This is a genomic window from uncultured Halomonas sp., from assembly GCF_947501415.1.
Taxonomy (GTDB): domain Bacteria; phylum Pseudomonadota; class Gammaproteobacteria; order Pseudomonadales; family Halomonadaceae; genus Halomonas.
Genome location: NZ_CANMVL010000031.1, coordinates 1 through 55,200, shown reverse-complemented (window position 1 = coordinate 55,200; position 55,200 = coordinate 1). Strand labels below are relative to the sequence as shown.

The window sequence follows — 55,200 nt, the reverse complement described above, 5'->3', positions numbered from 1 at the left end:
TTCTTGCTCATGATCAGGGTCTCCTGGTCGGTCTGATCAGAGCTTAGCGCCTGGTCCGAATTTCGGGGGCCACTTCACTCAGCGTCGTGCAGTACTCGCGATTATGCCGCCGCGGCGGTCGATGGTATCGTCTGCGCACCTCTCCAAACAGGACACCATCGATGTCACAGAAGATCTACTGCATCGCCAGCTTCAAGCCCAAGCCCGGGCGGGAAGACGCTGTGTTTCGCGCCCTCCAGGCGCTGGAGCCCAACGCCCACCGCGAAGATGCCTGCCTGCATTACACCGTGACCCGCCAGATCGACAACCCCTTCGCCCAGGGCACGAGCTATCCCATCGTCTTCCACGAGGTATGGGCCAACCGGGCGGCCTTCGAGGCTCACTGCCAGCGCCGCGAGATCCGCGAGTTCTTCGCCACCCACCTGGAGGCTGAGGACGGCGATATCGAAGACGCCAACGTCTGCGTCTATACGGATGAGCCGGCCGACTTCGATGCGCCGAACCTCGGCACAGCCGGGCCCAAGGAGGCGTGACATGGGCAGGCTTCTCGGACTGATCGCGATTGCCGGTCTCGCCTATGGCGGACTCTACTTCTACTACGAGCTGAGCGTCAGCGAGGCGATCGAACAGCAGCTCGATGCACGCGGTTTCTCCAGCATCGAGGTGGCAAGCCTCGACTTCGCCGCCATGGCACCGCTAAGTCAGGACTCTAGCGTGGCCGCTACCCTCAACTATCGCGGCGCGGAGGCCACGCTCGACATGCGAGTGATCGGTCATCCACTGTTCTCCGACCAGCTCCGTCTCGAGCTCGACGGTCTTCAGACCCTGCGGCTGACTCTCGGTACCGGCGACTGACGCGCTCGGCGTCATCCCCCTTCTTCAAGCCTCGTGATGGCCGCCCCCAACGGGGCTTTCGTGAAAAAAGGAGAGCCGCATGTCCCCTACCCAGGAAGCTCCGGCACGCAGCATCCTGATTACTGGCTGCTCGAGCGGTATCGGCCATGCCGCGGCCCATGCCCTGACGGCCCGGGGGTGGCGGGTGTTCGCCACGGCCCGCGCCGAGGCGGACGTGGCCAGGCTCGCCGAGGAGGGCCTCGAGGCGGTGAGGCTCGATCTAGACAGCAGCGCCTCCATCGAGGCCGCGGTGGCGACGGTCAGGGAACGTACCGGTAACCGGCTGACGGCGCTGTTCAACAACGGTGCCTACGGTCAGCCCGGCGCGGTGGAAGATCTGTCGCGTGAGGTGCTGCGAGCCCAGCTGGAAACCAATCTGCTCGGTACCCACGAACTCACCACGCGGGTGCTGCCGATGATGCGCGCCCAGGGTCACGGGCGCATCGTGCACAACAGCTCGGTGTTGGGCTTCGCGGCCCTGCCCTATCGCGGCGCCTATGTGTGCTCCAAGTTCGCCCTCGAAGGCCTGACCGATACCCTGCGTCAGGAGCTTGTCGGCAGCGGCATCCATGTCAGCCTGATTCAGCCGGGGCCGATCACCAGCCGCTTTCGCGACAACGCCTATCGCGCCTTCAAGGCCAATATCGACCCTGCCCAGAGCGCCCATGCCGCCACCTATCGGCAGGTGGAGGCGCGCCTGGCCAGCAAGGATGGCAAGGCCCCCTTCACCCTGGGTCCCGAGGCGGTGGTCAAGAAGCTGATCCATGCGGTGGAGAGCAAGCGGCCGCGGCCGCGCTATGCGGTCACGCTGCCGACTCATCTGTTCGCGGCACTCAGGCGGGTGCTGAGCACCGGCGGCATGGACCGGGTGCTACTGCGCTCGACCCGGGACGAACGCGAGTAGAGCCCCATCACCAACGAGCAGGCGCTCATCGCGCCCTGATCATGCCCCGGAAGCCCTGCTCATGGCGTTCCGAGCACCTCTCGGCGGCACTAGCCTTGAGCGATTCCCCCTGAACGGCTAGGGTCATCTTCCCGACCCATCGCCAGCATCACCCTGGCCATTTACGAGAAGGACTGCGCACCATGAGCCCCGAACAACATTGCCTGATACTGCTGGATGGAGGAATGGGGCAAGAACTCAGACGGCGCAGCGAGCACCCCGCCACGCCACTCTGGTCCGCTCAGGTCATGCTGGACGAGCCCCACCTGGTGACAGCGGTGCATCGCGACTTCATCGCAGCCGGGGCCCGGATCATCACCACCAACAACTATACCGCCACGCCGCAACGCCTGGCTCGCGACGGCGACCCCGCCCTGTTCGAGGCCCTGCATGCCGCCGCGCTCGGTGCTGCCCACCAGGCGAGGGAGGAGAGTGGCCAGGCGGTACGCATCGCCGGCTGCCTGCCCCCGCTGATGGCGAGCTATCACGCCGAGGTGGTCCCGGACGATGCCACCTGCCTGCGTGATTACCGTCGTCTGGTAGAGGTCCAGGCCGAGGGGGTCGACCTGTTTATCTGTGAGACCATGACCCTCACCCGCGAGGCGTTGGCCGCAACGCAAGCCGCGGTAGAGAAGGAGCTGCCGGTATGGGTCGCCTTCACGGTGGATGATGCCGATGGCAGGCGTCTGCGCTCAGGGGAACCGCTGGCCCAGGCGGCACGATCGGTGGCGGCTGCTGGGGCCTCGGCCGTGCTGATCAACTGCTCGGTGCCCGAGGCAGTCACCACCGCCATGGACGAACTTGCCGACCTTGGCGTGCCGTTCGGCGGCTACGCCAATGCCTTTACCTCGGCCGCGGATCTGACCCCAGGCGGTACGGTGGATGGGCTCGAGGCTCGCCTGGATCTCGACCCCGCGGGCTATGCCGCACACGCCTGTGGCTGGATCGAGCGGGGAGCCACGATAGTGGGTGGGTGCTGCGAGGTCAGCCCGACACATATTGCCCATCTCGCCGAGTGTCTAAGCGCGCAGGGCTATCGCCTGTCACCCAATGGATAATAAAGAGCAATGCGCCAGGCCGACTGGCGCAACGCCCCCTTGAACCCAAGCAATACGCGCCAGTCGACTCAGCCTTGGTTACCAGGGCAGCGTCTCGCCATTGCTGTGCCAGAAGCCGCCACTGTTCTCCAGCGTCAGCGCCTCGATACGCTGTGCGATGCCCGTGGCAGCCTCCTCGGCGCTGATCATGCCGCCGAAGTTGACCATACGCGTCTGCACATAGCCCGGGTGAATCTGGGCCACGGCGATACCCCGCGGCTTGAGGTCCACGGCCAGCGACTTGCCGAAGGCGTTGAGCGCCGCCTTGGAGGCACGGTAGCCATAGCGCCCGCCGGAATCGTTATCGGCGATGGAGCCCATACGGCTGGTGATATTGGCGATCCTGGCGCCCTCCCCCAGATTGTCCAGCAGCATCTCGGTCACGCGCAGCGGTGCATAGGCATTGATCTCCATCTGCGTGCGGATGGAGTCGAAGTCGAGTTCGCCGAGCACCTCATCCTGCAACAGGCCGGCGTTATTGATCAGCAGATCCAAGCGGCGGCCCGCCAGTTCCTGCTTCAACCGTGCCACGTCCTCCTCACGGGTCACGTCGATGCCTTCGATCAGGGTCTCGGCGATCTCAAGCAGCTCGGCCGCTTCCTCGCCGCCACTGCGGCACACGCCGATCACCGCCCACCCGGCGGCATGGTAATGGCGAGCCAGGGCGAGTCCGACGCCACGGTTGGCACCGGTGATCAGTACGCTAGATGACATATCGACTCCAGAGCAGGAAGTGTGGGTACATGACGGTAGGTGGGGCCTCTGCCCCTGCTCTTCAACCCGGACCGGCCGCCGCCGATGCCGCTCAGGCCGAGGCTGGAAGCCGGTCGGGCAACTGCATGACGGCCTCCCTTGGCATCGGCCTGGCGAAGTAGAACCCCTGCAGCAGGTCGCACTGGCGACGGTCGAGATCCTGCTGCTGTGCCTGTTCCTCGATGCCCTCGGCCACCACCAGAAGGCCCAGATGGTGCGCCATGGTGATGATGCCCTGCACGATGGCGGCGTTGCTACGGCTGGTGGTGATATCGTGGATAAACGCCCGGTCCAGCTTCACCTTGTGGATCGGCAGGTCACGCAGATAGCTCAAGCTCGAAAAACCGGTACCGAAGTCATCCAGTGCGACCCGGACCCCCATGTCCTTGAGCACCTCGATCAGCTCGATGGCTGAATCGGCCCCATTCAACAGCACGCTTTCGGTGATCTCCAGCTCCAGCAGCTCTGGGGGCAGGCCGGCATCGTCCAGCGCCGATTGAACATCGGCCAGAAAGCCGCTGCGACGAAACTGCAGCGAAGAGATATTGACGGCTACCGGCACGTCGCCCCGACCCTCTCTGCGCATGGTCGCGGCATCCCGGCAGGCACGCCGCAGGACCCAGCGGCCCAGCGGAATGATCTGACCCGTCTGCTCGGCCAGGGGTATGAACACCCCTGGCGAGATCAAGCCCCTCTCCGGGTGCTGCCAGCGGATCAGCGCCTCCAGCCCACGGATACGACCGCAGACCGCCTCCACAATCGGCTGGTAGAAGAGCTCGAACTGGTCGTCATGCAGGGCGGTATGCAGATCATGGCGCAGCAGCACCATCTCCCTGGTGACCCGCTGGACATCCCCCTGATACCAGTGCCAGGTGTTGCGGCCCTGCTGCTTGGCACTGGTTACCGCCAGGTCGGCACGCTGCATCAATTCAAAGGCCTGTTCCATGTGTTCGCCATTACAGGCGATCCCGATACTGGCACTGATATGCAGCGGCTCTTCTCCAATCACAAAGGGTTTGGACAAGGCATCCAGCAGCTGTTCGGCCATCTCGATAGCGGCCTGAGGCCCTTGGAGGGCGGGAAGGAGAAGCACAAACTCATCACCGGTCATGCGGGCCAGGGTATCGCCATCGCCTGCCCACTGTCTGAGCCGAGAGGCGATCTCGATCAGCAACTGATTGCCGATGTGGTGGCCCAGCCCATCGTTGATCGCCTTGAAGCCGTCCAGGTCGACATGCATCAACACCAACAGTGTCTGGTCCTGCTGCGCCTGGGCAAACGCAACCTCCAGCCGCTCATCGAAGGCGGTGCGGTTGAGAAGACCGGTCAGTTGATCATGCGTCGTCTGGTGAGCGATCAAGGCTTCCTGATTACGCTGCTGGGTGATGTCCTGCTGAATCCCGATGTAGTGGGTACAGATACCCCGGCCATCGAACAAGGGGCTGAGTGACAGATGATTCCAGAAGGGGGTGCCATCCTTGCGGTAGTTGAGCAACGTGGTCTCGATCGGTTGCCGTGCGGCAACGGCGTGGCGAATGGCACTAACGGTATCCCCACAGGTCGCCTGCCCCTGCAGAAACCGGCAGTTGAGGCCCAGCACCTCCTCGGGGGCGTAACCGGTCAGCGCATGGAAGGCCGCGTTGGCATACACCAACGGCATATCAGGCCGCGAGGCATCGGCCATCAGCACACCATTGGGAGTCGCCTGAATGCCACGCTCCAGCAGCGCCCGGTCCGCTTCCTGACGCTTGCGGTGGGAGATATCCTGGCAGATGGCATACATGCCGACGATGCCTGCGGCCGACGTCACCGGAAAGGTGGTCACCTCGAAGGGATGTACATGTCCCGCGGCATCGCATCCGAGCATTTCGTACTGCCGGGACTCACCGCGCAAGGCCGCCGCAAAGGCATCCCTGGCCGCCGCATGATCACGCGCCCCCAGCAGCTCGGTAAAGTGACACCCCAGCAACGCCTCCTCGGTGAAGCCGGTTAGTCGCTCCAGCGCCGCATTGGCTCGTTTGACACGACCATCCAGGCCGAACTTGTAGACTCCATCGGGGTGATTGGTGAACAAGGAGTGGTGCCATACCGCCAGGCGGTGAAACTCCTGGTTATCACGATCGCGCACAATCGCGAGAGCTGCCAGGGAGGCGGCTTGCTTCAGAATCGCCTGGCTGGCTGGAGAGGGCGTCGCTGGCTGGCGATAGTAGGTGGCGAAGGTGCCCAGCAGCAGCCCCTCCTCGGTCAGAATCGGCGTCGACCAGCAGGCACGCACCCCTTCCACTCGAGCGGCATCGCGAAAGAGATCCCAACGCGCATCGGTCAGAATATCCTCGGTAATGGTCAATCGCCGCCAGAATGCCGCCGTGCCACAGGTCCCGACACCATCCTCGATACAGAGATCCTGCAACCGTCGGATAAACACTGACGAAAATTGCGAGTTGGCCACCATGCTCAACGTGCGGCTCTCGGGGTCGTGACGCATGACCGATATCAACGCATCGGGCAGCAGACGACCCGCCCACGCGGTGATCGTCCCAAGCGTCTCCTCGAGGGGCACCGAGTGCGCGACCAGCTCGTGGGTATCCTGCTGCGCCTTCATCAGCGCCTGTGGGTCGGACAAACCGCCGCCTCCGTATCTGCGCGGGGAAATGGTTATTCTTGTCGCCAGGTCATGCCGCGAGATAATGAATGAGCGAGGTGATGGGAGCAAGAGGAGCCGCGACGGGGCCTTTCCGCGTCTAGACACGACAAGAGATGACGCTACCGCTCATTTAACAGATACTGCCTACCGTCAGGGTGGCAGCCTTCCCTCTCTGCCATGTATGCCACCCCCTCTGGCCATCGGCCTGATAACGCCATTTCCTGGCCTGATTCGGGACTCTTGCATTGATCCTTAAAGCTCTCTGGGCCCGCCTGGGTGTAGCCACGCTACTTCCCGTCGCCCTGGTCACCATGACGCTGACGCCGATCTTCACTTCTCACCTCGATGATCAGGTCAACAGCAAGCGTCTGGCGACCGAGGCAATAATGACCTCCGAATATGACAAGCTGCTTCAGGGCATGAACGAGAGTTTCAACCAGGCCTTGGCCACCGCAGAGTACCCGCTGCTGCGGCGCTTTCTGGCGGGGCCAGCCTCATCGAGAGCCGCGGAGTGGGACACAGCGGCACAACAAGACTGGGCACAGCTGGAAGCGCTGTTCGAGACTCTGCTGACCCACTATGGCCGCTATACGCGAATGGCCGTGATCGACACCCACGGCCGTGAATGGATCGCCACGAGCCAGGCTCCTCCGCCTGCTCGCCCGCCGGTCGTTCACCGTGATGCTACCTCCGCCTTCCAGAGGGCGATGGCGCTAAGGCCACGCGATCTCTATATTTCCTCGCCACGCCTGGGCGCCACGGGGGAGGATGGCTCGACCGCGAGCCCTGTCATCGATATCGCGGCCCCGATCTTTGATCATCAGGGAGAACGCCTCGGGGTGCTGCTGTTTACTCTCGACTGGTCACGCATCACCGCCTCTCTCTCACAAACCCCGCTGGGTGATGGCGCCAAGATCCTGCTGGTGGATGCCCAGGGCACCTCGTTGCTACCCGACGGCGAGGGCCAGAAGAGGAGTCGCTTCGGCCACTCGTTGGCGAGTCAGTGGCCCGCCATCTGGGCTGCCATGGCGGCGAACCAGCAGGGGGTCATCACCCTGGACGAATACCTTCTCGGCCTTCGCACTCATGACATCCGTACTCATCACTACCGTAGCCAGGCCGTGACGATCGTCAGCGACGCCGAAACCCAGCCCTGGCACCTCGGCATCCTGACACCGCGGCCCAGCCTGATGAATCAACTCATCAAGACTCCCACACAACTGCTGGCCATCGTGCTGGTCTATCTGCTCTCGGTGGCCTTCGGCATATTCTGGGTCATGAGTGATCACCGCCTGCGCGGGCTTCGCCAGCGTGCCCTGGCGTTTTCCCGCAAGGCCCGACAGTACGCCGGCGAGGTTCAGGACCTCTACGAGCACGCCCCCTGTGGCTATCACTCGCTGGATAGTGACGGCCGAGTGATCAAGATAAACCGTACCGAGCTCGAGTGGCTGGGGTATCGGGGTGACGAGGTGATCGGCAAGCGCTACTACCGTGACTTCGTCACCGCGGAAACCCGCGCGGCGTTCGATGCGGCCTTCCATCAGGTGCTGGGACAGGGAAAGGAGGGGGCCGCCGAGTGTGAGCTTCTATGCCGTGATGGCAGCCATCTGCCGGTCGCGATCAAGGCCACCGCTCACGTGACCGAAGATGGCTTTCAGTACTCCCGCGCCATGGTGTTCGATCTGAGCGAGCGCAAGAGTCTGGAGATGCGACTGGAGCGGCAGGCCTTGACGGACCCTTTGACCGGGCTCGGCAATCGTCGCTATCTGGAGAACCAGGCAGCCATGGAGATCGCCCGCGCTGAGCGCAACAGGGCTCCCCTGGCCCTGATCGCGATAGACCTCGATCACTTCAAGCGCATCAACGATGCCCATGGCCATGACGTGGGTGACCTGGTGCTGCAGTCCTTCGCCAACACGGCGAAACAGCAGTTGCGTGCCGGAGATGTGCTGTGCCGTATGGGCGGTGAAGAGTTCGTGGTACTGCTGCCGGACACCTCACGTGACCAGGCCCTGCAGATCGCACAACGACTCCGCGAGGCGATTGCCGCGACGCCCGCCGAGGTGGGTCACGCGACCACGGTGAGCGAAACGCTGGCCTATTCCGCCTCGATGGGCGTAACACTGGTTAGTGCAGGTGAATCCACGCTGCGCCCGGCGATCAACCGCGCGGATCAGGGTCGCTACGCTGCCAAGGGGGCCGGGCGTAATCGCGTGGAGTGGGAGGAAGCATAGTTAGGAAAAAGCATACTCAGGAGAAAGCATGGGTAGGAGGAAGCACAAGTGGGGGGAAACCTGGGGGCGCTGACGTGGCGCCCCGACCGGAACGCTCATAAGAAAAGCGCCACCCATCGGCTCATCACCTGAGCTGGCTGTCCTTGCTGGCTCGCCGATTGATGGCAGCAACATCCACCCCCTTGGCTTCCAGGCTCGACTGACAAGCAACACACAGCTGTACCCCCGGGAGTGCCTTGCGTCTCCCCTCCGGGATGGGCGCATCGCACTCCACGCAGAACTCGGCGCTTTCTCCGCTGCGCAGGCTGGTGCGCGCCCTCTCGACCGCCTCCTCCACGGTGGCGTCAATCTGATCCTGTACGGCTCCATCTCGAGTCCAACCACCGGCCATGATGCATTACCTCCATATCGATACATAAGCCATTAGGTGCTCAGCACGGGAAGGCAGGACTGGGTTGCTCTCAACGACGCTACCCAGTAATCCCCAAGATATGAGAAAGGCCGACCACGGGCAACCGTGGCCGGCCTGGCACTCTAAATGAACTGGCATTCTGGGCGCACTGGCCCAATCGGAAAACGGCATCCCGCCGCTGGCGGTACCACAGCCCGGCGCCCCTGCGGACACCGGGCAAAGATATCAGCGGCTGGAGAGGTATCAGCGGCTGGCGGAGCTCGCCAACTGCGCCTTGCTGCGCTGGCGTGTGCTGTTCCAGCGAATGCCCAGGGCAACGATCAGGATCAGTCCCACCACGCCCAGCATGGGATAGACGGTGCCGATCAGGGTGCTGAACCCGAACTGGCTGAGCACCAGCCCCACCAGGGTGAAGATGACGCTGAACAGCTTGAAGCGGCCCGACTCGGGCGCGGCGAAGCGGGCGCTGAAGGCGAAGAACATGCCCACGGCCGTGCTGTAGATCATGCAGATCAGTGCCACCGACATCACCATTGCCACCACCGGCGAAACCGCCGTGGCAAGCATCAGCGAGGGCATATCCACGCCGGCCAGGCGCTCGAGATTGGCGAACAGCCCGATATTGAGCAGGAAGATCAGCACACCGAGCCCCACGCCGCCGAGAATGCCGCCCAGGGAGGCCTCTCGTGTATCACGGGTCAGGCCACCGATCACCGATAGCATGGGGAAACCGACGGCAATATTGAAGGAGGCATAGAGCAGAGCGCCGATAAACCAGTGCGAGAACGACCAGCCATCACTGATGGTGGGCACCTCGGCGGCCGCGGCCTCCAGTGTCTCCAGAGACGCGCTGCTGGTGAAGAAGGAGTAGACGGTGATCGTCAGCACCAGCAACAGCAATACCGGCATGATAAGGCTGATCAGGTTGATGATGCCGCGAACGCGCAGACACAGGGTCAGGATGACCAGCACACTGAGCAGCACGCCGCCAAACAGCGGTGGCAGGCCGTACTGCTGGGCGAAGATGGAACCGCTGCCGGCCAGCATCACCACCCCGACACCGAACAGGAAGAAGGAGAGCACCAGGTCGATGACCAGACCCGCTCGCTTGCCGAAGAGCGCCTCCAGCACCTCCTTGTGAGAGCTTGCCTGCATGGTGGAGCTCATCCGCGCGATCTGCATGCCGAGAAAGGCGAACAACAGGCCGCTTACCAGGGTGCCGGCGATGCCGATCACCCCATAGCCGGTGAAGAACTGCAGCACCTCCTGTCCCGAGGCGAAGCCGCCACCGATGATGATCGACATGAAGGTCATGGCGATCAGGAAAGGCTGTTTGCTCATGGAAAGACACCTCAATACAAATGGCTTCTATGGCCCGTCCCAACCGCGGGCCGGCTCATCGGAAATCAATACAAGCACTCCGCCGGGTCCATCGCAGACGGACCCGATTCGGGAGCACTGGCGTTGCTGTAATGATCAGATGCGCGGGAGTATACGATAGGAAACTTAGTTTATTATCGGGAATATAGGCGCCAATCAGAAAGAAATACCCCGCAATACGTCTTTGGTCTCATTTTACTGATTTTACTATGGTATTCAGAGACTAGAGAGGCCATCCACGCCATGACGTATGGTGGCTTGCCCCTTTCACGGTACGAATGGAGACCCTATGCACCTTGGTATTCTCACCCTGAGCATTTCCCTGCCTGGTTGCCGTTCCCTCAAGGAGAAACGCCAACGCATGGGTGGCCTGCACGAGCGTTTCGGGCGCAACCCCGCCATCGCCGTTTGCGAAAGCGGCGAGCTCGATCGCCTGGACGCCAGCGAATGGACCTTTGTCGCCGTCGCCCCCGCCAAGCCCCAGGTAGAGTCCCTGCTCAGCGAGATCGAAGACAAGATCCAGCGCACCGTGGATGGACGAGTGATGGAGGCGACCCGGGAGATGTTATAGCGGGCTGGCGACTCGTCGGTGATCGACCCAATTGACCGCAAGCGAGCTCCGGCCCCGGCTAGCGCCCGGTGCCGAGGTTCTTGGCCCGACGGTAGATTCCGACGATCCCTCTTCCGCCCAGGATCATGCCTAGGCTCGCCAGCACAACGACCAGCTCACCATACGCCACGCCACCCGACGTGGCGTACATGCCGACCAGCGCCCCGGCATGGCGTACCAGAAGATATATCCCGATCAAGAAAGTACCGGCGCGCACCAGATCCTCGTCCCTGATGCCGGCATCTACATCACCACCGCCACTTACATCACCACCGCCATGCAGTCGGCTCGCCAGCCGGCCGGAGAAGCCCCACAGCAGCGCGCCGCTCACCAGGGGCACCGCCACCGTTGCCAGAAGCACCGGCAGCAGCTCGGCGGACCAGAGCTCATCGACGTTCGGGCCCAACAGCGCCGGTAGCACCGAAAGCAGCGTGCTCAGAAAGAGATAGAGGCCCAGCAGGCGGATCAACAGAATGGAGAAGGGTTTCATTGGTATCGAGTCCTTTCTTGAAATCCAGGGGCGAGCCTATCGAAGATTACGGGGTCGGGCTTGTGGCTTTCGGGGGCTGCGCGTCGGCTCAGCCGAAGCGGTCGTAACCGTTATATAGGAAGGGGTAGTCGGTGTAGCCCTTCTCGTCGCCGCCATAGAAGGTATTGTGGTCGGGCTCGTTGAGCTCCGCTTGGGTGCGGAAACGCTCGGGCAGATCGGGATTGGCAATAAAGGGACGGCCGAAGGCGATGGCATCGGCACTGTTTTCGTCGAGCCGCCTCTGGGCACGTTCGGCGTTGTAGTTGCCGCAGTAGATCAGCCCGCCCTTGAAGCGTTCGCGCATCTGCTCACGGAAACCACCCGGGTAGCCGACGTCGGCACCCGCGAAATCGGGCTCATTGAAGTGGAGATAGGCCAGGCCACGGCGGTTGAGCTCGTCGGCCAGGTAGAAGGCCATCGCCTCGGGCTCTTCATCGGTGAGGCCGAACAGCTCAAGAAAGGGCGTCAGGCGGATACCGACGCGTTCGGGCCCAAACACCTCGGCCACCGCATCGACCACCTCCAGCGGGAAGCGTGCACGATTCTCCAGCGAGCCGCCATACTGGTCGCTGCGCTGGTTGGTACCCGTAGCCAGGAACTGGTTGAGCAGATAGGCGTTGGCCGCGTGAACCTCGACCATATCGAAACCGGCACGCCTGGCACGTACAGCGGCCTGGCGATAGTCCTCGACGATACCGGGGATCTCGTCGGTCTCCAGGGCCCGTGGGGTACTGGTGGGGTGTTCCCCGGCGCTGCCGTCCTCGAACTCGACGAAACACTGTGCGCCTTCGCCCTTGAGGGCGCTCGGCGCCACGGGCGTCTGGCCATCGGGCTGCACCATCTCGTGGGAGACGCGGCCCACATGCCACAGCTGCAGGGCGATCCGCCCTCCCTTGGCATGCACGGCCTCGACCACGTCACGCCAGCCGGCTTCCTGCTCGTCGGTCCAGATGCCCGGTGTGTAGACGTAGCCGCGGGCCGTGGGCGAAATATTGGTGGCCTCACTGATGATCAACCCCGCACCGGCGCGCTGACCGTAGTAGACCTGCTGTAGCTTTCCGGGCACGCTGTCCGGGGTGCGCGCCCGGGTCAGCGGCGCCATGATCACACGGTTGGGCAGTGTCAGACTGCCGAACGTTACCGGGGTGCAGAGTGATGTATCGGGCATCGAGATGACTCCTTAGAAAAGATGAGTGCGTGTTAAGCAATCGATGGCCCACATGGTAAGCATGTTAATGATATCTGAAAGAGAAGTGTGCCAATCGACCGGATAGCCTTGCACTATCACACAACCGCCCTGCCCCACCTGCGACCTCCCGATACCCATGGTAGTCTGCTTCAACTCTTCGACTTCACCCTCTAAGCAAGGAGCGCGCCATGACCGCCGCCGATATGCTCGACCGCCTGGTGGGCTTCCCCACCGTGTCGCGGGACTCCAACCTGGAGCTGATCGCCTTCGTCGAGTCTCTGCTCGACGAGCATGATGTCCCCCACTGGCGGGTGGAGAGCGACGACGGCAGCAAGGCCAATCTGCTGGCGCGCATCGGCCCCAACGTGGCCGGCGGCGTGGTGCTTTCCGGCCACACCGATGTGGTCCCGGTGGACGGTCAGCCCTGGTCGACCGACCCCTTTACGCTGACCGACAAGGGCGACGGCCGACTCTACGCCCGTGGCACCTGCGACATGAAGGGATTTATCGCCTGTGCACTCAGCGAGGTACCGCGCTGGGCGCGCCTCGAACTGGAGAAGCCGATCTGGCTGGCGCTCTCCTATGACGAGGAGGTGGGCTGCATCGGCGCGCCACGCATGATCGAGAGGCTGATGGCCGAGCACCCGCGGCCCGCGGCGGTGATCGTCGGCGAGCCGACGCTGATGCACCCGGTGGTGGCCCACAAGGGTGCCACCAATCTGCGCACCACGGTGACCGGCCGCGCCAGCCACTCCAGCCAGGTCAACCAGGGCGTGTCGGCGATCCATGTGGCGGCGCGCCTGGTGACCCATATCGAGGACGTGATGGCCGACCTCAAGGCCGAGGGTCGCATCGACGAGGCCTTCAACGTGGTTCACTCGAGCCTGCACGTGGGCAAGATCCAGGGCGGCACCGCGATCAATATCATGGCCCGTGAGTGCACCTTCGAATGGGAGATTCGCCACCTGCCATCGGACCGTTTCGAGGAACTGATCGAGCGGGTCAACGCCTATGCCGTCGAGCTCGAGAGCGAGATGCAGAGGCGCGCCCCGGAGGCGTCCATCGTGACCGAAGCGCTCAACGAGACGGTGCCGGCCCTGGCCGATGATAACAACGCCGAGGTACTGGCCCTGTGCCATGCGCTGCTTGGGGAGCGCCCAGCCGGTGCGGTGGCCTACGCCACCGAGGCGGGCCAGTTCCAGCGTCAGGGACTGCCCACGGTAATCTGTGGCCCCGGCAGCATCGCCCAGGCTCACCAGCCCGATGAGTATATCGAGCGTGAGCAGCTCGAGGCAGGCGTGCATTTCATGGAGGCACTGGGCGAGCGCCTGCAACGAAAGTAGAATACGAGGTTGAAGTACGTCATGTTCAACCCTTACATCAGGAACCCCCATGCCCCGCCTGCTGATCGTCAAGACCGGTGACGCCTTCCCCGAGGTGATCGAACACCATGGTGATTTCGAGGCGCTGTTCCAGCAGACCCTGGCCCGCGCCGGCTTCGAGGCCGAGGTGTTCGATGCGCGCCATGAGCCGCTTCCGGAACTGGCCGACATCGATGGTCTCTACATCACCGGCTCCCACGCCATGGTCAGCGACGCCGAGCCCTGGAGCGAAGCGCTCAAGCCATGGCTGCTGGCCGCCCGAGAGCGCAACGTGGCCATGTTCGGTGTCTGCTATGGACATCAATTGATGGCCGCCGCCTTTGGCGGAGTGAGCGACTATCACCCCGCGGGGCGCGAATCGGGTACCCACGAGGTGACGCTGACCGAATCGGGACACGAGGATCCGTTGCTGGGCACGCTGCCGGCACACTTCCCCGTGCAGCTGACCCATGCCCAGTCGGTGCTTGAGGCACCCAGCGGTGCGGTGGTGCTGGCCCGCAACGCCCACGATGCGAACCAGGCGCTGCGTTATGGTCCGCGCCAGTGGAGCGTGCAGTTCCACCCGGAGTTTACCCCAGAGGTAATGCGCGCCTACCTCGCCCGTCAGGTCGACAAGCTGCGCGACCAGGGTGAGGATGCCAATGCCTTGATGCGTGGCGTCACCACCACGCCGGAGGCCAACTCGTTGCTGATCAGCTTCGCCAGGACGGTGGCCGAACGCGAAGGCGCCGTAGCGGAAACCAACTGATCCCGAGGGCTCGCGCCCGACACAGCCTTGAGCCCGATACAGCCCTGAGCTCGATACAGCCCTGAGCCCGATACAGCCCTGAGCTCGATACAGCCCTGAGCCCAACTTAGCCCTGACGCCGAGTCGCGCCTTGCCCAAGGTGACGACAGGCGAAGGTTCGAAGAGCGCCCTTCCTTTCAGCTTCCAGCGCCGAAACGGCGCTCTTCCAGCTTCAAGCTCCCGAGGCCGCCGCCTCAGTGGCGCTCACCCACCGGCGGTGCAAGATCACCGCGCTCGAGGCTCTCTTCCGCGGCCTCGTCTCGCAGGCGCCGGGTGTCCGGAGCCCCCTCGGCAGCCTTGCGGCGCTGACGCAGGAGGTCACGCAGCGAACTGATCAGCATGGCGGCGACGATCATGCCCCCACCCACGAAGGCGAGCGGCGCCGGCACCTCGCCGACCCACCACCACACCAGCAGGGTACCGACCAGTGTCTCGAGCAGCATTACCAGGCTGACCTCGGCACCGGGCAGGTAGCGTGCCCCGGTCTGGATCAGGAAGTAGGCAAGCGGCAGCAGCATTCCCATCAGCAGCAGGCGCTGCATGTCATCATCGCCCGGCAGCTGGGCACCGCCCATCAACGCCGCGGGCAGCAGCATCGCCAGGCACCCCAGGGGCAGCACCACGGTGGTATCCAGGCCGCGCTTTCCGGCACCGGGACGGGAGCTCGCCACGCTGGTGTTGATCGCAATGGAGACCGGCACGATCATCGCCACCGCCAGGCCCAGCAGACTCCCCTGCCCCACCTCACCGGCGGCCATCAGGCTGGCGCCGGTAATACAGATCGCGATCACCACCCAGGTCTGGCGGCGCAACCGCTGCCGGAAGAACATCAGACCGATCAGCCCGGCCACCAGAGGCGCCAGATTGAGCATGACCAGCACATTGCCCGCCGAGGTCAGGCGAGTGGCCACCACGAAGGCCCAGGCGCTGGCGGCAAAGGCGAGCGGGCACCACAGCGCCGCGGGACCGCAGGCCAGGACCGCCTGTCCCAGGCGCTCGCGGTAGCGTGCCGCGGCGATCACCAACAGCACCACACCCAGCATCAATCCACGCCAGAACATGAAGGTGGCGACATCTACCGCGGTGTCCTTGACCAGCAGCGCATCCGGCGAGAGCAACAGCACACCACTCATCGTGATCAGATAGCCGCGCAGGCGAAACGGCAAACGCTTCCACATGATGCATCCTCCCGATGCTCGGAGTTATCGAGTTCACTAACGACGACAGGCCGGAGCTGGGCTCCGACCTGTCGTGAGGTGGAATGCCGCCCGGCGGGCGGCAGCCGAGGTGTTACGCGCGTGACTGGCGACGAATCGGCGCCTGGCCATCATCGTTGCGACGGCGCGGAGCACGCTCGGGAGTACCACGATCCTCGCTGATCTCCAGCGGACGACCGGCGACACGAGCGCGCGCCATCTTGGCCAGAATGCTGGACGGCAGCGAGCTGGGCAGCTCGACCACGGAGAAGGCGTTGCGAATGTCGATGCGTCCGATACGCGCGCCTTCGATGCCGCCCTCGTTGGCCAGGGCACCGACCAGCTGGCCGGGCTTGACGCCGTCCTTGTGGCCCACGGACACACGGTAGCGGGTCATCCCCTCGCTGGGCGCACGGTCACGCGGACCACGGCCCGGCTTGGCATCACGCGGAGCGCGCTCCTTGCGGGGCGCCTGCAGGCGGCCGATGGGCGCCTCGTCGGCACGCGCCAGGCGGGCGAAGGCACAGGCCAGCTCGACGGGGTCGTAACCCTCACCGATCAGACGCTCAACCAGTGCCTGCTGCTCCTCGGCACCGGCGGTCAGGGCGGCAATCACCTTCTGATGGAACGCCTCATCACGGTGCGCGCGGATGGCCGACTCGTCAGGCACCGCCATCTCGCTCATCTTCTGGCCGGTGGCCTGCTCGATCCAGCCCACCTTACGGCCCTCACGGAAGCCGACGAAGGTGATCGAGGTACCGGTGCGCCCGGCACGGCCGGTACGGCCGATGCGGTGGGTGTAGGCCTCGGAGTCCTGGGGCAGATCGTAGTTGAAGACGTGGGTGATACGCGGCACATCGAGGCCACGGGCGGCGACGTCGGTGGCGATCAGCACGTCGACCTTGCCGCGCTTGAGACGCTGAATGGTGCGCTCGCGCAGGCTCTGGTCCAGATCACCCGAGAGGCTGGCCACATTGAGGCCGCGGGCGGAGAGCTGCTCGGTCAGGGTGGTACAGGCGGCACGGGTACGCACGAAAACGATCGCACCGTCGACCGGCTCCACCTCGAGGATGCGAGAGAGCGCCTCCAGCTTGGCACCGCCGTCGACCCGCACCAGGCGCTGCTCGATATTCTCGCCGGTGGTGGTACGCGACTCGATGGCGACCTTGACCGGGTCCACCAGGTAGCGGTTGACGATACGCTCGATCTCGGCGGGCAGGGTCGCGGAGAAGAACACCCGCTGTGCTTCCTTGGGCGTGTCGGCCACCACACGCTTGACGTCGTCGATGAAGCCCATGCGCAGCATCTCGTCGGCCTCGTCCAGCACCAGGGCGCTGAGACCGTCAAGCTTGAGGCTGCCGCGATCCAGGTGGTCAATGATCCGCCCCGGGGTACCCACGACGACCTGGGCGCCACGCCGCAGCGCACCCAGCTGCTCGCGATACTCCTGGCCGCCACACAGGGTAGCCACTTCCAGGCCCTGAAGGTTCTGTCCATAGCGGCTGAAGGAGACGGCAACCTGCTGCGCCAGCTCGCGGGTCGGCGCCATGACCAGCACCTGCGGCTCACGGCGAGTCAGTTCGAGACGCGAGAGAAGCGGCAGGGCGAAGGCCGCGGTCTTGCCGGTACCGGTCTGGGCCTGGCCCAGCATGTCGCGCCCTTCCAGCAGAGCCGGAATGGTCTCCATCTGGATCGGCGAGGGGGTCTGGTAGCCCAGGGTCTCGACGGCAGAGAGAACAGCAGGCAGCAGGGCAAGATCACCGAAGTTCGGCGAGGCGACGGAAGAAGAGGTCATTGATCACACCTTGGTAAGCCGGGATCACCGGCGTAAATTCATTGGCGTCCCTGACGCGAGCGAAAAGCGGTCAGGCGCGCTGCGGCCAGTGATGGCAGTCAGCACGGGACATCGGAGTCGGGGACGCCGGTCGCACCTGGCATCGGGTCAGCGCCATCGGTGATGGCAGTGAACCCCTGTGGCGACCGTTTGCGCCGATCACGCCAGAACGGCGGAATCTCGGTTGGCGCTCCATCTACACAATTCGAACGCTTGCGGCGTCCAGCGATAGCCGCTGGGCCTGGCGTTGCGGCGCCCATCTTCTGTTCGGTCGATGACCGCCAACGATGGCGTCGTACATGATGGTGGGGTCAGCACATGCGAGGAGGGCGCATGCTACCATCGTCGACCTAGCCTGGCCAGCCTTTTTGGTCTTTCTCTTACTGCGTTGTTCCATCGAGGAGATATCATGCCCAGCCTATGGGTCGATGCCGATGCCTGCCCCAGGGTGGCCCGCGAGATCATCGTGCGTGCCGCCGAGCGAACCGCCACGCCCACCTGGTTCGTGGCCAACCATACGGTGCCCCTGCCCCGCTCACCGGTCGTCAAGGCGCTGGCCGTCAGTCACGGCTTCGATGCCGCCGATGACGAGATCGTCGAGCGTCTGGTGGCCGATGACCTGGTGATCACCTCGGACCTGCCGCTGGCCATGGAGGCCATCGAGCGCGGCGCGAAGGTAATGACCACCCGTGGCGAGACACTCGACGCCGATAACATCCGTGCGCGAGTGCAGATGAGGGATTTCATGGAGACCCTACGCGCCAGCGGCGAGCATACCGGCGGCCCCAAGGGGTACTCCGACAGCGACCGTCGAGAGTTTGCCAATGCGCTGGACAGATGGCTGACGAAAAACGCCTAATCCACGAAACATCTGCACTCCTCCCCTACTCGCCCTGATTGCGCTGGAAGCGCTGAATCTCGCGACGCTGCTTCTTGTCGGGGCGCTTGAGGGGATGCTGCATGACCTGATTGGTCAGCCGTCGCGCCTCGGCCTCCTGCTCACGGCGGCGGGCACTCTCCTCGGTCTCGCGATAGAGTTCGCGCGCCTCGGGGGCGCCGCGCCGCTGGTCGGAGAGCGCCATCACCTCCACCTCCCAGATATCCCAGCCCTGGGGCACGCGTACGATGGCGCCGACCTCAACGTTCTTGCTGGTCTTGGCCCGACCTCCGTTGTAGTGCACCTTGCCACCCTCGATGGCCTTCTTGGCCAGGCCGCGGGTCTTGAAGAAGCGTGCCGCCCACAGCCACTTGTCAAGCCTGACACTATCCATGGGAAATCCTCCTAGCTGTCGGCCACGAGCCCACCCACCGTTCAAGGGGTCAGGGGCGGCTCGTTGCCAGGCAGAATGGTCGCGAAGGTGTCCAGGGTGATGAACTCCTCCAGCTCTCGTTCGGGCCGCTGACTGTTGGGCTGCTTGATGCCCAACAGATGACGAATGCCGAACTGCCGGGCGCTCTCCAGTACCCGTGGGTTGTCGTCGATGAACAGGGTGCGAGCCGGCACGAAGGGCTCGACCTCCTGCAGGCGCGTCCAGAACACCTGCTCCTCCTTGGGCGCACCGAAGTCGGCCGAGGAGACGATGGCATCCAGGTAGGGCTCAAGACCGGTAAGCGGCAGCTTGAGTGCCAGACTGGCGCGGTCGGCGTTGGTGGCCAGCACGACCCGGGGGTGAGCCTGCTTGAGCCACCTGAGGAAGTCCAGGGCATCGCTGCGCAGGCCGATCAGGTGTTGAATCTCGCGCTTGAGGGCGACCACATCGACGTCGAGCTCGCGGCTCCAGTAGTCGAGACTGTACCAGTTGAGCGTCCCCTGCTCGCCAATGACCTTTGCTCGCACCCTCTCCTGGGTGGCTTCATCGAGTTGATGCAGCTCCACATAGCGACGCGGCAGATGCTCGAGCCAGAAGTGGCTGTCGAAGTGCAGGTCCAACAGGGTGCCGTCCATGTCCAGCAGAACGGTATCGATGGCGCGCCAGTCAATCATGAGAGGTCCGAGTCGTGGTTTGCGGGAGGTGATATGGTAGCAGGCAAGATCCTACCCAGAAACGGAGCCACCGATGACTTCGCCTGACTGGCCGCAGAAGCCCGCCATCCTCGACCGCCGCTCGGAGGCCAAAAGCCGCCTCTTTCATGTCGAATCGCTTGATCTGCGCTTCTCCAATGGCGAGGAGCGCACCTTCGAGCGTCTGACCGGCAGCGACAGCGGGGCCGTGATGATCGTGGCCATGCCCGACCCCGAGCACGTGCTGTTGATCCGCGAGTATGCCGCCGGCTTCGAGGAGTATGTGCTGACGCTTCCCAAGGGGCTGGTCGACCCGGGAGAGGATATCATCAGTGCCGGCAACCGCGAGCTGATGGAGGAGTGCGGCTTCGGTGCACGACGCATCGAACCGCTGGTGGAGCTGTCACTGGCCCCCAACTACATGCGCCATCGCATGCAGGTGCTGCTGGCCACGGATCTCTATCCCAAGCGCCTGCCCGGTGACGAACCCGAACCGTTGATCGTGGAGACCCACGCCCTCGAGGAGCTGCCCGCCCTGCTGGCCCGGGAGGACTTCCATGAGGCCCGGGCCATCGCGGCACTCTATATCGCCCGGGACCGCCTGCGTAGCGAGGCAGAGGGCGGCGCGATCTGGTAGCCCGCCGATGAGGCGATTCAGCGGCGATGCAGGCGCTGACGAAGCTGGCTGTTGCCCTCCTTGAGCCGCAGCCAGCGCGCCTGCCGATAGCTGTCCAGCCCCACCTCCAGCAGCTCCATGACCTGCAAGGCGCTCTCCAGCGAAACGGGCGGTGGCCCGCCATGCAACAGCATCTCCACTACCCCGGCGTAGAAGGCCGGGTAGTCCCCCGGCAGGTTGAGGTGCTGCTGCACCTCTGGCACATCCTCTTCATCGGCCACCAGGCTCAGCTGCCCCGGCTCGGGATCCACGCCCATGCCAGGCATGACCGCCAGTGACGCCTGCAGGTGGGCCTCCTGAGGATCCTGACCAAACTTCACGTAGCTGCCACGGGTACCGTGCACGCGGAAACGCGGGGTAGGGTCGGCCACCAGCGAACTCGCCTGCAGGCTGACCCGTAGTCCGTCGTACTCCAGCAGGCAGTGGAAGTCATCATCCACTTCGGCGCCGTCACGCACCGTGGCCAGCTCCAACAGGATCGCCCGCGGCATGCCGAACAGCTGCACCACCTGATCGAGCAGGTGTGGCCCGAGGTCGTACCAGATCCCTGCGCCCGGTCGATGATTATCACGCCAGCGCTCCGTCACCGTGGGCCGGAAGCGATCGAAGCGAGACTCCAGCGATACCACTCGCCCCAGGCTGCCCGCATCAATCAGCTCCTTGAGCGTCAGGAAATCGCTGTCCCAGCGGCGGTTATGAAAGACGCTCAGGCTTCGGTCAGCGTTGTCAGCTTGGGCGCGCAACATTCGCGCCTCAGAGAGCGTCACCGCAAAGGGCTTGTCCACCACCACATGCTTGCCCGCCGCCAGGGCGGCCTTGACCAGGGGGTAATGAGTATCGTTGGGAGTGGCGATGACCACCAGATCGATGTCACGCCGCTCGAACAGCGCCGCCGCCTTGGGCAGCACTTCCATCCCTGGCAGGTCGGCATGAACCCTGTCGGCATCCGAGCTGACCACGGCGGCCAGCTGCATGCCCTCGGTGGCATTGATCAAGGGGGCGTGGAACACCTGGCCCGCCAGGCCATACCCGACCAGCCCGACGCCGAGCGTTAAGGTCTTCATCGCAGCTCTCCTCGCTGGAAACGCGACGCCCCGGCCGGGGCCGGGGCGTCGTGGGGGTGGTTCAGTCGAGCTTGCTCAGATCGCGTACCGCGCCCTTGTCGGCGGAGGTGGCGAGCAGTGCATAGGCCTTGAGCGCCGCGGAGACCTTGCGGTCGCGCTGGATAACCGGCTTCCAGGCATCATTGCCTTTCGCCTCCATGGTCGCACGGCGACTGGCCAGCTCCTCATCGCTGAGCTTGACGTTGATCGCACGGTTGGGAATATCGATCTGGATGATATCCCCCTGCTCGACCAGGCCAATGGCACCGCCGGCGGCAGCTTCCGGTGAGACATGCCCGATGGAGAGCCCCGAGGTACCCCCGGAGAAACGGCCATCGGTAAGCAGCGCGCACGCCTTGCCGAGTCCCTTGGACTTGAGGTAAGAGGTCGGGTAGAGCATCTCCTGCATGCCCGGGCCACCCTTGGGGCCCTCGTAGCGGATCACCACCACATCGCCCTCCTTCACCCGGCCGGCGAGGATATGCTCCACCGCCTGATCCTGGGACTCCACCACGTGGGCGCGCCCCTCGAAGACCAGGATCGACTCGTCGACCCCGGCGGTCTTCACCACGCAGCCGTCGACGGCGATATTGCCCTTGAGCACGGCCAGACCACCCTCTCGGGAGAAGGCATGCTCGAGGTCGCGGATACAGCCGGTGGCGCGGTCGCCGTCGAGGCTCGGCCAGCGAGCGCTCTGCGAGAAGGCCACCTGGGTTGGCACCCCGCCGGGGCCGGCCTTGAAGAACTCCACCACCTCGGGGCTCGGCGAGCGCATGATGTCCCACTCCTCGAGCGCCTCGGCCAGGCTATCGCCATAGACGGTGGGCACGCGGGTATCCAGTACCCCGGCGCGGTCGAGCTCGCCGAGTATCGCCATGATGCCACCGGCCCGGTGCACGTCCTCGATATGGTACTTCTGGGTATTGGGCGCCACCTTGCACAGCTGCGGCACCTCCCGCGACAGACGGTCGATATCCGTCATGTCGAAGTCGATCTCGGCCTCCTGGGCGGCGGCCAGCAGGTGCAGGATGGTGTTGGTGGAGCCACCCATGGCGATATCCAGGGTCATGGCGTTCCTGAACGCCGCCTTGGCGCCGATGGCACGGGGCAGCAGGTGCGCCTCGTCGCCCTCGTAATAGCGCTTGGCCAGCTCGACGATGCGGTGACCGGCGCTCTCGAACAGGCGACGACGGTCGGCATGGGTGGCCACCACGGTCCCGTTGCCCGGCAGCGCCAGCCCCAAGGCCTCCATCAGGCAGTTCATGGAGTTGGCGGTAAACATGCCGGAGCAGGAGCCGCAGGTGGGACAGGCACTGCGCTCCACCTCGGCCAGGGTCTCGTCATCGACGCTGTCGTCGGCGGCCATCACCATGGCGTCGACCAGGTCCAGGCCATGGTCGAGCAGCTTGGTCTTGCCGGCCTCCATGGGCCCGCCGGAGACGAAGATCACCGGCACGTTGAGGCGCATGGCGGCCATCAGCATTCCCGGGGTGATCTTGTCGCAGTTGGAGATGCACACCAGGGCATCGGCACAGTGGGCGTTGACCATGTACTCGACGCTGTCGGCGATCAGATCGCGGCTCGGCAGCGAGTAGAGCATGCCGTCGTGGCCCATGGCGATGCCGTCGTCCACGGCGATGGTGTTGAACTCCTTGGCCACCCCGCCGGCCTTCTCGATCTCGCGGGCCACCAGCTGTCCCATGTCCTTCAGGTGCACATGCCCCGGCACGAACTGGGTGAAGGAGTTGGCCACGGCGATGATCGGCTTGTGGAAGTCGTCGTCCTTCATGCCGGTGGCACGCCACAGGGCGCGGGCGCCGGCCATGTTGCGGCCGGCGGTGGTGGTGCGGGAACGATACTCGGGCATGGTGTTCTCTTCTCTTCTTTCAGCGGCCGCCTGTGCCGGCGGCTCGGTGTCCAGGTCAGCCGACGATTTTGGCACGCAGCCGGCCATCAGGCCAGTGACTCAGGCAATGACCAGCGGGTGGTTGTCGGGCAGTGGCCGCGTGCCGTAGAGCACCCAGACATCCAGCGCAGGACCCAGATCCTCCACCAGGCGCAGCGCTTGGGAGTGCTGCTCCAGCGTCTCGCGTGGACAGATGCCGGCATCGATCTCTCCCGCCAGCAATGCATCGGCTACATCCACGATGGTGGCGTAGTCGCGCTGCTCGGTGAAGGTGGAAAGATCCGTGTAGTGACGCGTGGCCGGCTGGAGCCCGACCGACACCGGGGCGGCCACCTCCGCGCGCGCCAGCAGCGCCAGTGGCTGGCTGCCGGCAATGAAGGTATCCACCGGAAAGGCGCGATGCATGGTACGCCCCACGCAGTCGGCATGGCTGAAATGAGCACTACACTGCAGCACCCGGTCGACGCGACCATCCAGCAGGGCATCGAAGGCCTCCGGAAAGGCCTCGAAGAGATGCACTTCGGCATCGGCGTCCCTCGCGAGCATGCCGTGCTTGTCGAGATAGCGCCCAAGCACCAGCGCATGGTTGCTGCCCTCGGGACCTAGGGTGGCGAAACGCATCCCAATCTCCTTGAACACGCTAGATCATGAACACGATGACCGCTCCGGCCATCACCAGCAGCAGCCGCACTCCTCCCGCCCGGCGTGCGATCACACCATAGGAGATGGCCGCCAGGCCTACGCCGATCTTGAGCATGTCGAACACCGCCGCCCCAGGGGCGGACGCCAGCCGGATCACTTCGGGGTTGGCCACCATGGCCAGTGGAATCAGATAGAGCCCGATGCCCAGCGACATGGCCTTGAAGGCCACCCTGAGCCAGCTCTCCCCGACCATGCCGGCGGCGATGAAGACCCCACCACAGACCGGCGGCGTGATGGTCGAGAGCAGCGCGAACCAGAACACGAAGAGATGCGCCAGCAGCGGCTCGAGCCCCAGCGAGATCAACGCCGGACCGGCAACAGAGACACAGATCACATAGGCCGCCGTGGTAGGCACCTCCATGCCCAGCACCAGACAGGCCAGGGCGGTCAGCAGCAGCGCCGGCCACAGCATGTCGTTGGAGAGGGCCAGGATCCCCGAGGTGATCTTGACCCCCAGCCCGGTCATCGCCAGCACGCCGATCACCAGCGATGCGCAGATGATAATGGAGCCGATCACCGCCACCTGACGGCCCGCCGTGACCAGCGCCTCCGCCAGCCGAACGGCGAAACCTCGCAGCGAAAAGCTCAGGGAGGCGTCGAGGAAGAGCAGCGCCAGGCCGGCGAAGATCGCCAGGCTGGCCGCGTACTGGGGCGTGTAGCCACCCACGAAGATGCGCTCCAGCAGGGTCACGAAGGGGACGGCGAAGAACAGCGAGGTGATCACTACCTCGCGTCCCGAGGGACGGTCCTTCTCGGCCAGCGGCTTGAGGTCGTGACGTGTCGCGTAGGCGTTGATGCCCACCCACACGGTGGCGAAGTAGAGAATCGCCGGCAGCATCGCCGCCGCCATGATCTGGGTATAGGGCGTACCGGTGAGCTCCACCATCACGAAGGCCCCGGCCCCCATCAACGGCGGCATGATCTGCCCTCCGGAAGAGGCGACCGCCTCCACCCCGCCCGCCAGGGAGCGGGGATAGCCCAGACGCACCATGCCGGGAATGGTGATGGCCCCGGTCGAGGCCACATTGGCCGAGGCCGAGCCGGAGATCGACCCCATCAGGGCCGAGGAGATTACCGACACCTTGGCGGCCCCCCCGGTCAGGCGACCCGCCATGGCACCGGCAAGATTCATGAAGCCACGCCCCGCCTCGCCGGCATTGAGCACCGCACCGAAGATCACGAAGATGGCCACCACGCCGACGCTGACCCCGGTCAGCGACCCCCACAGCCCCCCTTCGGAGATGGTCAGGGTGCCCATGAAGCTCGGCAGCGGCATCCCGGGATGCCCGAACTGGCCGGGTATCAGATCACCGAACAGCCCATAGCAAAGCGCCACGAGTGCGACCAGCGGCAATGGCCAGCCGATGGCACGGCGTGCCGCCTCCAGGGCCAGCAGCACCAGGAAGGCACCGATGGCCATCTGCAACGGGGTGTCGATAAACCCGTACTGCTGCAACAGGGCATCATGATTGATGACGATAAACCCGCAGGCCGCCATCCCCAGCCCGGTCAACACCCAGCCGCTGACACGCTCGAAGGGCGTGCGTGCCATGAAGATCAGGATCCAGGGCAGCGCCAGGGCCATATGGATCGGCCGACTGATAAGCGCCGGCGCCAACCCATAGAAGATCAGCCCCAGATGAAAGATGACGCTGATGGCCCCGAGACCCACCCAGGCCGGGGACGGACGAGCCGACGTGACATCGCCGGCCACGGCCGGCGATGGAGTTGGTGGAGGGGTTGATGAATGAGTCTGTGACATCAGCGCAGCTCGTCGGGGATCTCGATACCGGCCTCGTCGTAGTAGCGCATAGCCCCCGGGTGGAGGGTGCCGACGATATTGCCCACCATGTCGTGAGTGATGCTGCCCCACCAGGCGGCCTCCTCCGCCATCGCATCGCGGCGCTCCCAGAAGGTACGGGTCAAGGCGTAGGCGGTATCGTCGTCCATGGCGCTGGTGGTGTAGGCAATGACCGGCAGCGAGGTGGTCGACACGTCCTCGTCGATGCCGGCATAGGTTCCCGCCGGGATGGTCTGACGCGCGGCCCCGGTCTGCTCGATCTGCGCATCGCTCAGGCTGACCAGGCTGATCGGCATGCTGGCCGCCGTCTCGATCACATTGGGGGTGGGGAAGGAGCTGGCGGTCACGAAGGCATCGATCTGGCCATTCTTCAGGGCGTCCGGGCCGCTGCCGATGCTGGCATTGGCAACCTCCACCTTGTCGATCAGCTCGAACAGCTCCAGGTAGCGCTGAGCCTCACGGGCCCCGAAAGTGCCCTGACCGATCAGGATCTCCTTGCCTTCCAGGGCATCGAGATCAACAACGCCCCCATCACTGCCCTGCTCATCGGCCAGTACGAAGTGCATGGTAATGGCCGGGATCGGAAACAGGCCGCGAATTTCCGCGAAACGTGGGTTCTGTCGCTCGGCGAAGGGGCCAGTCCCCTCCAGGGCACGCTTCACCAGCCCCGGCGGGGTGGTGAACACATAGTTGCCCTGACGCGCCATCACTTCCATAACGTTCTGTACCGAGCCTTGGCTCTCCTCGAGGGTCACCACCACGTCACCATCGGTGCCCTCGCGAATGGCCTCGGCCAGCTCGACCCCCATCTGATAATAGGCGGTACCGGCGGACGCCGACTTGTAGGTCACACGGGTTTCGGCCTGGGCCTGGAGGGCCATGGCGCCCATCAGGATCGCCGTGGTGGAGGCCAGCAGGGTGCGGGTAAAGCGGGGCATCGTTATCTCCCAGGGTGGTCCAGCATTCATCATGTTGTGACTGTGTAATTCAGCAATCACTATAATGCCGTTCGCCCACCCGAGGAACCATCCCCCATGTTGACATACCGTGTAGCCCTGCTCGGCGCCGCCGGCGGCATCGGCAGCGCGATTGCCGACAACCTGCTCGCTGCCGGCCATCGGGTCTGGCTGCTGGACCTTCCCGAACGCCATGACGCGCTCATGTCGCTGGCCAGGCGCTGGCCCGACCAGGCTTCCGTTCTGGCCTGTGACTTCCGCCATCCCGGCACCATCACCGCCGCCTTCGCCACGCTCGGCGAGCAGGCAGCATGCCTGGACGCCTGCGTCAATGCGGCGGGGGTGATCCACCGCGCCGGCTTCACGGACACCGCCCTGGAGGACCTGGAGCGAGTCATGGCCATCAATGTGACGGGGCCCTTCCTGGCACTGCAACAGGCGGTGACGCTGATGCCACGGGGCGGCCGCATCGTCAATGTGGCCTCGGCCCATGGCCTGCGCACCGGCCCCGAACGCAGCGCCTATGCCATGAGCAAGGGCGCCATCCTGGCCCTGACCCGGGCGCTGGCCGTGGAGCTTGGGCCACGCAACATTCTCGTCAACGCCGTGGCGCCCGGGCCGGTGAGCGCCGGCATGCAGGATGCGGCCTCGGAATCCCGGCGTCGCTGGCAGGCCGCCACCCCCCTGGGCCGAGTGGCCGAGGCCCAGGAGGTCGCCCGCGCCGTTGCCTTCCTGGTCTCGGCGGAGAATACCTTCATCTCCGGCGACACCCTGCTGGTGGATGGCGGGGCGACCGCCATGATCTAACTCCGCCACAACGCTTCGGCCAGCCGTCCCGCCTCATCCACTACTGGATCAGCCGAGAAGCCACCCAGCCCAGGGTCGGGCGGTCAGCCGCCTCGAAATAGACCTGGCTCCAGCCGTCGCCTTCACCCAGCACATGGACCCTGTCGCCCCGCTCCAGCTGAGCCACGCGCTCGTGCTGGGTACTGGGCCCCTGTCGAATGTTCACGCGGCTGCCGGCGATCTCCTGCTCCCGCAGGTTCGGGAGGCTTGCGGCGATGTTATTCCGGGCCACCTCGTTGCCGTTACCTGCCGCCATGGTGAACCAGAACACGGCCCAGGCATGGTTTGGCTCCACGCCACGCCCCCGGGCATACAGGGCGCCCAGATTGCTCTGCGCCATGGCATCGCCCTGCCTGGCCGCCTGGCCGAACAGCGCGAAGGCACGCGCATAGTCCTGCTCCACCCCTCGCCCGTTCTCGTAGAGACTGCCCAGGTTGTTCCGGGAAGGGGCATGGCCCTGCTCTGCCGCCAGTTGAAACCAGCGCGCCGCCCTGGCCTCGTCCTGCTCGAGCCCGACCCCCTCCAGGGTCATCAGCCCCATCTGGAACTGGGCGCCGGCATGCCCGGAGTCGGCCGCTCGCTGCAGCCACTCGATGGCGTCTTGCACCCCTCGCCCCTCCACTCGCTCGGCCAGGTACCACTGGGCAAGCTTGACCTGCGCTTCCACGCTGCCGCTGCCGGCCGCGAGGCGATACCACTTGTAGGCCTCATCCTGGCTTGCGCGCACACCAGAGCCGTTCTCGAACATCTGTCCCAACGCAAACTGCGACTGGCCCTCGCCCTGCTCCGCGGCCTCTCTCCACTCATGCACGGCAGAGGCGAAATTGCCCTGCCGGAACTCGGCCAGGCCCGTCTCGTAATCGGCATATACCTGGGCGCTGCCACTCAGCAGCAACACGCCCAACCAAACCTTCATTCTCATGAATTCACTACCCTCAAGGAGAAACCCGGCATGCTCAGGCATGCCGGGTCCGGATACTGACAACACCCGCTTTCACGAGGCGTTGCTCGACCAGATGGTGACTCGCGTTATCCTTCTGCCACCTCGCTGATGGTGATCTCTACCCGGCGGTTGGGCCGCAGGCATTCGGTGACACTCGGCGTCGCCGTGGCACCGGCGCACTCCACCACCGGATCGGCCTCCCCGCGCCCCGCGGTGCGAATATCGCCACGGGCGACTCCCTGAGTGGCGAGATAGTCGGCCACGGTATCGGCCCGTGATTGCGAAAGCGCCTGGTTGTAGGTCGCGCTACCGAAGCGGTCCGTGTAGCCCGTGATCAACATGCCGGGAGCCTCGAACTCACTGAGCGCCGACTGCGCCACCCGCTCCAGGGCACGGCGACCTTCCAGCGTCAGCCGGTCGCTGTCGAAGTCGAACAGCACGTCGCCGGAAAGCACCAGCGTCTGGTCCTCCTTGCGCTCGACCGGAGCCAGCAGTGCCGGGCACTGCGCCTCACGCCAGCGGCTGCTTTCCAGCGCCATCTCGTCATCGAATTCGACCTGGTACTGGCAGGTGATGTAGTCCCCGCCCTCTTCCCCCGTATAGAGGTTGAAGACGTAGTTCCACTCGCGCACGCCGAAGAACCCCTCACTGTAGTGAGGGTTACCGATCAGCTGGCGCACCTGGTCCTTGGACTGGCCTTCCTTGATGCGCAGGATGTTCCGAGGATCGACGAAACGGCCACCGTCATACCAGTTGTCATCCAGCGCAGGAAATCCATCTCCCGCCTCGCGAATCTCCGCGCGGTCGTTATTCGGCGGCGCGGCGCACCCCGCCACCAGCACGACACCGGCGATACCGGCGGCCCCGAGGGCCGCCTTGCGCATTGCGTCTGAGCTCCATACTTTCACGTTCGTCTCCTTACCAGTGCCAGCCAGCACCGATGCCAGCGCCGAAGTTGCTTTGAGAATCACCGGTCACCTTGCCCTGAATGACCCAGCGACCATTGTCCGAAAGGCGCGAAATCCCCACGGAGATAGCGGACTCTCCCTCGTAGGTACCGGCACCGACACCGACCATGCTCTTGCCCGGCAGCCAGGCCTGGGGCACGGTCGAGGCCGCCAGGGCACTGGCCGTACCGGCATTGGCATTCCTTTCCACGTCGCTGATACGGCCATGGACATTGTGGATCTCTTGCGCGAAGCGCTGATTGAGCTCCTGCATCTGCCCGACGTTCACCGCATCGGTCGCATCGACACCCGCGGCCACATTGGTAATCCGCTTGCCACCACCGTCGATACCGTCGGCGGTCATGCTGGGGCCGCCTGCGATCGTCACGCCGGCATCACTGACCGTGGTCTTTCCGGTCGTCACGCTATCGACGTTGAGTTCGTTGTTCAGCGTCACCTGAACCCCGTCCCCTGTCGTCTGCGTGGTGATGTTGTCGTCGCCGGTGATCGCCACGGTATCGCCCAGCGTGCGGTTCACATCGTCGCCCTCATCGGCAGCGAAGTTCATGCCGCCATCGAGCGCGCCGTTGATATCGCCAAGCTCCTCCTGCACTTCATGCAGCTGGCTACCGTTGACCGCATCGGTGCTATCGGCGCTGATTTCTCCACGCCCCACGCCGGCGATGATGGTGTTGCCATTCTCATCGACGTTGTCCTTGTCGATGTTGACCGAGCCGACATTGATGCTGTCGAAGTCCACATCACGCTCGGTCTCCACGGTGTAGATGGTTTGCCCATCGTCGCCGGTGGTCTGGCTGACAGTGATATTGCTTCCCGCCTCGACCTCGGTCTTGGCCGCGGCAACATCCTGGCCAATCTCGCCGGCGACCTGCTGGAGATCGCCCACGTTGACGGCATTCATCAGGTCACTACCGCTGATCTGGTCCAGCGTCTGGCCACCCAGGCCACTGGCGACATTGGTGACCTGCAGGCCACCGGCATCGATGCCGCCGATGGTCACGCTCGGCCCCCCTGCGATCACCAGGCCGCTGCCGTCCAGGCTCACGCTGTCGCCGATGCTCACGCCGTCGCCATCCATGACGGTATCCCCGACGCTCACCAGGCCGTTTTCACCATCCACGGTGACCGCGGTATCGCCCGCTCCCAGGATAATGGCATCGTTGAGCTCCACTTCGATCACGCCACTCTGATCCATCCCGGTCTGGGACACCGTGATGTTCGAATCACCCCGGAAGTCCACCGCGCCGTTGGGTCCGATGTTCACCGCATCCGCACCGGAACCGCTCAGGTTCCAGCCGGCGTTGGCGACCTGCTGTACCTCATACAGCTGGCTACCGTTGATGGCATCGGTGCTGGTCGAACTGACCTCGCCCGCAGCGACGTTGGTCACCACCTGACCGCCCGCATCGATGCCACCCACGGTCACGCTCGGACCACCGTCGATCGTCAGGCCGCCATCGTCCAGGCTTACGTCGTCGCCCACCGTCACGCCGGCGCCACTCACGATGGTATCGCCGACACTGACCAGACCATTCTCACCATCCACGGTGATCGCGGTATCGCCATCCCCCAGGGTGATGCTGTCGGCCAGGCCGAATGCCAGGTCGGTGCCAGTGCGGTCGATGACGATGTTGTCATCGCTGGTGAAGTCCACCACGCCATCGGGACCGACGTTGTTGCTGCCGTCGGCCATGACCCCCTCGCCATCCACCGAGACGTGCCAGCCAGCGTTGGCCACGGTGTAGACCTGACCGAGCTGGTCCTCCGTGGCGGCCTGTCCGCTGGTGAAGCTGTTCGGATCGAAGGTCGTGTTGGTCAACCCACCGATGGTGCCGCTGTTGGCGTCGATCACGATCTGGTTAGCCGGCCCCGTAATCGGGTTCGCCGCCAGCGTGATCGTGCCCGCTTCCACGGTGGTAGTGGCCGTCGGATTGGCGGTGTTGTCATTCACCACCAGGCCAGCGGTGTCGAGCGATGCCTCTCCCGCAGTGACGCTATCCACGTCGAGGTCGCGGTTCAGGGTGATGTCGATCTGACCGTCATCGTCCGCGCCTCTCTGGGCCACGCTGATATTACCGTCGCCCTGGAAGTCCACCGCGCCGTTCGGTCCGATGTTCACCTGATTGGCACCGGAGCCGCTCAGGTTCCAGCCGGCGTTGGCGGTCTGGTTGACCAGGTTCAGTTGCTCCTCGGTGGCCGCGCGACCCGCCTGGGCGAAGTCGGCACCGTCGAGGTCGGTGTTGGTCAGCCCGGTGATGTCGCCCGCACCGCCATCGAGTGTGATGGTGTTGCCACCACCAGCGACGTTGATCGTGCCGGCACCGACATCCGTGGTGTTACCCGCACCGTCGTCCACGCTGACGCCAGCGTCGTTCACCACGGTATCGCCAGTGGTGACGCTGCCGGTCTCACCCAGGTCGAGATTCTCGTTGAGGGCCACTGCGATCACGCCCGCATCATCCGCGCCGGTCTGCGCCACGCTGATGTTGCCATCGCCCTGGAAGTCCACCGCGCCGTTCGGTCCGATGTTCACCTGATTGGCACCGGAGCCGCTCAGGTTCCAGCCGGCGTTGGCGGTCTGGTTGACCAGGTTCAGTTGCTCCTCGGTGGCCGCGCGACCCGCCTGGGCGAAGTCGGTGCCGTCGAGGTCGGTGTTGGTCAGCCCGGTGATATCACCCGCACCACCATCGATGGCGATGGTGTTGCCACCACCAGCGACGTTGATCGTGCCGGCACCGACATCCGTGGTGTTACCCGCACCGTCGTCCACGCTGACGCCGCCGTCGTTCATCACGGTGTCGCCGGTGGTGACGCTGCCGGTCTCGCCCAGGTCGATGTCCTCGTTGAGGGCCACTGCGATCACGCCCGCATCATCCGCGCCGGTCTGCGCCACGCTGATGTTGCTGTCGCCTTCGAAGCGCACCTCGCCGTCGGGGCCGATGTTGGCCGCGTTGCCGGCCGCGTCGGTGGCGTTCCAGCCGGCGTTGGCGGTCTGGTTGACCAGATCCAGCTGCTCCTCGGTGGCCGCACGACCCACCTGGGCGAAGTCGGCACCGTCGAGGTCGGTGTTGGTCAGGCCGCTGATGTCGCCCGCACCACCATCGATGGCGATGGTGTTACCCGCTCCGGCGACGCTGATCGTGCCGGCACCGACATCCGTGGTGTTACCCGCACCATCATTTACGCTGACGCCGTCATCGTTCATCACGGTGTCGCCGGTGGTGACGCTGCCGGTCTCGCCCAGGTCGATGTTCTCGGCCAGTTGGATCGACAGGGTGTCGCTGCCATCGGCGACCACGCCGATGTTGCCGTCGACCAGGGCGGTCGCGTCGGTCTCGCCGCCCACCAGGTTCACCGTTTCCCCAAGCTTGCGATCGACGTTGGTGCCACTGTCGCCAGCAAAGGTCAGCGGGGTCTCCGCCAGGCCAGTCAGCTGGCTGACGTTGACCGCGTCGGTGTCGGCCACGCCATTGGCGACATTGGAGACCACCTGATTACCGGCATCGATGCCGCCGGTGGTGACGCTGGGGCCACCGGCAATCACCAGGCCACTATCCCCCAGGGTCACGTCGTCACCCACGGTGACGCCGCTGGCGTCGACCACGGTTTCGTTGCCGGCGGCATCGGTGACCGTGGTGCCGGTGGCACCGGTGATGGTCTGGTTGCCGTTGGTATCGGTCACCGCCAGGCCATCGGTGTCGAGCACGCTATCGCCCGCGGTCACGCTATCTACATTCAGGTCGGGGTTCAGGGTGATGTCGATCTGACCGTCATCATCCGCGCCGGTCTGCGCCACGCTGATGTTGCCATCGCCCTGGAAGTCCACCACCCCGTCGGGGCCGATGTTGACTTCATCAACACCGGAACCGGTCAGGTTCCAGCCGGCATTGGCGGTCTGGTTGACCAGGTCCAGCTGTTCCTCGGTGGCCGCGCGACCCGCCTGGGCGAAGTCGGCACCGTCGAGGTCGGTGTTGGTCAGCCCGGTGATATCACCCGCACCACCATCGATGGCGATGGTGGTGCCCGCGCCGGCAACGCTGAGGCTGCCTGCCCCCAGGTCGGTGCGGTTGCCGGTGCCGTCGTCGACGGTCAGGCCATCGGTGTCGAGCACGCTATCACCGGTGGTGACGCTGCCGGTATCGCCCAGGTCGACGTTCTCGTTCAGGGCTACGGCGATCACGCCCGCATCATCCGCGCCGGTCTGCGCCACGCTGATGTTGCTGTCGCCTTCGAAGCGCACCTCGCCGTTGGGGCCGATGTTGGCCGCGCTGCCGGCTGCGTCGGTGGCGTTCCAGCCGGCGTTGGCTGCCGTATTCACCACGTCGATGGCGTCGTGTACGTTGTCTTCGCCGGTGTTGCCGATATCGCTGGTGGTGACGCTGCCATCGGCATTGACCACGGCATTGCCGCCGATCACATCACCCACCGAGTCGGCCACACCGAACAGCTGGCTGCCGTTGATGGCATCGCTGCTGGTGCCGTTAACGCTGCCGTCGGCCACGCCGGTGATCTTGAGATCGCCCGCGTCGATGCCACTGGTGGTCACACTCGGCCCACCGGCAATGGTCAGCCCATCGGCGCCGACCTCGGTAATGTTGCCGGCACCGTCGTCGACGGTCAGGCCACCGGTATTGAGCACGCTATTGCCGGTGGTGACGCTATCCAGCTCGGTCAGGTTGCGCGCCATCACCAGATTGAGCTGGTTGCCGTCGCTATCCACGCGCAGGTTGGCGCCGCTGGAGGCATCGCCCGCCGCCAGCTCACCGGAAACCGTCAGCGGGGTGGTGTCACCCAGCGTCTTGTTGATGGCGCCGCCGGTGTCGCCGGCAAAGCTCAGGCCGTCGGCCTGGGTCGCGATCTCGTTACCGTCATAGGTGACGGTATCCCCAGCCACGACAAAGGTATCACCGCCGACCGTCAGGTTGTTGGTCGTGACGCTGTCACCGTCGATCACGGTTCCGCCAACGGTCACTCTGTTACCAATCTCAATATCATCGTCCAGATCAAAGGTCAGGTTGGTGCCGGTGCGGTTGATGGCGATATTGCCGTCGGTGCTGCTGAAATCCACCGCCCCGCCGGGCGCGATATTGGCACTGGACTCGTTATTCGCAGTGACATTCCAACCCTGGGCCGCGTATTCGATGGCTTCGTCTACCGTACCCTGCCCGGTGCCACCCACGTTGCTCATGGTGACCTGATGAGTATCCGGATCGTAGGCGGCATTGCCTCCCAGGACCCCGGCCACGGAGTCACCGGCGGTATCCAGGTTGTCGGCCAGTGCATTGACCGCCTGGTTGGTGCCATAAAGCTGACTGCCGTTGATGGCATCGGTGCTGGTGGCGCTGACGCGTCCGGCGGCCACGTTGGTCAGGGTACGCTCGGCACCTGCCGTGCCGACGCTGACTGTCGCCACGGGGCTGATGCCCGCGAAGTCGTAGGTGTTCTTGTCGACGGTCATGCTAGAGGTGCCGACCGCTTCCGCGGTGACGGCGCCGCTGCCCAGCGCTACCGAGCCCTGGTGGTTGGCCTGGGCCCCCTCGCCGATCGCCGTAGCGCCCTGTGCGGCGGCACGGGCAGCGGAGCCCATGGCCAGGGCCTCGCCGGCCACGGCTTCGGCGCTCTGGCCAAAGGCGGCGGCATTTTGTGCGGTCACCCGCGCACCAGAGCCGACGGCCAGGCCGTCCTGAGCCGTGGCTGTCGCTTCAGCACCATCGCCTATCGCGGTGGAAGATGCCGCACGCGCTTCAGCCTCGACACCCAATGCCAGCGCATGCTGCTCGTCCGCCAGGGACTGCTTGCCGATCGCGATACCCGCGGCATTGCGCTCCGGCTCTTGATTGAAGGGGTCATTGATGCCAGCCACCGCTCCGGTGCCCATGGCGATGCCATCGGTGGCATAACCAATGGAGTCGGTGCCACTGGCCTGGGCATTGAGGCCACTGGCGCTGGCGTTGGTGCCGCTGGCCTGGGCATTGGTACCGCTGGCACTGGCATTGGTACCGCTGGCCTGGGCGCTGGTGCCACTCGCACGGGAGTTGCTGCCGAAGGCCATGGCGTCATCGGCGGTGGCATGGGCATCGAAGCCCTGCGCCACGGCGCGGACCTCCGATGCCAAGGCGCTTTCGCCGATGGCGATGCCGTTATCCGCCGTGGCTTCGGCGTCGGTGCCGATCACCACGGCATTGTCCACCGTGGCATCGGTGGTCTTGGGATCCGCCTGGGCGCGGGTGCCCATGACGATGGAGTTTTCGCCCTGGCTCTTGGCCTGCAGGCCGATCGCCACACCGCCATCGCCGTAGGCATCACTCTCGCTGCCGATAGCGGTGGATTCATTACCCAGCGCCTCGACCCTATGGCCGAGTGCCACGCTCTCGTCGCCCGCCGAATGGGCCAGATGACCCGCCGCCAGCGACGAGGCCCCATCGGCGCTGGTGGCGGGGCCGATCGCGATGGCATCGGTGCCGCTGGCCTCGGCGTTATCGCGGTTGGCCGGCTCGCTGGAGTTGACGCTGAAGTACTTGACCCCGTTTTCGGCCACGACTCTGTTGAGCTGTTCGACGTTGACCGCATCGGTACCGACCACACCCTCGGCCACCGTGACGGTGCCGTCGGGGTTGTAGATCACGGCGTCACCCGGCAGAACGTTGATGCTTCCGCTCGATACCGCGTTGATGGCCTCGGCGACCGTGGCGTACTGATGGCTGGTGCCGCTGCTGTCTTGCAGCTCGACGACATACCCTTCGAAGCTGCCATTCGCCCCCAGGGTGACGTTACCGCCGACGAGGTTGGCAACCGACTGCTGCGCCCCCTTCAGCTGGCCTACGTTGACGGCATCGTAGGCCTGAGAGCCGTCGGCGACATTGACGATACGCCGCGTGGTACGCACGCCGGACGGATTGGTATTGCCCACCGAAACCACCGTGCCATCGGTGAAGTCGCTCCCGGTCAGGTAGCCTGTTCCCGCCGCATCGGTACTGCGCGCGGCGGAGCCGCTGCCCAGGGCCACGCTGCCGCCCTCGGCCGTGGCGTTGCGCCCGAGCGCCACGCCCAGGTTGTCGGCGCTCGTGTTGGCACCCAGTGCCACGCCGCTATCCTCGGAAGTGGCGCCGTAGCCAACCGAGACACCATTTCTCCCCGCCTGGGTCTGCCCCCCGACGGCGGTGGCGCGTTCCACGACGCCCGCGTTGCGATTCGCCTCGTGGCCGATCGCCACGTTGAAGTCGCCCTGGAGGTTCTGGCCGGCGTGACTGCCGACGGCCACGTTATGGTCACCGGTGATATCGGAGCCCGCCGAGTAGCCGATTGCCGTGGTCTGGTTACCAACCACGTTCCGCCCGGCCTCGGTGCCGATGGCGATATGATGGGTCCTGTCTCCGCCCGAGGTGCCATCGGTGCCAACGCCGGCGCCGGTGCCCAGCGCGATGCCGCCCGGCGAGCCCGCGTAGGCGCCAGTACCGGCGGCGAAGGCGTTACTCCCGGTGGCATCGGCCTTGCCGAGGGCGATGCTTCCGCCCCCCGAGGCCGCCGCACCGGCGCCCACGGCGGTGGCGTTGCCTGCCGTCGCCTGGGCCGCAACCCCCAGCGCCACGGCGCTATTGGCACCGGCCACGCTATCGCGGCCGACGGCAATCGCGCCGGCGCCGCCGAGCGGGTCGCCTCCGGCACTGGCGCCCTGCCCCAGGGCGATCGCGCCCTCGCCGGTGGCGGTGATGCTGGCACCGTCACCGGCGGCCAGGCTGCTGTCTCCCGCTGCCACGCTGTTTGGACCGATGGCGATCGACTCGGCCCCCAGGGCCTGGGAGTCGGGCTGCGCCGAGAGCGCACGGAAGTAGCGCACCCCGCCGGCGCCTTCTTCGATAAACAGGTCGTAGATCTGGCTACCGATGACCACATCGCTGCTGGTCGCCGTCAGGTTGCCGGCGGCCACGTTGGTGATTGCCTTACCGCCGGCATCGATACCGGCGGCGGTGATGCTGGGCCCGCCGGTGACGCTCAGGCTACCGGCCACCTCCACCTCGTCGGCCAGGCCGAAGGTCAGGTCGGTGCCGCTGCGCCCGACCTCGATATTGCCGTCACCGCTGAAGTCGACCGCGCCGCCGGGGGCGACATTTTCTTCCGCCCCCCCTTCCGCGCTGATATCCCAGCCGGCGCTTGCGGCAGTGACTCGGCCATCAAGTGCCGAGATATTGTTCGCATTGGTGCTGATATTGCTCGTATTGGTGCTGATGGCACTCGTATTGGTGCTGATATCGCTCGTATTGGTGCTGATATCGCTCGTATTGGTGCTGATGGCACTCGCATTGGCGCTGATATCGCTCGCATTGGTGCTGATGGCGCTCGCATTGGCGCTGATGGCGTTGGCGACGTTCACCCCCCCTACGGTAAGGGAATCATTGAACGTGGCGGCACCGTCGAACGTGGCGGCACCGCTGACCTGCAGGGCGCTGAGAATTGCGTCGCCGCTGACCGTTAGGTTATCGAAAGCGGCATCCTGGGCGCTGACGGTGGGCACCGCCGCGCCGACGGCCAGTAACCCTATTGCCACTCTCAGCGGGCGAAGCCCTGCTGGTGAAGAAGAGACCTGACTCCCTACCCTTGGGAGAGCCTGAAGACGTTCAGCGCCGGACTTTCCCTGGGATCGCGCCGCTTCGGAAGCCACCACCTGACGCCCAAGGGTGCGGTTCCAGATAATTCTAAAGACCTTGTTCATGTTCACCTGCGAAGTGTCATTCCATGTGACCGGAGCAGCCCTGCCTGTGCGTAGGTGCGCAATGCGAAGGATTAGGCTGTACTGGGCGAAATGTCTGCTCGCGGCCGACTGGCATCTACAGGCTCGAAGATCGCTGCCCGAAAGGCGGCAAACAGCGTCTCTGTGCGTTGAATTATTGTTGATTACCCGTGGCGCGTTTTGCAGCAATAGCCGGCTGCGACAATATCGCCAAGGGCAAATCTACGCGTCAGTGATATCTGTCATCTTTCCCCCGAAGGGGAAAAGTTTGTCGCGCAGGGAAAGAATAAAGAAAACGCTGCATTGACCCCGCAGTAACTGCCCGACAGCCATCGACGGGGTAAAATCTGGCGACCCCACCACCTGACCGAACCACTCGGTGCAACAGGTCTCTTTCACCAGGACAGAGCGCCAGAACAAGAAGAAAGTGACCCAGCGCGAGTGGTTCCTGATCTTTTCACTAGTTTTTTCCTTGTCTGACCTTCACACGCCAACTTTGCAGACAAGGCCTAGTCAAGGTGCTCTATGGCTTCGCTTATGGCGGAGAATTCACCTCGCTCTGCGTGACGTCTCAAGCTGCGTGCAAGGCCTTTCTTGTTCGGGAACGTAACTGAAAAGACATCGCACCAGTCGAGGATATCGCTGACGGCTCCCAGCTTAACAAGCTCTTTCAACCGCTCTATATCAGGGGGGCTCTCCTTGTCGATGGCAGCTTCCTTCATGGGCGGTTGCTGGAGAGGCTCAAGAACACAGACTCGGGCCACTTCACGCCGAAAATTAATTAGATCAATTGGTTTATAAAGTAACGCATCATATTCATACCCACCTCCTTCCTGCTCTCCTTTCAGCTCTCCTTGGCGCTCTCGACTCCTCAACACGCTCCACATCGCCGAGATCAGAACCACGGGGACCAAGGCATTCCTATCCTTGGCCGCCATGAGCACCTCATCACCCAGGACACTCTGCACGCGGTAGTCTGTCACGATCAAGGCGGGCATCGCATCGGCGCTCTGCATGGCCGCAATAGCCTCTTCACCACTCTGAAAACCTTTTACGTGAAAGCCCATAGCGGAGAGGTCACCACAGAGAAGCTCGAGGATAGGCGGTGAGTCCTCTACTACCCAAGCCGTCAACCCACCGGCATGGTAAGCGGGCAGCAAGGCTTTCGGCATTGAGACCGCCGCACTCGATTGACTTCCCTCGTCACCGATCTCGACGGGGATGAGAACATTTACCTCGGTGCCTTTGCCTAGCTCACTATGGAGAGCAAGCTCCCCTGCCATCGAGGCTACCAGATCCTTGACAATGGCCAGGCCCAGACCCGAGCCCTTGCCATGTCGTGACTCGCGTGAAAAGGGCTCGAAGAGGCGGCTCTGCGCCTCCCGAGAAATGCCGATTCCGGAATCCTTTAGCGTCATTTCCAACATGGTGCGCCCTGTGGGGCTCATCGCTTCACGGCAGACAACTTCAAGAGAGATATGGCCTGACGACGTATACTTGGCGGCGTTATCGATAAGATTGACGACGACTTGGCGCAAGGAGACGTCATCACAGCGCACAAAGGGAAATCCATCCGCCTTGACGGTCATGGAAAAGCGGTTACTATTTTTCCTTGCCAGCACCATCGCCTCTTGGGAAATAGCGGAAAAGAAGCTCTCGACATGAATATGAGACAGCCTTTCCTTGTGAGAAGCGACGCCCCTCGCATAATCGATCAGTCGTTCAACTAGCTTATCCATATGGGCGGCACTTGAGTGAATAATCCGACCTTTGGCAGCAACTTTATCATCTTCATCAAATAACAATTGTGCATAGCCACTGATGGCTGTCAGTGGTGACTTTAAATCATGAGAAACATGCCCAATAAACAGCGTCTTTTCCTCATCTGCCCGAATTGCATTATCGAGCGCCAGGTTAAGATCATGAGTACGACGTGCCACTACCCCTTCCAGCTTCTCACGCTGATCACGCTCGCTCTCCCTTAACCTTCTCTCGAGAACCATTTCATAATCGCGCTTCTGTCTTGCATATATCAGAATCAGAGAGAGTACGATGGCACTGCCTGCAAATATTTTTAATTCTGCGAACGAGGCCGTGTAGTAAAGATTGGTTATATAACCAATCAAGATAAAATTAGACGCTATCCACCAAAGCGAAAGCGTGCCAAGCAGTGCAAGCTGCCACTTTCTATCGACACGAAGCGCCGCCGGAATCATCGCCAGCCACGCCAGGGAAAAGCTCAGATCAATGGCGTTTCCCATATGGCGAATGACGACTCCATTGAGCAGGAACGTCAGCACAGCAAATGCCGCAGACACCATAAATACTACCGGCGTAAGGTATCGCCATGGCTTAACCTTGTTAACACCCAGAATATAGACTGAAGCAACAAGAAAAAGCGCCTCCGTGAGTATCCAGGTAGAGAAGCGAAGGTTAGCCGAATAGTCGAACAGGCCACGGATCAGCACTTGGCTTATATAACCCTCCTTCTCGGACTCGAAGATGAAGATCACAACCAGCCAGACGCCCAGCAAGAGGTAGCGAAGGTCGAAGGTCACCAGCAGCACAGCGAACAGCGTTAATACTGCCGCCAGCAACATGGAATGAAACTGCCTCTCGGCCATCTCGCTCATGGCGAAGGCAACTGGCTCCCAGCCGTTGATATCCAGGAAAGGGCGGCTATCTGAGAAGACTCTCATCACCAACAGCAGGCTCTCGCCAGGCGAGAGTGCTACCGGAATGGTTGCCTTGTTACTGTCGACCTCTCTGTTGCCTATCGGAACTGAAAGACCTGTCGCCATCTCTTTTATCGTCTCGAAGCTTTCGGGATCGACCAGCCACGCATTGACCTCGTTGAGTCGCCAAGGTGTAAGACTGAGCCAGCGCACCAGATGTTCGTCGCTGGTGTTGGTCAGCCGGGCCTGGAGCCAAAGCGTGGAGTATTGCCGCGGTCTTTCGAGAATTCGAACGTTCTCTCCCACCTGCTGCCAGCGACCGCTATGCATGGCTTCGCTCAGCGAGAGATGCCCCTCTTCCACCACATCGAAACCCAGCATGTCAAGCGCCAGGTTATCCGTGGGCGATATCACATTCAGGTCTATCACGGCGGCTTTTTCATCGTGGTCGCCAATCGGCTCTGAAGCTGCCTGGGCTCCGACAAGCCAGGAAAGGGTTGTCAAGGCAACCAGAATGCAGGAGATACAGCGGAAAACAAGAGCCTTAAAGCATGAAGATACCCGCATGTCAGACAAGCCTCTCCTGCTTCCTGAACCTTGAGGGAGGACTACCAAACCGCTCCTTGAAGGCTGTGGAGAAGGTGCCCACGCTACTGAAACCGATAGTTGTCGCGATCTCTGAGATGGAAATACTCGTGGAAGAGAGCAACTTCCTCGCCTCCTTCATCCTCTCTTCACGAAGGTATTCGTAAACCGTCATTCCTACACAGGCCTTGAAGGAGTGATTCAGCTGTTTTGAGTTGGTCCCGACCTGCCGGGCCAGCTCATGAAGACCCGGTGCCTTGTCGAGAGCCTTGAGAAGATGTATTTGTGCACTACGAAACAGTATCTCGTCGCGAGAATCATGACTCTCTGACTGATTATTACCCTTGCCGCCACTCTCGCCACTCTCGCCACTCTCGCCACTCTCGCTTCCGCGGCATGGCTCAGCATCGCTGACTTTCAAGTGAATGGCGATTCGAAGCATGACCTCATCGAAGACGAAGGGCTTGGCGATATAGTCAACAGCGCCTGATATCAAACCTTTGATTTTATCTTCCGCCGTCGCATAACCAGAAATGAACAGTACTGGCGCATGCTGAGTTCTTGGATCCTCTACAATCAACTTACAGGCATCGAAACCATTGCAGTTAGGCATATCCAGGTCCATGAGTATGGCGTCAGGCCGAATCAGTCTGGCCTTGTGCACACCATCGACACCGTCATGCGCAAAAAAGACACGGCATCCAAGTCGGCGTAAAAACGTGGAAACCAGCATCCTGTCTGCCTCCGCGTCATCGACTACCAGTATCTTCTTGCCGAACAGGTTACTCATTCCCTTGATCCCCCCCACCGGTGAGCGCAGCATCTTGGTGCGCCCCAGGCTCCTCAGTTACTCTACCCTACCAATCTACACATTAGTCATGACCAATCGTAACACCTTGATCACACCCTCCCACTCGGTCAGGACGAAAAGTCACATTTCACCCCACCGCAAGGCACTCGCCCGCTGCCAGGCGGAAGCGGAAGGAGAAGCGGAAGGAGAAGGAGAAAGCTAGCGTCTGGCCGGGATCGGCGAGCTCGTAGTGGAAGGTGAGGTCGCGGCATCGAGCATCAGGCCTAGCACCACGGCGCCGGCCGCTACCAAATGTTTCATGGGGATACCCCTTTCATGAGTAACCCCGGCATCGGTGCTCCACCGACCCGGGGTTGGCATACCGCTGGATCCCCCTGGGGGTCAGACCCCCAGGAGGGTGCCCGCCTCCGGTCAGCCGAATACCACCTTGGCCACGTCCTGGTAACGCTTGGCGAAGTGTACGCTGATCCCCTCCTTGAGGTGCTCGGGCAACTCATCGTAATCGCGGCGGTTGGCGTCAGGCAGGATCACCTCGAAGATGCCACTGCGCCGAGCGGCAATCACCTTCTCGCGGATTCCCCCCACCGGCAGCACATGGCCGGTCAGCGTCAGCTCGCCGGTCATCGCCAGGCTGCGCTCGATAGCCTGGTGCCTGGCCAAGGACAGCAGCGCGGTGGTCATGGTGACGCCCGCCGAGGGACCATCCTTGGGGGTGGCGCCTTCCGGCACGTGCAGGTGCACGAAGGCGGAGTCGAAGAAGTCGGCGTCGGCGCCATATTCGGCCAGGTGACCGAGCACATAGCTGTAGGCGATGTTGGCCGACTCCTGCATCACCTCGCCCAACTTGCCGGTCAGCTTGAAGCCGCGTGTCAGGGAGTGCACCTTGCCCGCCTCGATGGGCAGGGTGGCACCGCCCATGGAGGTCCAGGCCAGGCCGGTGACCACTCCTTCGCCCTTGAGCACCTGCTCCTTGCGGAACAGCGGCGCCCCCAGGTACTCCTCGAGGTTCTTCACCGACACCTTCGCCGACTGCTGGTCATTCTCCAGCAGCTTGACCGCCGCCTTGCGCACGATGCGGTGGAGCTGCTTCTCGAGCTGGCGCACCCCGGCCTCGCGGGCGTAGCCCTCGATCACCTGGCGCAGCGCCGCGTCGGTGAGGTTGATGCTCTTCCTGGGTATGTTGGCGCGCTTGAGCAGCTTAGGCCACAGATGGTGCTTGGCGATGGCCACCTTCTCCTCGGCGATGTAGCCGGAGAGGCGGATCTGCTCCATACGGTCGAGCAGCGCCGGCGGAATCGAGTCCGGGGTATTGGCGGTACAGACGAAGAGCACCTTGGAGAGGTCCAGGCGAACATCCAGGTAGTGATCGAGAAAGTCGACGTTCTGCTCAGGGTCGAGCACCTCGAGCAGCGCCGAGGCGGGATCACCCTGGAAGGACTGCCCCATCTTGTCGATCTCGTCGAGCATGATCACCGGGTTCTCGACCTCGACCTCCTTGAGGGCCTGGGCCAGCTTGCCGGGCATGGCACCGATATAGGTACGCCGATGCCCCTTGATCTCCGCCTCGTCGCGCATGCCGCCCACCGAGAAACGATAGAACTCGCGCCCCAGGGCCTCGGCGATGGAGCGGCCGACGGAGGTCTTGCCCACCCCGGGCGGGCCCACCAGCAGCACGATGGAGCCGCCCACGTCACCCTTGAAGGTGCCCTCGGCGAGGAACTCGACGATGCGCTCCTTGACGTCGGCCAGGCCGTCATGATCGCGATCGAGCACCTTGCGCGCATGGGCCAGGTCGAGCTGGTCCTGGCTGCGCACTCCCCACGGCATGCTGGTCAGCCAGTCGAGGTAGTTGCGGGTGGTGCCATACTCCGGTGAGCCGGTCTCGAGCATGGCCAGCTTGTCGAGCTCCTCCTCGATGCGGGTCAGCACCTTGGGGGGCACCACCAGACTCTCCAGGCGCTCGCGGAAGGTGTCGACATCGCTTTCGCGATCATCCTTGGAGATACCCAGCTCCCGCTGGATCACCTTGAGCTGCTCGCGCAGGAAGAACTCGCGCTGGCGCTCCTGCATCTGGGCATTGACCTGGTCGCTGATCTCGCTCTGCAGCTGGGCGACCTCAATCTCCTTGCGCAGCAGCGGCAGCACCTTCTGCATACGGGCGAGCACCGGCAGAGTGGCCAGCACGTCCTGCAGCTCGTGTCCCTTGGCCGAGGTGATGGCAGCGGCGAAGTCGGTGAGAGGGCCCGGCTCGTGGGGGCTGAAGCGATTGAGGTAGTGCTTGAGCTCCTCGCCATAGAGCGGGTTGATCGGCAACAGCTCCTTGATGCCGTTGATCAGCGACATGGCGTAGGCGCGGGCCTCGTCGGCCTCGGCGTCCACCGGCTCCCGCGGGTAGCTCACCTCCACCAGATAGGGCGGCTCCCGGGAGATCCAGCGCTGGATCTTGAAGCGCTGCAGGCCCTGGGCGATGAACTGCAGCTGGTCCTCCTCGCCCTGCAGCTTGTGCATCTTGACCGCGGTGCCGATCTCGGGGAAGTCGCCATCGGCCATTCCTTCCGAGGCGCCTTCACCAACGAAGGCAAGGCCCACGGTGTGGTGAGGGGTCTTGGCGACACGCTCGATCGTCTCGTCCCAGCGCTCGCGGTTGATGACCAGCGGCTGCACCTGGGCGGGAAAGAAGGGGCGGTTGTGGATGGGCAGCAGATAGATTCGCTCGGGCAACGCCTCGCGGGCCGGCACGACGGAGTGCTTGCTGTCACCCTGCTCTTCACCGAGGTCGAGATCCTCGCCCTGCCCGTGGCGAATCCACTCCGGCTCATCCGTATCGTGACGGTCCTGTTCATCACTCATGGTGTCTCCCTGTCCAAGCGGTTGGGCTTGTGCCAATGTTCTTAAGCCAATGCTTGTAGGGATGCGGGCGACGAGCCGGAACTTCAAGCCTGGCGACCCGCCGTCAGCGCCAGAGCGGCGGCAAAGGGCGGCCATTGACGCGCACCTTGCCGCGAATGACGTCCACCGCCAACTCCTGGGTACTCAACGGCAGACCCAGCCACAGGGCTACCACGGTGGGTACATCACGCCAGACAAAATCGCCGTCGAGGCGGCGGCGCCAACGGGCCTGCTCATCGGGGTCATCGAGGCGAGCGACCCTGAGCTCATCGAGGCGTCGTGGGTCGAAGATCAGCACCCCCTCCCCCTCGGCGGAAACACCGAGCATGGGGCTGTCGAGATCCACTCTGCTGATGTCCAGACGCGGCGAGTCCTGCAGCAGGGCCTTGAACTCCGGCTCCAGCCGCTCGATCAGTTCGCGGGGCGTCGGGGTGTCGCTGCCTCCCATCATCACCTCCTCGCGCAGCCGGCTGAGCAGCGTCCGCAGGGCCTCGGCATGCAGACGCGAGAGCTGCGCCTCCACCCGGCCGGTCAGCAGCACCTGCTCGGCGGCCACCAGCTCCCCCAGGACAAGCTCACCCTCGATGCGCAGCTCGCTGTCATCGAGCTCCATGCGACTTCGATAGTCAAGCTCGCTGCCATCGAGCACCAGCCCCGGCTGACGCCAGGTGAGCTGGTCAAGATGCAGCAGGTCATGCTGGGTGAAGTGGTAGGCATCCGCGGTATAGGCGTAGCGGCTCTCGAGGCTCGAAGGTCCCGCCTCCAGGGTAGTGTCACCATCACTGAGGCGCAGCGGCTTGAGCCTGGCACGCAGCCACCAGTCGCCATACTGGCCACCGAAAGTCACCTGACCGCCCTGGAAGTCGAGCTCACGCTCCTGCTGATGAATCACGAAGGGCGACAGTCCGATACTGCCTTCGAGTGTCCCCCCCAGAGTCTGATAACGAGCATGCCAGCGGGGCGCCGAGGATGGCAGGGCGTCACCGAACAGGCGCTGCTGCTCCGGCCCCAGGGTGGGTTGAAGCTCGCCATCCAGCCGGGTACTGAGCACCCCATGGCGGGCAGAGTAGGTAAAGGCGAGCTGCCAGTCATCGCCCAGCAGGGGGGCGATCACAACGCGCCCCGACGAGGAGAGCCAGCCACGCTCAACGGCGACACGCTCGACCACCAGTTCACCGCGTGCTTCCAGGTCGTTCAGCATACGCAGCAATTCGCGCTCGAAGAGCAGCGAGGCGGCATACTGGGCAACGGCCCATAGCAGCGCCAGCCCCACCACCAGTGGCACGATGAGTCGTTCCTTGCGCATGGTGACTCCCTTCCCTGCGGCACCCGGGCATCCGAAACCACCGCGGTACCGATTACGCTCTGGTCTCAGAGTCTAGTGTAGCCAGAACCCTAGTGTAGCCAGAACCCTAGTGTAGCCAGAACCAGAGGTGCATGAGGCTCCCGGCGAAGATGCCGGCGAGAACATCGTCGATCATGATACCGAAGCCGCCGGCCACTCGACGATCGGCCCAGCGAATGGGAAATGGCTTGATCACGTCGAACACCCGGAAGATCAGGAACCCCCAGAGCGCCGACTCCCACGAGAAGGGGATGGCCGCCATGGTGATCCAGTAACCCACGAACTCGTCCCAGACGATGCCCGAATGGTCGTGGACACCGAGGTCGCAGGAGGTCTTCTCACATAGCCATACGCCCCAGACAAAGGCGATGACGACGACGCCCCAATACCAGGAGAGCGGCAGTTCGGAGAGCAACCAGTAGAAGGGGATGGCCGCCAGGGTGCCGAAGGTACCCGGCGCCCAGGGCACGGCACCGCTGCCGAGGCCGAAGGCCAGGAAGTGCGATGGACGATGCCAGACACTGGATGGGGCCCGATTCATGAAGTGCCTCCCTGGCCAGCAGCATGGAAATGCTGCCAACCGGTGCGCTGGGTCGTCGTCACACCGCTTACGCCGGCGGTATCCGTGAGCCGACCGACCACCGTAAGGGGGAGTGACAGCCCCGCCAGGCATGACCGGGCCGCCTCCAGATGCTCGGGGGGCAGGCACACCAGCAGCTCATAATCGTCACCGCCGGTCAGGGCCGCTTGGCGTGCGCCCTCCTCGCCCAGCGCCTCGACCAGCCCTTCGGCCATCGGCAGAGCGTCGGGCTCGAGGTGTGCACCGCCACCTGACTGCTCAAGGATATGCCCCAGATCGGCCAACAGCCCATCGGAGATATCGAGACCGGCCGTGGCCAGACCGGCCAGAGCCTGGCCGGCTGCCAGCCGCGGCTGGGGGGCGAGATAGCGCCGAAGCAACGGGTGCGCGAGGTCACGCTCGCCCGCCTGCCAGGCGGCCAGGCCACCGGCGCCACCGCCCAGAGCCCCGGTCACCGCCAGCAGGTCACCGGGACGACCACCGCTCCGGCTGATGGCCGCCTCGGGTGACACCTCCCCCATCACGGTGACGCCGATGGCCAGTTGACCACGGGTGATATCGCCGCCGGTCAGGCTGGTGCCGGTTTCCTCGCAGAGCGCCAGGAAACCGCGTGAAAAGCTCTCCAGCCAGGCGTCATCATTCTCCTCGAGAGTGAGCGCCATGAAGCACCAGCGCGGCCTGGCTCCCATGGCGGCTAGATCGGAGAGGCTCACCGCCAGGGCGCGATGGCCGACCGCTGCGGGGGGCGCCCCGGGCGGAAAGTGAACCCCGAGCACCGAGGTGTCGACGCTCACCGCCAGCCGCCGACCCGGGGTGGGGGCCAGCAGCGCACAATCATCGCCCACCCCCAGGACCACACCGGACTCGGGGCCGGGCGTGGCGGGGGTAAAATGGCGTGCGATGAGTTCGAATTCGCTGTGCATCCGGTCACCCTTCAGCGGCGGCGGGCGGCTACCTCGGCGCCGCGCAGGCGCCCGGCAAGCTTGTCGAGGATGCTGTTGACGTACTTGTGGCCGTCGGTGGCACCGAACGACTTGGCCAGCTCGACCCCCTCGTTGATCGCCACACGATACGGCACCTCCAGGCGACGTGAGAGCTCATAGGCACCCAGGCGCAGGATGGCCAGTTCGATGGCGTCGAGCTCCTCGAGCTTGCGGTCGAGCAGCGGCGCGATGGAGGCATCCAGATCGGCACGGAAGCGGGACACGTTGTGCACCAGTTCATGGAACAGGGCCAGGTCGGCGATCCCCATGACCTTGTGCCAATTCTCGTGATCCTCGAGGTCATCATCGGCCAGCTGGCTGCGGAACTCCGCCTCCACCGCGCTCATCGACTTGCCGGTCAGCTGCCATTGGTAGAGACACTGCACCGCCAGCTCGCGAGCGGCACGACGCGACTGCTGCGCCTTGGAAGGCGCGCGATCGCGGCTCATGCCTCCTCCTCGACGCCGCCGCCAAGCTGGCGCATCAGCGACACCATCTCCATGGCTGCCATGGCTGCCTCTGCCCCCTTGTTGCCGGCCTTGGTGCCGGAACGCTCGATGGCCTGCTCGATGGAGTTGACGGTGAGCACGCCGTTGGCAATGGGCGTCTCGAACTCCAGCTGCAGAGTTCCCAGGGCCGAATTGCACCCGCCGGCCACATATTCGAAATGCGGTGTACCACCACGGATCACCGCGCCGAGGGCGATGACAGCCTCGGGGCGTGCCGCCTTGAGGACCTGCTTGACCGCCAGCGGCAGCTCCCAGGCACCGGGCACATGGACGATATCGATGTTCTCGGCATCGACGCCATGGCGCACCAGGATGTCTACGGCGCCCTCTACCAGGCTGTCCACCACATGGTGGTTGAAACGGCCCACCACGATCACATAGCGCCCGTCGACGTCGACGAAGCTGCCTTCCACTTGAGAAATGGGTTCCATGTCGGTTTCCTGCTGAGACTCACTGGCGCGGTCGATCCGCGCCTGGTGTTGAATGAGAATGTTAAACGAGAATATTGAATGGGAGTGCGGATACAAAATGCTGCAAGGTGGCGTCGGGCATGCCGCTAGGGCATCGGCTCACTCGCCGGCCGCCCCAACACCGCCAGCCGCCACATCCTCGGGCCCCAGCCGCTCCACCACTTCCAGATCGAAGCCGGATAGCGCCGAGAACTTCCACGGGGAGCTGAGCAACCGCATCTGGCCGACGCCGAGATGGCGCAGGATCTGCGAACCGGTACCGATGGTCAGGTAGTTGCCGGCACCGTCCGAGTCGCTGGTACGCGGGGCACGGCGACGCTCCAGGAAGGTATCCAGCTGGTCGCGGAGGTCGAGTCCCGGCCGCCCCTGATCGAGCAGCACGAAGACGCCACGCTCGCTGCGAGCCACCTCGGCGATGGCCTCATGAGAGGTCCAGTGGCCGCCCTCGCCCTTCTGCAGGCAGAGCAGGTCTCGCAGGGTGTCCGCCAGGTGCACGCGCACCGTGGTCGGCGCCTCGGGGCTCGGCCGCCCATTGACCAGCGCCACATGATGAGCTCCCTGGATGCTGTCACGAAACACGTGGAGCGTCAGGTCGCCGAAGGCGGTCGACACCTGGGTCTCTTCCACATGATCGACGGTCTGTTCGTTATGGATGCGGTAGTGGATCAGATCGGCGATGGTGCCCATCTTGATGCCGTGCTCCTCGGCGAAGCGCTCCAGCTCGGGGCGCCGCGCCATGGTGCCATCGTCATTCATGATCTCGCAGATCACGCCACTGGGGTCGAGCCCGGCCAGGGCAGCCAGGTCACAGGCGGCCTCGGTGTGGCCGGCACGCCGCAGCACGCCACCCGGTTCGGCCATCAACGGGAAGATATGGCCGGGCTGCACGATATCCTCGGCCTTGGCGTCGTGAGCCACGGCGGCCTGGACGGTGCGGGCGCGATCGGCGGCGGAGATGCCAGTAGTGACGCCCTCGGCGGCCTCGATGGAGAGAGTGAACTTGGTGCCGAAGCCCGAGCCATTGTCGTTGACCATCAACGGCAGCTTGAGCCGTTCACAGCGGCTGCGGGTCATCGGCAGGCAAATCAGGCCGCGGGCGTGGCGCGCCATGAAGTTGATGTGCTCGGCCTGAACCTTCTCGGCGGCCATGATGATGTCGCCTTCGTTTTCGCGATCCTCATCATCCATCAGGATCACCATCTTGCCCTGACGGATATCCTCGATCAGGTCCTCGATGGGGGCCAGGCCCCCGGCAGTGGCGTGCACCATGAGATCTCCAGAAATTCTACGCGGCGGGCGTTGCCAAGTGACGACGGTCGCGTCGTCCATCGGCGTCGCCTCGCCTCGGAAACGGCGTCAGGGTACCTTGGCGCGGCAACGGGCGCCAGTAAAGTGGCCTTGAAGCCGTAGATAGCTTCCCCCGGCTCGGGGCTGATCTGGCGGCAAGCCTACGGGGAGGCGCTGTAAATACCTCCCTGTACGCTACCGATGCCATCCATGGCATAGGACCTCCCCTTCGGCTTGCCCCCAGCGCCCCTCGTGCCTGATGACGAGCTACTCCTGCGCCTTGATACGGCGCTTCGGCCTGGCGGTAATGCGCCAGTCCTGCCCCACGGCGCGGATATCGAGGATATCCAGGCCGCGCTGATGCTCCATGGTCTCGATGCCGGCGAGCTGGAACAGCGGCCGAGCATCGCCGCCGAGCAGAGTGGGTGCCACGAACAGCTGCATCTCGTCGACCAGGCCGGCATCGAGCATGGCGCCGGCCAGGGTCGCCCCAGTCTCAAGCAGTACCTCATTGGCCTGCTCGACCTCGGCAAGATGGCGCAACAGGGCCTCAAGGTCGACTCGCCCCACGCTGCCGGCGGGTAGTGTCAGCACTTCTGCCCCGGCACGGGTCAGCCGCTCGACTCGCTCCTCCTCGGCTCCCTCCACGGCTACCACCAGGGTGCGCCCTGGCTCGGTAAGGCAGGCCGCCGCTTCGGGCAGCCGCAGGTGGCTGTCGACGATCACCCGCAACGGCTGGCGAGCGGCGATGGTGACGGCATCGTCGAGGCCAAGCTGGTCGGCGCGCACGGTGAGTCGCGAATTATCGAAGATCACCGACTCGACACCGGTCAGCACAGCGCTCGAGCGGGCACGCAGCCGCTGCACCTGACGGCGTGCCTCGGGGCCGGTGATCCACTGTGACTCGCCGGAGGACATGGCGGTACGGCCATCGAGACTCATGGCCATCTTCAGACGCACGAAGGGGCGGCTATGATCCATGCGCATGATAAAACCGGGGTTGAGCGCCCGAGCCTGGGCCTCCATCACGCCGACCTTCACCTCAATGCCGGCATCACGCAGCAGGGCAACGCCGCGGCCGGCCACCTCCGGATTTGGATCCTCCATGGCGACGACCACTCGCGCCACGCCGGCCTCGACCAACGCCACGGCGCAGGGGCCGGTACGCCCCTGATGAGAGCAGGGCTCAAGTGTCACATAGGCGGTGGCGCCGCGGGCCTTCTCGCCGGCCTCATGCAGAGCGTTCACCTCGGCATGGGGCTCACCGGCTCGGGCATGGTATCCCTCCCCCACCAGGCGGCCGTGCTTGACCAGCACACAGCCCACACGTGGATTGGGGTGTGTGGTGTAGAGGCCGCGCTGGGCCAGCTCGAGGGCGCGAGCCATCCAGGCTTCGGAAGGCGTAGGGTGGGCCATGGGGGCTCCGTATCAGCGAGGGGGCGTCTGGTCGGGGTCCTGGGCGAGACGCTCGATCTCGGCGCGAAACTCATCGATATCCTGGAAGCGTCGATAGACCGAGGCGAAACGAATATAGGCCACCTGATCGAGACCGCGCAGCGCGGCCATGACCGCCTCGCCGATATCGCGCGCATGGACCTCACGCTCGCCACGGGCGCGCAGGGTCTGACGAATACGCTGCACCGCAGCCTCGATCGCCTCGGCGCTTACCGGACGTTTCTCAAGCGCGCGCAGCATGCCGGCGCGCATCTTCTGCTCGTTGAAGGTTTCGCGGGAGCCATCACCCTTGATCACCCGCGGCATGATCAGCTCGGCGGTCTCGTAGGTGGTGAAGCGTTCACCGCAGGCCACACACTGCCGCCGCCGGCGCACCTGGTCCCCTTCGGCGACCAGCCGCGAATCGGTGACCTTGGTGTCGTGGGTGCCGCAGAAGGGACAGTGCATGACAGGGTTCCAGAACGAAGAAACGGGACTCGTCGCATTGTAGCGACTCGAGCCCCATTCGCACAGCAGTGCCGATCAGTGCTCCATGGTTCAGTGCCCCATGGTCTCGATACGCCGCACCGGTGCCTCAAGCTCCAGGGTCTGGCCATCATCGAAGGTCAGGCTGAGCGTCACCTCGTCACCCTCATGCAAGGGGGCCGCCAGGTCGATCAACATCAGGTGATAACCGCCCGGGGCCAGGCTGACACTCGCGTCGGCCGGTACCGGAACCGACTCGACCCGGCGCATCTGCATCACGCCATCGACATCCACATGATTGTGCAGCTCCGCCACCCGCGCGGCCGGAGTGCTCGCCGCCACCAGAGAACGGTCGGCTTCCCCTTCATTATGCAGCACCATAAAGGCGGCCGTGGTGGTCGAAACCGGCGGCACGGCGCGCACATGGGCACCTTCGACTCGCAGCGAATCGGCCAGTGCCGCGGAGCTGGCCAGTGAGGCAAGCAGCGCCACCATGGGGAGGCGCCATGACATCGGGGAGCGTGGCAGCATGCGGGGTGTTCCTTCAGTTGGACAAAGGTCAAGGCTCAGGCCAGAAGCTTAGGCCAGGTTGAGGCGCCTGTTCACCCTTGCGACATAACGCCTCAGCGCGGCGCCGGTTAATGCAGCGCTAATCACTGGCTGTCAGGCTCGGCCTTCGACGGTGTAAACGCCGTCGAACTCACTGGCAAGGAGCAGCTCCCATGCAGGCATTGAACCCATGCAGGCATTGAACCAGAGTATCGCCGTGGGCCCCATGGGCTTCTCCATCGGCCAGCTGTTGATCATCCTGGCCTTCGGCGTCGCCCTGCTGGCCGGGGCGCTGATTGGCCGTCGCCATCACACCCCCACGGCCGACACGCTCTTCAACCTGCTTCTGATCGCCCTCTTGGGTGCCCGGCTGGTATTCGTGGCGCGCTACTGGAGCAGCTACGACGGCATCCTCTCGCTGATGGACATCCGCGATGGCGGCTTCGATCCCGTGGGCGGGCTGGCAGCCGGCCTGGGGTACGCCGCCTGGCGACTGTGGCGCTCGCCCCGCCAGCGCCTTCCGTTGGGCGGCGCCCTGCTGGCCGGCCTTCTCGCCTGGGGACTGACTGCCGGCCCCCTGCTGCTGATCGAGCAGCAGGGCCGCCCGCTCCCCGATACTCCCCTGACCACCCTGGCGGGCGCTCCAACCGATCTGCCAGAGCTGGCCGGGCGTGATGGCAAGCCGCTGGTGGTCAACCTCTGGGCCTCCTGGTGCCCCCCCTGCCGCCGCGAGATGCCGGTCTTCGAACAGGCCCAGAGCCGCCACGGCGATATCACCTTCGCCTTCGTCAACCAGGGCGAGAACGTGTCGCTGGTGAACCGTTTTCTCGACGAGCAGTCTCTGCAACTGGACAACGTGCTGCTCGATGCGCACACCGCCCTGGGCGACGTGACCGGCGCCATGGCCCTGCCGACCACGCTGTTCTACGACGCCGAGGGGCAACTGGTGAACACCCATTTCGGCGAGCTCTCCCAGGCCACCCTTCGTCAGGGGCTGGAGCGCCTTCGTTGATGTCTACGCCCAGACCCGGGCTATCGCAGTTAACGGAACCCAGGGGCGCCGGGGACAAGCCGCCGCCAAACTCACTTCGATAGCCCTGATGCCCAGATAGCGTAGCTTGATCTTTACGACAACCGCACAAGGACCTAACCATGCGACATCTCCTCAGGATGCCTGCCCTCGCGGCGCTGACCCTGACCTTCACGGCCCCCGCCGTGGCCAATGACGCCCCGAGCGTCGACGACCTGCCGGCACCCGTTCGGGCCCTGACCGACCAGGGCCTGACCATTCATGGCAAGTTCGAGGCGCCGGCCGGGCTGACCGGCTACGGGGCCAGCCACTCCCGCGGCGAGGTGGCCGTCTACCTGCTGCCGGGCGGCGAGCACGCCATCATCGGCACCCTGGTCGATGCCGAGGGCACCAACCTCTCCGAACCCCAGCTGGACAGGCATGTGCGAGCCGCCCAGTTCGCGGAGGTCTGGCAGGACCTGGAAGCGAGCCACTGGATCGCCGATGGCAGCCCCGACGCAGCGCGTATCGTCTACACCTTCACCGATCCCAACTGCCCCTACTGTCGTCAGTTCTGGCACGAGGCTCGCCCCTGGGTCGAGGCCGGCCAGGTACAGCTGCGTCATATCATGATCGGTGTTCTCGCCTCGGACAGCCCCGCCAAGGCCGCCGCCCTGCTCGGTGCCGAGGACCCCGCCGCCGCCCTTCACGCCCACAGCGGCGAGGGCGACGAGATCGAAGCGGGCCCCCAGTCACGCGAGATCGAGGAGCAGGTCTACGCCAACAACCAGCTGTTCGACTCGCTGGGTTTCATGGCCACGCCCACCACGCTCTACCGCGATGGTGACCGTGTCGACCGCGTCGAGGGGGTCCCCAGCCCCGAGCGCCTCGAGGAGGTCATGGGCGGCCCGGCGCCCTGAGCCGCCAGCGAAGCGACGCTGTTGGCAACGTCTGACGGCAACCGCTGTTCGCAAAAGCGCCCCGCTGCCTCCCAGGTGAACTGACCCCCAATTGTTGGACGGTTCGTTCAGCCGGCGCCCAAGGCCTGAGTCCTGTACTGTACGGGGCTCAGG

43 protein-coding genes and 1 pseudogene are annotated in these 55,200 nt (G+C 64.3%); 13 read left to right on the top strand and 31 right to left on the bottom strand.

Annotated features, from left to right (window positions below; translation table 11 throughout):
* Window positions 1-161 precede the first annotated feature (161 nt).
* The 4 genes from Q0894_RS14895 (at window position 162) to Q0894_RS14880 (ending at window position 2,895) form a co-directional block, all read left to right on the top strand.
* Entirely contained in the window at window positions 162-533 is a 372-nt protein-coding gene (locus tag Q0894_RS14895) for an antibiotic biosynthesis monooxygenase (protein ID WP_299236779.1), read from the top strand.
* Window position 534: 1 nt separating this feature from the next.
* Window positions 535-855 (top strand): hypothetical protein, encoded by a 321-nt coding sequence (locus tag Q0894_RS14890; RefSeq protein WP_299236777.1) that lies wholly within the window; start codon window positions 535-537, stop codon window positions 853-855.
* Window positions 856-934: 79 nt separating this feature from the next.
* Window positions 935-1,798, top strand: a complete 864-nt coding sequence (locus tag Q0894_RS14885) for an SDR family oxidoreductase (protein ID WP_299236775.1) — start codon at window positions 935-937, stop codon at window positions 1,796-1,798.
* 182 nt (window positions 1,799-1,980) lie between these two features.
* Complete coding sequence (locus Q0894_RS14880) at window positions 1,981-2,895, top strand: homocysteine S-methyltransferase family protein (protein WP_299236773.1); 915 nt, start codon at window positions 1,981-1,983, stop codon at window positions 2,893-2,895.
* A 78-nt stretch (window positions 2,896-2,973) separates the two neighbouring features.
* Here the strand turns inward: Q0894_RS14880 and Q0894_RS14875 are convergent, their stop codons facing one another.
* Together Q0894_RS14875 and Q0894_RS14870 are read right to left on the bottom strand one after the other, a co-directional pair.
* The gene (locus Q0894_RS14875) at window positions 2,974-3,648 is read right to left on the bottom strand and encodes an SDR family oxidoreductase (RefSeq protein WP_299236771.1); all 675 of its coding nucleotides are present in this window, start codon (window positions 3,646-3,648) and stop codon (window positions 2,974-2,976) included.
* 91 nt (window positions 3,649-3,739) lie between these two features.
* Window positions 3,740-6,310, bottom strand: coding sequence for an EAL domain-containing protein (locus Q0894_RS14870; protein WP_299236769.1), 2,571 nt, complete (start codon window positions 6,308-6,310; stop codon window positions 3,740-3,742).
* A 266-nt stretch (window positions 6,311-6,576) separates the two neighbouring features.
* Here Q0894_RS14870 and Q0894_RS14865 point away from each other — a divergent pair, with 266 nt between their 5' ends.
* Window positions 6,577-8,565: a diguanylate cyclase gene (locus Q0894_RS14865; protein ID WP_299236767.1), complete on the top strand. Its 1,989-nt coding sequence runs from the start codon at window positions 6,577-6,579 to the stop codon at window positions 8,563-8,565.
* Between the two features lie 124 nt (window positions 8,566-8,689).
* Here the strand turns inward: Q0894_RS14865 and Q0894_RS14860 are convergent, their stop codons facing one another.
* Both Q0894_RS14860 and Q0894_RS14855 read right to left on the bottom strand, forming a co-directional pair.
* Complete coding sequence (locus Q0894_RS14860) at window positions 8,690-8,956, bottom strand: DksA/TraR family C4-type zinc finger protein (protein ID WP_299236765.1); 267 nt, start codon at window positions 8,954-8,956, stop codon at window positions 8,690-8,692.
* Between the two features lie 264 nt (window positions 8,957-9,220).
* Window positions 9,221-10,318, bottom strand: coding sequence for a hypothetical protein (locus Q0894_RS14855; protein ID WP_299236763.1), 1,098 nt, complete (start codon window positions 10,316-10,318; stop codon window positions 9,221-9,223).
* Window positions 10,319-10,646: 328 nt separating this feature from the next.
* Between Q0894_RS14855 and Q0894_RS14850 the strand changes: the two genes are divergently transcribed.
* Window positions 10,647-10,928, top strand: a complete 282-nt coding sequence (locus Q0894_RS14850) for a DUF503 domain-containing protein (RefSeq protein ID WP_299236761.1) — start codon at window positions 10,647-10,649, stop codon at window positions 10,926-10,928.
* Window positions 10,929-10,986: 58 nt separating this feature from the next.
* Here Q0894_RS14850 and Q0894_RS14845 read toward each other — a convergent pair whose 3' ends face one another.
* Together Q0894_RS14845 and Q0894_RS14840 are read right to left on the bottom strand one after the other, a co-directional pair.
* Entirely contained in the window at window positions 10,987-11,457 is a 471-nt protein-coding gene (locus Q0894_RS14845; RefSeq protein WP_299236759.1) for a hypothetical protein, read from the bottom strand.
* Between the two features lie 88 nt (window positions 11,458-11,545).
* Window positions 11,546-12,664 carry an alkene reductase gene (locus Q0894_RS14840; RefSeq protein WP_299236757.1) on the bottom strand — a complete coding sequence of 373 codons (1,119 nt, stop codon included), beginning with the start codon at window positions 12,662-12,664 and terminating at the stop codon, window positions 11,546-11,548.
* A gap of 209 nt (window positions 12,665-12,873) precedes the next feature.
* Between Q0894_RS14840 and argE the strand changes: the two genes are divergently transcribed.
* Window positions 12,874-14,028 carry an acetylornithine deacetylase gene (argE, locus tag Q0894_RS14835; RefSeq protein WP_299236755.1) on the top strand — a complete coding sequence of 385 codons (1,155 nt, stop codon included), beginning with the start codon at window positions 12,874-12,876 and terminating at the stop codon, window positions 14,026-14,028.
* Window positions 14,029-14,077: 49 nt separating this feature from the next.
* On the top strand, window positions 14,078-14,815 hold the full coding sequence (locus Q0894_RS14830) for a glutamine amidotransferase (RefSeq protein WP_195688401.1): 738 nt from the start codon (window positions 14,078-14,080) through the stop codon (window positions 14,813-14,815).
* A 233-nt stretch (window positions 14,816-15,048) separates the two neighbouring features.
* Here the strand turns inward: Q0894_RS14830 and Q0894_RS14825 are convergent, their stop codons facing one another.
* Together Q0894_RS14825 and Q0894_RS14820 are read right to left on the bottom strand one after the other, a co-directional pair.
* A complete protein-coding gene (locus Q0894_RS14825; RefSeq protein ID WP_299236752.1) occupies window positions 15,049-16,032 on the bottom strand; it encodes a DMT family transporter in 984 nt (327 codons plus the stop codon).
* A gap of 112 nt (window positions 16,033-16,144) precedes the next feature.
* Entirely contained in the window at window positions 16,145-17,845 is a 1,701-nt protein-coding gene (locus tag Q0894_RS14820) for a DEAD/DEAH box helicase (RefSeq protein WP_299236751.1), read from the bottom strand.
* Between the two features lie 448 nt (window positions 17,846-18,293).
* Between Q0894_RS14820 and Q0894_RS14815 the strand changes: the two genes are divergently transcribed.
* Window positions 18,294-18,743, top strand: a complete 450-nt coding sequence (locus Q0894_RS14815) for a YaiI/YqxD family protein (RefSeq protein ID WP_299236749.1) — start codon at window positions 18,294-18,296, stop codon at window positions 18,741-18,743.
* A gap of 25 nt (window positions 18,744-18,768) precedes the next feature.
* Here the strand turns inward: Q0894_RS14815 and hslR are convergent, their stop codons facing one another.
* Window positions 18,769-19,155 (bottom strand): ribosome-associated heat shock protein Hsp15, encoded by a 387-nt coding sequence (gene hslR, locus Q0894_RS14810; RefSeq protein ID WP_132041286.1) that lies wholly within the window; start codon window positions 19,153-19,155, stop codon window positions 18,769-18,771.
* Window positions 19,156-19,196: 41 nt separating this feature from the next.
* On the bottom strand, window positions 19,197-19,868 hold the full coding sequence (gene yrfG, locus Q0894_RS14805) for a GMP/IMP nucleotidase (RefSeq protein WP_161423348.1): 672 nt from the start codon (window positions 19,866-19,868) through the stop codon (window positions 19,197-19,199).
* 73 nt (window positions 19,869-19,941) lie between these two features.
* On the opposite strand from yrfG, the gene nudE reads away from it, so the two are divergent.
* A complete protein-coding gene (gene nudE, locus Q0894_RS14800; protein ID WP_132041284.1) occupies window positions 19,942-20,523 on the top strand; it encodes an ADP compounds hydrolase NudE in 582 nt (193 codons plus the stop codon).
* 17 nt (window positions 20,524-20,540) lie between these two features.
* Here nudE and Q0894_RS14795 read toward each other — a convergent pair whose 3' ends face one another.
* The 5 genes from Q0894_RS14795 to Q0894_RS14775 form a co-directional block, all read right to left on the bottom strand.
* Entirely contained in the window at window positions 20,541-21,626 is a 1,086-nt protein-coding gene (locus tag Q0894_RS14795) for an oxidoreductase (RefSeq protein WP_299236742.1), read from the bottom strand.
* A gap of 61 nt (window positions 21,627-21,687) precedes the next feature.
* Window positions 21,688-23,532 (bottom strand): dihydroxy-acid dehydratase, encoded by a 1,845-nt coding sequence (gene ilvD, locus Q0894_RS14790; protein WP_299236740.1) that lies wholly within the window; start codon window positions 23,530-23,532, stop codon window positions 21,688-21,690.
* Between the two features lie 99 nt (window positions 23,533-23,631).
* The gene (locus tag Q0894_RS14785; RefSeq protein WP_299236738.1) at window positions 23,632-24,192 is read right to left on the bottom strand and encodes a hypothetical protein; all 561 of its coding nucleotides are present in this window, start codon (window positions 24,190-24,192) and stop codon (window positions 23,632-23,634) included.
* 19 nt (window positions 24,193-24,211) lie between these two features.
* Window positions 24,212-26,035 (bottom strand): TRAP transporter fused permease subunit, encoded by a 1,824-nt coding sequence (locus Q0894_RS14780; RefSeq protein WP_299236736.1) that lies wholly within the window; start codon window positions 26,033-26,035, stop codon window positions 24,212-24,214.
* On the bottom strand, window positions 26,035-27,012 hold the full coding sequence (locus Q0894_RS14775; RefSeq protein ID WP_299236734.1) for a TAXI family TRAP transporter solute-binding subunit: 978 nt from the start codon (window positions 27,010-27,012) through the stop codon (window positions 26,035-26,037). The genes Q0894_RS14780 and Q0894_RS14775 overlap by 1 nt, the downstream gene beginning before the upstream one ends.
* A gap of 96 nt (window positions 27,013-27,108) precedes the next feature.
* On the opposite strand from Q0894_RS14775, the gene Q0894_RS14770 reads away from it, so the two are divergent.
* On the top strand, window positions 27,109-27,837 hold the full coding sequence (locus Q0894_RS14770; protein WP_299236732.1) for an SDR family oxidoreductase: 729 nt from the start codon (window positions 27,109-27,111) through the stop codon (window positions 27,835-27,837).
* Window positions 27,838-27,877: 40 nt separating this feature from the next.
* On the opposite strand, the gene Q0894_RS14765 is transcribed toward Q0894_RS14770, so the two are convergent.
* The 16 genes and pseudogenes from Q0894_RS14765 to Q0894_RS14695 form a co-directional block, all read right to left on the bottom strand.
* Window positions 27,878-28,798 carry an SH3 domain-containing protein gene (locus Q0894_RS14765; protein WP_299236730.1) on the bottom strand — a complete coding sequence of 307 codons (921 nt, stop codon included), beginning with the start codon at window positions 28,796-28,798 and terminating at the stop codon, window positions 27,878-27,880.
* 107 nt (window positions 28,799-28,905) lie between these two features.
* Window positions 28,906-29,727: an OmpA family protein gene (locus Q0894_RS14760; protein WP_299236728.1), complete on the bottom strand. Its 822-nt coding sequence runs from the start codon at window positions 29,725-29,727 to the stop codon at window positions 28,906-28,908.
* A gap of 10 nt (window positions 29,728-29,737) precedes the next feature.
* A complete protein-coding gene (locus Q0894_RS14755; protein WP_299236726.1) occupies window positions 29,738-38,332 on the bottom strand; it encodes a YadA-like family protein in 8,595 nt (2,864 codons plus the stop codon).
* Between the two features lie 48 nt (window positions 38,333-38,380).
* A pseudogene (locus Q0894_RS15795) lies at window positions 38,381-38,497 on the bottom strand (ESPR domain-containing protein); the annotation flags it as partial.
* 527 nt (window positions 38,498-39,024) lie between these two features.
* Complete coding sequence (locus Q0894_RS14750; RefSeq protein ID WP_299236781.1) at window positions 39,025-41,757, bottom strand: ATP-binding protein; 2,733 nt, start codon at window positions 41,755-41,757, stop codon at window positions 39,025-39,027.
* Window position 41,758: 1 nt separating this feature from the next.
* Window positions 41,759-42,565: a DNA-binding response regulator gene (locus Q0894_RS14745; protein WP_299236724.1), complete on the bottom strand. Its 807-nt coding sequence runs from the start codon at window positions 42,563-42,565 to the stop codon at window positions 41,759-41,761.
* Window positions 42,566-42,997: 432 nt separating this feature from the next.
* Window positions 42,998-45,436: an endopeptidase La gene (gene lon / locus Q0894_RS14740; RefSeq protein ID WP_299236722.1), complete on the bottom strand. Its 2,439-nt coding sequence runs from the start codon at window positions 45,434-45,436 to the stop codon at window positions 42,998-43,000.
* Window positions 45,437-45,539: 103 nt separating this feature from the next.
* Complete coding sequence (locus tag Q0894_RS14735) at window positions 45,540-46,781, bottom strand: DUF945 family protein (protein ID WP_299236720.1); 1,242 nt, start codon at window positions 46,779-46,781, stop codon at window positions 45,540-45,542.
* Between the two features lie 106 nt (window positions 46,782-46,887).
* Window positions 46,888-47,361: a phosphatidylglycerophosphatase A gene (locus Q0894_RS14730; RefSeq protein WP_299236718.1), complete on the bottom strand. Its 474-nt coding sequence runs from the start codon at window positions 47,359-47,361 to the stop codon at window positions 46,888-46,890.
* Window positions 47,358-48,323, bottom strand: coding sequence for a thiamine-phosphate kinase (gene thiL, locus Q0894_RS14725; protein WP_299236716.1), 966 nt, complete (start codon window positions 48,321-48,323; stop codon window positions 47,358-47,360). The genes Q0894_RS14730 and thiL overlap by 4 nt, the downstream gene beginning before the upstream one ends.
* 11 nt (window positions 48,324-48,334) lie before the next feature.
* Window positions 48,335-48,832, bottom strand: coding sequence for a transcription antitermination factor NusB (gene nusB / locus Q0894_RS14720; protein ID WP_299236713.1), 498 nt, complete (start codon window positions 48,830-48,832; stop codon window positions 48,335-48,337).
* Window positions 48,829-49,323: a 6,7-dimethyl-8-ribityllumazine synthase gene (ribE, locus tag Q0894_RS14715; RefSeq protein ID WP_132041268.1), complete on the bottom strand. Its 495-nt coding sequence runs from the start codon at window positions 49,321-49,323 to the stop codon at window positions 48,829-48,831. Before ribE ends, nusB begins: the two co-directional genes overlap by 4 nt.
* 138 nt (window positions 49,324-49,461) lie before the next feature.
* The gene (ribBA, locus tag Q0894_RS14710) at window positions 49,462-50,631 is read right to left on the bottom strand and encodes a bifunctional 3,4-dihydroxy-2-butanone-4-phosphate synthase/GTP cyclohydrolase II (RefSeq protein ID WP_299236711.1); all 1,170 of its coding nucleotides are present in this window, start codon (window positions 50,629-50,631) and stop codon (window positions 49,462-49,464) included.
* 285 nt (window positions 50,632-50,916) lie between these two features.
* Entirely contained in the window at window positions 50,917-52,065 is a 1,149-nt protein-coding gene (gene ribD, locus Q0894_RS14705) for a bifunctional diaminohydroxyphosphoribosylaminopyrimidine deaminase/5-amino-6-(5-phosphoribosylamino)uracil reductase RibD (RefSeq protein ID WP_299236709.1), read from the bottom strand.
* 12 nt (window positions 52,066-52,077) lie between these two features.
* Entirely contained in the window at window positions 52,078-52,551 is a 474-nt protein-coding gene (gene nrdR, locus Q0894_RS14700; RefSeq protein ID WP_132043113.1) for a transcriptional regulator NrdR, read from the bottom strand.
* Between the two features lie 90 nt (window positions 52,552-52,641).
* Complete coding sequence (locus Q0894_RS14695; RefSeq protein ID WP_299236707.1) at window positions 52,642-53,100, bottom strand: copper chaperone PCu(A)C; 459 nt, start codon at window positions 53,098-53,100, stop codon at window positions 52,642-52,644.
* 208 nt (window positions 53,101-53,308) lie between these two features.
* Here Q0894_RS14695 and Q0894_RS14690 point away from each other — a divergent pair, with 208 nt between their 5' ends.
* Together Q0894_RS14690 and dsbG are read left to right on the top strand one after the other, a co-directional pair.
* The gene (locus Q0894_RS14690; protein ID WP_299236705.1) at window positions 53,309-54,130 is read left to right on the top strand and encodes a TlpA disulfide reductase family protein; all 822 of its coding nucleotides are present in this window, start codon (window positions 53,309-53,311) and stop codon (window positions 54,128-54,130) included.
* A 140-nt stretch (window positions 54,131-54,270) separates the two neighbouring features.
* The gene (gene dsbG, locus Q0894_RS14685; RefSeq protein WP_299236703.1) at window positions 54,271-55,047 is read left to right on the top strand and encodes a thiol:disulfide interchange protein DsbG; all 777 of its coding nucleotides are present in this window, start codon (window positions 54,271-54,273) and stop codon (window positions 55,045-55,047) included.
* The last annotated feature ends 153 nt before the right edge of the window (window positions 55,048-55,200 follow it).

What these genes read in the sequence shown, in the direction of transcription:
- Q0894_RS14840 (WP_299236757.1), bottom strand. Translation starts at nt 12,664, where the DNA reads ATGCCCGATACATCACTCTGCACCCCGGTAACGTTCGGCAGTCTGACA.
- Q0894_RS14815 (WP_299236749.1), top strand. Translation starts at nt 18,294, where the DNA reads ATGCCCAGCCTATGGGTCGATGCCGATGCCTGCCCCAGGGTGGCCCGC.
- Q0894_RS14830 (WP_195688401.1), top strand. Translation starts at nt 14,078, where the DNA reads ATGCCCCGCCTGCTGATCGTCAAGACCGGTGACGCCTTCCCCGAGGTG.
- Q0894_RS14890 (WP_299236777.1), top strand. Translation starts at nt 535, where the DNA reads ATGGGCAGGCTTCTCGGACTGATCGCGATTGCCGGTCTCGCCTATGGC.
- lon (WP_299236722.1), bottom strand. Translation starts at nt 45,436, where the DNA reads ATGAGTGATGAACAGGACCGTCACGATACGGATGAGCCGGAGTGGATT.
- Q0894_RS14780 (WP_299236736.1), bottom strand. Translation starts at nt 26,035, where the DNA reads ATGTCACAGACTCATTCATCAACCCCTCCACCAACTCCATCGCCGGCC.
- Q0894_RS14770 (WP_299236732.1), top strand. Translation starts at nt 27,109, where the DNA reads ATGTTGACATACCGTGTAGCCCTGCTCGGCGCCGCCGGCGGCATCGGC.
- Q0894_RS14850 (WP_299236761.1), top strand. Translation starts at nt 10,647, where the DNA reads ATGCACCTTGGTATTCTCACCCTGAGCATTTCCCTGCCTGGTTGCCGT.
- Q0894_RS14875 (WP_299236771.1), bottom strand. Translation starts at nt 3,648, where the DNA reads ATGTCATCTAGCGTACTGATCACCGGTGCCAACCGTGGCGTCGGACTC.
- dsbG (WP_299236703.1), top strand. Translation starts at nt 54,271, where the DNA reads ATGCGACATCTCCTCAGGATGCCTGCCCTCGCGGCGCTGACCCTGACC.
- Q0894_RS14695 (WP_299236707.1), bottom strand. Translation starts at nt 53,100, where the DNA reads ATGCTGCCACGCTCCCCGATGTCATGGCGCCTCCCCATGGTGGCGCTG.
- Q0894_RS14855 (WP_299236763.1), bottom strand. Translation starts at nt 10,318, where the DNA reads ATGAGCAAACAGCCTTTCCTGATCGCCATGACCTTCATGTCGATCATC.
- Q0894_RS14845 (WP_299236759.1), bottom strand. Translation starts at nt 11,457, where the DNA reads ATGAAACCCTTCTCCATTCTGTTGATCCGCCTGCTGGGCCTCTATCTC.
- hslR (WP_132041286.1), bottom strand. Translation starts at nt 19,155, where the DNA reads ATGGATAGTGTCAGGCTTGACAAGTGGCTGTGGGCGGCACGCTTCTTC.
- Q0894_RS14785 (WP_299236738.1), bottom strand. Translation starts at nt 24,192, where the DNA reads ATGCGTTTCGCCACCCTAGGTCCCGAGGGCAGCAACCATGCGCTGGTG.
- Q0894_RS14735 (WP_299236720.1), bottom strand. Translation starts at nt 46,781, where the DNA reads ATGCGCAAGGAACGACTCATCGTGCCACTGGTGGTGGGGCTGGCGCTG.
- Q0894_RS14690 (WP_299236705.1), top strand. Translation starts at nt 53,309, where the DNA reads ATGCAGGCATTGAACCAGAGTATCGCCGTGGGCCCCATGGGCTTCTCC.
- nudE (WP_132041284.1), top strand. Translation starts at nt 19,942, where the DNA reads ATGACTTCGCCTGACTGGCCGCAGAAGCCCGCCATCCTCGACCGCCGC.
- Q0894_RS14750 (WP_299236781.1), bottom strand. Translation starts at nt 41,757, where the DNA reads ATGCGGGTATCTTCATGCTTTAAGGCTCTTGTTTTCCGCTGTATCTCC.
- ribE (WP_132041268.1), bottom strand. Translation starts at nt 49,323, where the DNA reads ATGGAACCCATTTCTCAAGTGGAAGGCAGCTTCGTCGACGTCGACGGG.
- thiL (WP_299236716.1), bottom strand. Translation starts at nt 48,323, where the DNA reads ATGCACAGCGAATTCGAACTCATCGCACGCCATTTTACCCCCGCCACG.
- Q0894_RS14730 (WP_299236718.1), bottom strand. Translation starts at nt 47,361, where the DNA reads ATGAATCGGGCCCCATCCAGTGTCTGGCATCGTCCATCGCACTTCCTG.
- ribD (WP_299236709.1), bottom strand. Translation starts at nt 52,065, where the DNA reads ATGGCCCACCCTACGCCTTCCGAAGCCTGGATGGCTCGCGCCCTCGAG.
- Q0894_RS14860 (WP_299236765.1), bottom strand. Translation starts at nt 8,956, where the DNA reads ATGGCCGGTGGTTGGACTCGAGATGGAGCCGTACAGGATCAGATTGAC.
- Q0894_RS14795 (WP_299236742.1), bottom strand. Translation starts at nt 21,626, where the DNA reads ATGAAGACCTTAACGCTCGGCGTCGGGCTGGTCGGGTATGGCCTGGCG.
- Q0894_RS14895 (WP_299236779.1), top strand. Translation starts at nt 162, where the DNA reads ATGTCACAGAAGATCTACTGCATCGCCAGCTTCAAGCCCAAGCCCGGG.
- argE (WP_299236755.1), top strand. Translation starts at nt 12,874, where the DNA reads ATGACCGCCGCCGATATGCTCGACCGCCTGGTGGGCTTCCCCACCGTG.
- Q0894_RS14825 (WP_299236752.1), bottom strand. Translation starts at nt 16,032, where the DNA reads ATGTGGAAGCGTTTGCCGTTTCGCCTGCGCGGCTATCTGATCACGATG.
- yrfG (WP_161423348.1), bottom strand. Translation starts at nt 19,868, where the DNA reads ATGATTGACTGGCGCGCCATCGATACCGTTCTGCTGGACATGGACGGC.
- Q0894_RS14885 (WP_299236775.1), top strand. Translation starts at nt 935, where the DNA reads ATGTCCCCTACCCAGGAAGCTCCGGCACGCAGCATCCTGATTACTGGC.
- nusB (WP_299236713.1), bottom strand. Translation starts at nt 48,832, where the DNA reads ATGAGCCGCGATCGCGCGCCTTCCAAGGCGCAGCAGTCGCGTCGTGCC.
- ribBA (WP_299236711.1), bottom strand. Translation starts at nt 50,631, where the DNA reads ATGGTGCACGCCACTGCCGGGGGCCTGGCCCCCATCGAGGACCTGATC.
- Q0894_RS14775 (WP_299236734.1), bottom strand. Translation starts at nt 27,012, where the DNA reads ATGCCCCGCTTTACCCGCACCCTGCTGGCCTCCACCACGGCGATCCTG.
- Q0894_RS14765 (WP_299236730.1), bottom strand. Translation starts at nt 28,798, where the DNA reads ATGAGAATGAAGGTTTGGTTGGGCGTGTTGCTGCTGAGTGGCAGCGCC.
- ilvD (WP_299236740.1), bottom strand. Translation starts at nt 23,532, where the DNA reads ATGCCCGAGTATCGTTCCCGCACCACCACCGCCGGCCGCAACATGGCC.
- Q0894_RS14745 (WP_299236724.1), bottom strand. Translation starts at nt 42,565, where the DNA reads ATGAGTAACCTGTTCGGCAAGAAGATACTGGTAGTCGATGACGCGGAG.
- nrdR (WP_132043113.1), bottom strand. Translation starts at nt 52,551, where the DNA reads ATGCACTGTCCCTTCTGCGGCACCCACGACACCAAGGTCACCGATTCG.
- Q0894_RS14820 (WP_299236751.1), bottom strand. Translation starts at nt 17,845, where the DNA reads ATGACCTCTTCTTCCGTCGCCTCGCCGAACTTCGGTGATCTTGCCCTG.
- Q0894_RS14880 (WP_299236773.1), top strand. Translation starts at nt 1,981, where the DNA reads ATGAGCCCCGAACAACATTGCCTGATACTGCTGGATGGAGGAATGGGG.